Raw genomic sequence first — 56,310 nt, 5'->3', positions numbered from 1 at the left:
GTCCGCTCGGCGGTGGGCACCCGCTGGCCATGAGCATTCTCGGAAAGCTGATGGGCACGGCGCAGAGCGCGACCCGGGGTGCGGCCCGCGGGGGACGGGGCGCCGCCCGCCCGGGGCGCGGCATGGGCCGCGCCACCACGCGCGGCGGCATGGGCACGGGGCGCGGACGCGCTCCCGCTGGCTCCGGTGGTGGCATCGGACGCATGGTGCAGGGCTTCCTGCGGCGTCGCTGAGCGCCGACGACGACCCGGCCGCACGGCCGGGTCGTCCTCACTCGCAGATCTCGAGCCGGGTCACCGAGCCGTTGTGCGGGGTGATCGCGGGCATCGCGTCCGGTCCGAGCCCGGCCGCCACTGCCTGGGCGGCACGGATCGTGTCCCCGTGCGTCACGAGCGCGACCACGTCGGCCGGCGGCTCGGCGCACAGCTGGGTCAGGTACGCCGCCACCCGCGCGTGCAGCTCCGCCAAGCTCTCGCCGTCCTCGGCCGACCAGTGCGCGTCGGACCAGTCGACGACGTCCCACAGCTCGTGGGAAGCCCGGCCCTCCAGCACCCCGTAGCCCTGCTCGCGCAGGGCGGGAGTCGTGCTGAACGACAGCCCCGTGGCCCGGGCGCAGTGCTCGGCGGTCTGGACCGCGCGGAGCAGGTCGCTGGAGAGCAGGGCGCCCGGTCGCAGCCGGGCCAGCTCCGCCCCCGCCGCCTCGGCCTGCGTGTGCCCCAGCGGCGTCAGCGGCACGTGCGCGGTCTGACCCTGCATGAGCCCGGCGGCGTTCCACTCGCTCTGCCCGTGCCGCACGAGCAGGAGGGTGATGGGGGAGGCCATGGCAAGGAGGCAGCGTAGGGCAGGGGTCTGCGAGAGGTGACGGCCCGCCTCGTACCGTCGTGGGTGTGACCATCCCCGTCCGCCCCGGTGCCGCGCGCCCCACCGCCCGTCCGGGCCCCCCCGACCCGCTGGCCCCGCTGCTCGACCTCCCGGGTGTGCGGGCAGCCGCGGACGCCGCCCGCGCGGGCATCGACCGGCTGCTGGGCCACCGCGTGCTGCGCCGGGAGTCGGCGGGCGTGAGCACCGAGTCGGCCCTGCGCGGTGCGCGTGCCTCGGCTGCGCTGGCCGGCGTGGACGTGCCGCTGGCGAAGCTGCGGGCCGGCTCGGTCGGCGACCCGGTGGTGCAGGGGTCGCTGCGCGTCTCCGCGGCGCTGGGCTCGATGGTCGAGACCTGGCCGAAGGCGCCCGGGCAGGTGCTCGCCCGGCTGCACGTGCTGGCCGCCGCCGACCTCGCCGACCGGGCCGACCTCGGCCGTCCGGCACCCCACGCGGGGGCCCGGCTCTCCGGCCTGTTCTCCGTCGTCACCGGCGCCACGACCGTGCCCGCCGTCGTCGTCGCCGGGCTGGTGCACGGCGAGCTGGCCGCGCTGGCCCCGTTCGGCACCGCCGATGGCGTCGTCGCCCGGGGCGCGGCCCGGCTGACCGGGATCGCCCGCGGGCTCGACCCCAAGGCCGTGTCCGTGCCCGAGGTCGGGTTCGCCGAGCTGGGCCGGGAGGCCTACGGCGAGGCGCTGGCCGGCTACGCCTCCGGCCGGCCCGAAGGCGTCGCCGCCTGGCTCGTGCACTGCTGCCGGGCCACCGAGCACGGCGCGCTCGAGGGCCTGGCCATCTGCGAGAGCCTGCTCCGGGGCTGAGCAGAGCGCCGCGCGCCGGAACGGGAGACTCGACACATGCGCACCCTGGACGTCCCCGGGCTCGGCCCCGTGAGCCGCATCGGCCTGGGCACCTGGCAGTTCGGCTCCCGCGAGTGGGGCTACGGCGACACCTACGCTGACCGGGCGGCCGGCGACATCGTCCGCCGGGCGCGCGAGCTGGGCATCACCCTGTTCGACACCGCCGAGGTCTACGGCTTCGGGCGCAGCGAGACGATCCTGGGCGAAGCGCTGGGGGAGGAGCGCGACCAGGTGGTCGTCGCCAGCAAGATCTTTCCGGTGGCGCCGTTCCCGCGGGTGGTGCGGCAGCGCTGGGCCGGGAGCGCCCGCCGACTGGGTGTGGACCGCATCCCGCTCTACCACGTGCACCAGCCCAACCCGGTGGTGCCGGACACCGTGACGATGCCGGGGATGCGGGTGCTGCTGGACGAGGGGCGGATCGGCGCGGCCGGCGTCTCCAACTACTCGCTGGACCGCTGGCGTGCCGCCGACGACGCGCTCGGTGTGCCGGTGGTGGCCAACCAGGTGCAGTTCTCCCTGGCGCACGCCGGGCCGCTGGCGGACCTCGTGCCCTTCGCCGAGCGCGAGGACCGGCTGGTGATCGCCTACAGCCCCCTCGCGCAGGGCCTGCTCGGCGGGCGCTACTCGGTGGAGAGCCGGCCGGGCGGGGTCCGGGCGGTCAACCCGCTGTTCGGCACCGAGAACCTCCGGCGCGTGGCGCCCCTGCTCGGCGTCCTGCGGGAGGTCTCCGACGCCCACGACGCCACCCCCGCGCAGGTGGCGCTGGGCTGGCTGATCGCGCAGCCGCGGGTGGTGGTCATCCCCGGCGCGTCCAGCGTGGAGCAGCTGGAGTCCAACGCCGCGGCCGACGAGCTGCGGCTGGCCCACGACGAGGTGGCGGCGCTGACCGCTGCGGCCCGGGCGTTCAGGCCCGTCTCGGCGGTCCGCACGCTGCTGGACGGCGTGCGGGAGCGCATCGGGCGCTGAGCTGCGGTCAGGCGCCGCGGCGGCGCCGGCGGCCCGGGACCGGTGCCGGCCCCTCGACCAGCCCGGCGCGCAGCGCCCGGTGCCGGGCGTACCAGGCCAGCCCGACGACGGCCGCGCCGACGCCCATGGCCGCCCCGGTCACCACCGGTGCCGGGGGGACGGAGAAGCGGGCCCGCATGCTCACCGGCCGCTCGAAGCGCTGCACCGGCCAGCCACGCTGCAGGGCGGCCTTGCGCAGCCCGCGGTCGGGGTTGACCGCGGTTGGGTGACCGACGGCCTCCAGCATGGGCAGGTCGGTGATCGAGTCGCTGTACGCGTAGCAGTCGGCCAGGTCGTAGCCGCCCTCGGCGGCCAGCCGGCGGATGGCCTCGCCCTTGTTCTCGCCGTAGGCGTAGAACTCGATCTCACCGGTGTAGCGGCCGTCGACGGTGACCATCCGGGTGGCGACGACGCGGTCGACGCCGAGCATCTCGCCGATCGGCTCCACCATCTCCGCCCCGCTGCTGGAGACGATGACGATCTCCCGGCCGGCGGCGCGGTGCTCCTCGATGAGGTCGGCCGCCTCGGCGTAGACGAGCGGGTCGACGATCTCGTGCAGCGTCTCGTGGACGATCTCGTGGACCGTGGCGGCGTCCCAGCCGGTAACCATCGCGGTGAGCTGGGCGCGCAGCCGGTCCATCTGCTGGGCGTCGGCGCCCGCGAGGGAGAAGACGAACTGGGCGTAGGCCGTCTTGAGGACGGCACGCCGGTTGATCAGCCCGCCGTTGAAGAACGGCCGGCCGAAGGCCAGGGTGCTGGACTTGGCGATGACGGTCTTGTCGAGGTCGAAGAACGCCGCGGCGCGGGACACGGGAGCCACTGTAGGTCGATCGGCAGACCGGAACGGGGACCGCACACCGTCCACACCCGATGGGGTCATCCACAGTTCCGCTCCCGTTCTGGCACTGTCTGCCCACTGTCCGGTGAGGTCGGCGTCGTGCCCGTCCTGCCGCCGGTGTCCCGGCCTCCCCGCCCTCTGGTCGTCAGCGCCGACGAGGAGCTGCTCGACGAGCTGCTCCGGCTCCTGGCGGCCGCCGGGGCCGAGCCGGAGCTGGCCACCGGCGGGCCGGCGCTGCGGCGGGCGCACCGGGAGGCGCCGCTGGTCCTGCTGGGCGTCGACGCGCTGACCGGCGGGGCCGTCCGCAGCCTGCCCCGCCGGGCCGGGGTCGTCGTCGTGGCCTATGGGGAGCTTCCCCCGGCGGAGTGGGCGACCGCGGTGGAGGTCGGCGCGGAGCGGGTCGCCGTGCTCCCGGCCGACGAGGCGTGGCTGCTCACCCGCTGCGCGGCCGCCGTCCGCGCGCCGGCCGAGCGGGGGCCGCTGGTCGCCGTGGGCGGCGCGTGCGGCGGCGCGGGGGCGAGCACGGTGGCGGCCGCGGTGGCCGTCGGCGCCCCGAGGGGCGCGGTGCTGCTCGACGCCGATCCCTGGGGCGGCGGGCTGGACCTCCTGATGGGGGCCGAGCTCGCCGAGGGGCTGCGCTGGCCGGGGCTCACCGGGCTGCGCGGGCGGGTGGCGGGCGACGCCCTGCTGGCCGCGCTGCCCGAGGTCGGCGGCGTGCACCTCCTCTCCGCCGACCGGAGCTGCGCCACGCCGATCCCCGACCAGGCGCTGACGGCGGTGGTGGACGCCGCCCGGGCGACCGGCCGCCCGGTCGTCGTGGACCTGCCGCGGCCCGGGCCCGACGGCGTCGGGGGCGGTCCGCAGGAGGTGCTCGCCGACGCCGACCTGGCAGTGCTCGTGGTACCTGCCCGCCTGCGAGCGGCGACGGCCGCCCGCCAGCTGGTCGACGCCGACGACGCCCCGTGGGCGGCCGCCCGGCTGGTGGTGCGCCACCTCCCCGGCGGGCTGGCCGCCGACGACGTGGCCGAGGTGGTCGGTCGCCCCCTGCTCGCCGAGCTGGCGCACGACCGCGGTGCGGTGGCCCGGTGCGAGCGCGGGCAGCTCCCGGGCGCCGCACCCCGGTCACCGCTGGCCGCGCTGGCCCGCCAGGTGCTCGCGGTGCTGGCCGGGGGGACCGGCCGGTGAGCGCGCCGTCGCTGCTGGACCGGGTGCGGTCGCGGCTGGCCGTGGAGGAGCAGGCGCCCTCGCGTGCCGGGGTGGCCGCGCTGGTCCGGCAGGAGGCCGGCGGTCTGATGGGCGACGGCGACGTCCTGCGCGCCGTGCGCAGCGCCGTCGACGAGTTGGCCGGGGCGGGACCGCTCGAGCCGCTGCTGCGCCTGCCCGGCGTCACCGACGTGCTGGTCAACGGGCCCGACGAGGTGTGGCTCGACCGCGGTGCCGGGCTGGAGCGGGCCGCCGGCGTCCGCTTCCCCGACGAGGACGCGGTGCGCCGGCTGGCCGTCCGGCTGGCCGCCTCGGGCGGGCGCCGACTCGACGACGCCGCACCCTGGGTGGACGTCGGCCTCCCCGACGGAACACGGCTGCACGCCGTCCTGCCGCCGGTGTCCGGGAACGGCACCTGCCTGTCCCTCCGCGTGCTGCGCCGGTGCGCGCAGTCGCTGGCCGACCTCGAGGCCCGGGGTGCGCTGCCCGGGGAGAGCGGGGCGCTGGTGCGGGCGGTGGTCGCGCGACGGCTGGCATTCCTCGTCACCGGCGGTACCGGCTCGGGCAAGACCACCCTGCTCTCCGCGCTGCTGGGCGAGGTCGATGCCGCCGAGCGGCTGGTGCTGTGCGAGGACGCCACCGAGCTGACCCCGCCGCACCCCCACGTGGTCCGCCTGCTGACCCGGCCCGCGAACGTGGAGGGTGCGGGCGCCGTCGGCCTGCGGGACCTGGTGCGGCAGGCGCTGCGCATGCGCCCCGACCGCCTGGTGGTGGGGGAGGTGCGCGGGGCGGAGGTGGTCGACCTGCTGGCCGCGCTCAACACCGGGCACGACGGCGGCTGCGGCACCCTGCACGCCAACCGCTCGGCCGAGGTGCCGGCCCGGCTGGAGGCGCTCGGTGTCGCGGCGGGGCTCGGGCGTGCGGCGGTGCACAGCCAGGCCGCGGCCGGGCTCGAGGTCGTGCTCCACCTGCGCCGCACCGCCGAGGGCCGGCGGGTGGACGAGATCGGGCTGCTCCGCCGGACCGGTGAGCTGGTGGCGGTGGAGCCGGGGTGGCGGGCCGACGGCGGGCCCTGCCCGGCCGACGAGGAGCTCCGCGCCCGGCTGGCCGGCCGGTGACCGCAGCGATGCTCGCCGCGGCCGGCGCCGCCCTGCTCTGGCCGGACGGGCAGGCGGAGCTGCGGGGGCGGCTGCGCGCGGTCGCCGGCAGCAGGCCGGGGCGCGGACGCCCGCCCCTGCCGCTGACGGCCGCGGTCGGCGCCGGCGCGCTCGCCGGCGTCCTGAGCACGCCGCTGGTCGCCCTGCTCGCCGGCGGCTGCACCGCCCTGGCCGCGCGGGCCTGGGCGTCCCGCCGGGCGGCGGCAGCCGGCGAGGCGCGGCTGGCGGCGCTGGCCGAGGCGCTCGGTGCGCTCTCCGGCGAGCTGCGCGCGGGCCGCTCCCTCGACGACGCGGTGCGCACGGCGGCCGGTGCCTGCCCCGACCAGCGCTCCGGCGCCGCGCTCGTCCGGGCGGTCCGCGCGCCCGGTGAGCCGCCCTCCCCGGACGGTCCGGGCCGCGGCGACGGGCTGGCCGCGGAGCTCGCCCGGCTCTCGGCGGCCGTGGCCCTCAGCGTCCGCACCGGGTGCTCGCTGGCCACGGTGGTCGCGGCGGTGGAGGACGACCTGCGGGCCCGGCTCCGGCACCGGCGGGCACTGCTGGTCGCCACCGCAGGCCCCCGCTCCAGCGCCCGTCTGCTGGCCGGGCTGCCGGTGCTCGGGCTGGCCATGGGCAGCGGTGTCGGCGCCGATCCCTGGCACGTGCTCACCGCGACCGGCCCGGGGCAGCTGCTGTTCGTCGCCGGCGTGCTGCTGGAGATCGCCGGGATCGCCTGGACCGGCCGCCTGGTGCGCCGGATCGGCCGATGAGGCCGGGGCCGTGGCTGCCGGTGCTCCTGCTGGCGCTGGCGTGCACGTTCTGGGCGCCCGGGTCGGCGCTCGCGAGTTCCCGGGTGCGCCGGCTGGTCCGCCCGGTGCCGCCCGGGGACGGCGAGGAGGCCGCCGGAGACGGTGCCGAGGCGGCCCGGCGACGCCGGTGGGCCCTGGCCGGGGGCGCTGCGCTCGCCGCCGGCCTGCTGGTCGGCGGGATCGCCGGGGTGCTCACCGCGGTCGGGGTGGCGGTGGCCGGCGAGCGGCTGCTCCGGCACGGCCCGGACCCGGACGACGAGGCGCGGGCGGCTCTGGTCGGGGATCTCCCGGCCGCCTGCGACCTGCTCGCCGCCTGCCTGGCGGCGGGCCTGCCGCTCGCGGGCGCGCTGGCCGCGGTGGGCGAGGCGGTGCCGGCGCCGCTCGGGCCGTGCCTGCGCACGGTCGCCGCCCTCCACCGGCTCGGCGCGGCACCGAGGCGGGCGTGGGCGGACGTCCCCGCTGAGGTCGCGGGGCTGGGCCGGGCGCTGGTGCGGGCGGGGGAGTCGGGAGCGGCCGCGGTGCCCGCGCTCTCCGCCCTGGCGGCGGAGACCCGGGCGGCGGCCCGGGCCGGCGCCGAGGCGGCCGTCCAGCGCGCCGGGGTGTGGGTGCTGGCGCCGCTGGGCGTCTGCTTCCTGCCGGCCTTCGTCTGCCTCGGCGTCGCCCCGCTCGTGCTCGGCATCGCCGGCGACGTCTTCGGCTGACGTCGTCCACAGGCGGTGGCGCCCTCCACAGATGCCGCGGAGCTCTCCGCCGCACCCGGCGCAGCCCCGAGGCTCGGTCGCACGGCCCCACCGGGGCCCCGACCGAGGAGGACGCCATGACCGCACCGCTGCCCGCCCCCGGGACCGCGCCACGGAAGCCCGCCGCGGCTCCCGTGCGCAGCCCGCTCCGCCGCCGGTGGACGCGGCTCCAGGAAGCGGCGGAGGCCGGCATGAGCACCGCCGAGTACGCGGTGGGCACCGTCGCGGCGTGCGCCTTCGCGGCGGTGCTCCACCGGGTGGTCACCGGCGACTCGATCGTGTCGGGCCTGACCGATCTCGTCGACGCCGCCCTGGCGACCCTCTCCTGAGCCGTGCGCGCTCGTCTGCGGCGGGGCCTCGGCGCGGAGGCCGGCATGGTCACCGCCGAGACCGCCGTCGTCCTGCCGGTGCTCCTGCTGGTGCTCGTGGGCGCGCTGGCCGCGGTGACCGTGGTCGGCGCCCAGCTGCGCTGCGTCGACGCGGCCCGGGAGGGCGCGCGGGCGGCGTCGCGCGGCGAGGACGTGGCCGTGGTGACCGGTTGGGCCGGCCGGGCCGCGCCGGAGGGGGCGCGCACCACCGTGACCGCGGCAGCGGACGAGGTCCGGGTGCGGGTGACCGCGGAGGTCGCCCCGCTCGGGCCGCTGCCCTGGCGCGTCACCGTGACCGCCGACGCGGCCGCCCGGTGGGAGCCCGGCGCGGAGCCGGCCGGATGAGGAACGAGCGCGGGTCGGCGACGGTCTGGGTGCTCGCGCTGTCGGCGGTGCTCGCCCTGCTGGCCACGGCCGCCGTCCTGGTCGGGGTAGCGGCGGTCGCCCGGCACCGGGCCGCGGGAGCCGCCGACCTCGCGGCGCTGGCCGCGGCCGGTCGGGCGGTCCTCGGGAACCCGGCGGCCTGCCCCGCGGCTGCGGAGGTCGCGGCCACCAACGGAGCGGAGCTGACCGGCTGCCGGGTGGGCGAGCACGGGGTCGTGGAGGTCGCGGTGGCCGTTCCCGTGCGGCTGGGCCGGCTCGGGGTCCACACGGCGCACGGCCGCGCCCGCGCCGGCCCTGGGGCCCCGGGGTGAACGGCCTCCGGTCAGAAGACCAGGTCGTCCTCCTCGGCCGCTCCGGCCCGGACCTCGGCGACGGTGGTCGGCCCGTCGTCCTCGTCGCCGTCGTCCGGCTCGGTCCCGCCGCGCTCGTCGGCGGAGGCCAGCTCGTCGAGGACGGCGTCGAGCACCCGCACCGCGCCGGCCTTGTCCAGCGGGTCGTTGCCGTTCCCGCACTTGGGCGACTGCACGCACGACGGGCAGCCGCTCTCGCACTCGCAGCTGGCCACCGTGGCCCGCGTCGCCTGCAGCCAGCGCCGCAGCGCCGCGTACCCCCGCTCGGCGAAGCCCGCCCCACCCGGGTGGCCGTCGTAGACGAAGATCGCCGCAGTGCCGGTGTCGGGGTGGAGCGCGGTGGACAGGCCACCGAGGTCCCAGCGATCGCAGGTGGCCAGCAGCGGCAGGATGCCGATCGCGGCGTGCTCGGCCGCGTGCAGCGAACCGGGCAGCGCCGCGTCCTCGACCTCCGCCCGCTGCACGGCGCGGGAGTCGAGGGCCAACCACACCGCCTTGGTGCGCAGCTGGCGCGGGGGCAGGTCGAGGGCGAACTCCGCAAGCACCTCGCCGGTGCCCAGCCGCCGCCGCTGGTAGGCGACCACCTGGTTGGTCACGTCGACGACGCCGGTGTGCGCGGTGACCGTGCCCAGCGGCCGGGTCTGCTCGATCGAGACGATGGCCAGGTCGGTGACGTCGCGGGCCACGGTCGTCCAGTCGGGCGTCTCCGGGTGCACGACGGCGCAGGCGTCCTCGACGTCGAACTCGTCGACGACGAAGGTGTCGCCCCGGTGCACGTAGAGGGCGCCCTCGTGCACGGTCGAGTGCGCGGCACCGCCGTCGACGGTGCCGAGCAGCCGCCCGGTGCCCCCCTCGATGATCGCGACCGGCTGGTCCCCGCTGCCGCGGATGTCGACGTCGGGGCGGCCTCGCCCGGCCCAGTACCAGCCGGTGGGCCGCCGCCGGAGCTGACCGGCGGCCACCAGTTCGTCGAGCTGCGCCTCGGCGACCGGGCCACCGAAGTCGGCGAGGTCCGCAGGCACCAGCGGGAGCTCGGCGGCGGCGCAGCACAGCTGCGGGCCGAGCACGTAGGGGTTGGCCGGATCGGTGACGGTGGCCTCGATCGGCCGGCCGAACACCGCCCGGGGGTGGTGGGCCAGGTAGTGGTCCAGCGGGTCGTCGCGGGCGACGAAGACGACCAGCGACTCCCGCTGCGCCCGGCCGGCCCGGCCGGCCTGCTGCCACAGCGAGGCCAGTGTGCCGGGGTAGCCGGCGAGCACCACGGCGTCGAGCCCGGCGATGTCGATGCCGAGCTCCAGGGCGTTGGTGGTGGCGACGCCGAGCAGGTCGCCGGCGGAGAGGGCCCGTTCCAGCTCGCGCCGCTCCTCGGGCAGGTATCCGCCGCGGTAGGAGTCGACCCGGCGCACCAGGTCACCGCGCCCGCGGTCGGCCAGGATCCGGCGCGCCTGCTCAGCCACCGACTCGGCGCTGCGCCGCGACCGTACGAACGCCAGCGTCCGCGCGCCCCGCTCGACCAGGTCGGCGAGCAGGCCGGCGGCATCGGCGGCGGCCGACCGGCGCAGCGGCGCCCCGTGCTCGCCGGTGCGCTCGGTGAGCGGGGGCTCCCACAGCGCGAAGGTGGCTCCGGGGCGCGGGGAGCCGTCGTCGGTCACCGCGACGACGTCCTCGCCGACCAGCCGGGTCGCCGCGGCCGCGGGGTCGGCGACCGTGGCCGACGCCAGCACGAACACCGGCTCGGCGCCGTACCGCCGGCAGATCCGCCGGAGCCGGCGCAGCACGTGGCCGACGTGCGAGCCGAAGACCCCGCGGTAGGCGTGGCACTCGTCGATGACCACGTAGGCCACCCGCCGCAGGGTGCTCGACCAGCGCTGGTGGGCCGGCAGGATCCCGCGGTGCAGCATGTCGGGGTTGGTGACGACCCAGCGGGAGTGCCGCCGCACCCAGTCGCGCTCCTCGGCCGGGGTGTCGCCGTCGTAGGCCGCCGGCCGCACCGAGGGGTCGGCCAGCGCGGCCACCGACGCCAGCTGGTCGCGGGCCAGCGCCTTGGTCGGCGCCAGGTAGAGGACGCAGGCCCGCGGGTCCTCGGCCAGCCGGGTCAGCGCCGGAAGCTGGTAGGCCAGCGACTTCCCCGACGCGGTCCCGGTGGCGACGACGACGTGGCGGCCCTCCCGGGCCAGCTGCGCGGCCGCCACCTGGTGCTGCCACGGCGCCCGGACGCCCCGGGCCGCCAGCCGCTCGCGGAGCCCGGGCTCCGTCCACGCCGGCCAGTCCTGGGTGCGGCTCTCCCGCACCGGGACGTGGTGCACGTGCGTGACGGGCCGCTCGTCGTCGGCGGTGTGCGCCAGCAGGTCGGTCAGCAGCTCGCCGCCGGGCGGCAGGGCGCCCGCGCCCGGCCCGCCGGGGGACGCCCCACCTGCCCGGTCCTCGCGCGCGAGGTCGTCGTCCGGGCCGGGAGGGGTGGCCGACCGGACCGGGTGGATCGTGGTCACGCGAACTCCTCGCTGGCGCTCGTCGTCCGCGCCCCCAGGGCTGCTGTCTGTCCGGGTGACCTCGCGAGCTCGGTCACCTCCCCACTGTCACACCTTCCGGCAAGCCGCCGCTGCGCCCGCCGAGGAGGCAGAGCGCGAGACGGTCTCACCAGGCGTGATCTCCCTTACACTTCCGGCGTCCTCGCCCCGGCCGGTCCCGGTCGGTACGCAGGACGCCGACCTCCGCCGATCCGGGGAGCACGGCGCCTCCCGGGCGGCCGCCGATGCTTGGAGGACACATGCCCGACGGTTCGCTGTCCGGCGGGGAGACGGCGCTGGTCGCCGTGATCCTCGTCATCTCCCTGGCCGCCCTGGCCTTCGCCGCCTACCTGGTCCGCGCGGTCGTCGCCGCCGATCAGGGCACGGAGAAGATGCAGGAGATCGCACGTGCGGTGCAGGAGGGAGCGGCGGCCTACCTGCGCCGGCAGTTCCGCACCCTCGCCGTCTTCGCCGTGATCGTCTTCGCCCTGCTGCTGGTCCTCCCGGTGGCCGACGGCGGGCTGGGCACGCGGCTGGGCCGGGCGGTGTTCTTCCTCGTCGGCGCGCTGTTCTCGGCGCTGGTGGGCTTCATCGGCATGACGCTGGCCACCCGCGGCAACGTCCGGGTGGCCGCGGCGGCCCGCGACGGCGGCTACCGGCCGGCCTTCCGCATCGCGTACCGCACCGGCGGCGTCTGCGGGATGATCACCATCGGTCTGGGCCTCTTCGGCGCCGCGCTGGTCCTGCTGCTCTTCGACGACACCGCGCCGGTGGTCCTCGAGGGCTTCGGCTTCGGCGGCGCGCTGCTGGCGATGTTCATGCGCGTCGGGGGCGGCATCTTCACCAAGGCCGCCGACGTCGGTGCCGACCTGGTGGGCAAGGTGGAGGCCGGCATCCCCGAGGACGACCCGCGCAACGCCGCGACCATCGCCGACAACGTCGGCGACAACGTCGGCGACTGCGCCGGCATGGCCGCCGACCTCTTCGAGTCCTACGCCGTCACCCTGGTGGCGGCGCTCATCCTGGGTCAGGTCTTCTTCGGCTCGGTGGGCATGGTCTTCCCGCTCGTGGTGGCCGCGATCGGCGTCATCGCCTCGGTCGTGGGCATCCTGGCCACCAACCCGGGCAAGAACGACCGCAACGGCCTGGCCCCCATCAACCGCGGCTTCTTCGTCTCCGCCGCGGTGTCGCTGCTGCTGGTCGCGGTCGCCGCGTTCACCGTGCTCCCCGACACCGGCGGCGGCACGGACCTGCCGGTCAGCCCGCAGGTGCTCGGCCTCGTGGCCGTGCTCGTCGGCGTGGTCCTGGCCGCGGCCATCCAGCAGCTCACCGGCTACTTCACCGAGACCAGCCGCAAGCCGGTCAAGGACGTCGGCCGCAGCTCCCTCACCGGGCCGGCCACGGTCATCCTCTCGGGCATCTCGCTCGGGCTGGAGTCGGCGGTCTACGCCGCGCTGCTCATCGGCGGCGCGGTCTACGGCGCCTTCCTCATCGGCGGCGGCGCCGCTCTCTACGCGGTCGCGCTCGCCGGGTGCGGGCTGCTGACCACGGCCGGCGTGATCGTCTCCATGGACACCTTCGGCCCGGTCAGCGACAACGCCCAGGGCATCGCCGAGATGTCCGGCGACATCGACGCCGACGGCGCCCGGGTGCTCACCGACCTCGACGCCGTCGGCAACACCACCAAGGCGATCACCAAGGGCATCGCCATCGCCACCGCGGTCCTCGCCGCGACGGCGCTGTTCGGCTCCTACAACGCCCAGGTCGACGCCGCGCTGGCCGACGCGGGGACCACGCTCGGGAACGCCTTCAGCCTGGTGAACCCGAACAACGTCGTCGGCGCGGTGCTGGGCGCCGCGGTGGTCTTCTTCTTCTCCGGGCTCGCCATCAGCGCCGTGTCGCGGGCGGCCGGCCGGGTCGTGTTCGAGGTGCGGGAGCAGTTCCGCACCCACCCCGGGATCATGACCTACGAGGAGCGGCCGGACTACAGCAAGGTCGTCGACATCTGCACCAAGGACTCGTTGCGCGAACTGGCCACGCCGGGCCTGCTGGCGGTGCTCGCCCCGGTGGCCGTGGGCTTCGGGCTGGGCATCGGCCCGCTGGCCGCCTACCTCGTCGGCGCGATCGCGGCCGGCACCCTCATGGCGGTGTTCCTCTCGAACTCCGGTGGCGCCTGGGACAACGCCAAGAAGATGGTGGAGGACGGCAGCTACGGCGGGAAGGGCAGCGAGGCCCACGCGGCCACCGTCATCGGCGACACCGTGGGCGACCCGTTCAAGGACACCGCCGGCCCGGCGATCAACCCGCTGATCAAGGTGATGAACCTGGTGGCGCTGCTCATCGCGCCCGCGGTGGTCGCCCTGTCGGTGGGGGAGGACGCCAACACCCCGGTCCGGGTGGCGATCGCGCTCGCCGCGGTGGTCGTCGTCGTCGCCGCGGTGGTGGTCTCCAAGCGCCGCTCGGTCGTCGTGGGCGAGACGTCGTCGGCGCCGGACGGCACGCGGCTCACCACCGCGGCCCCCTGACCGCCCGCCTGCCGTCGCGGGGGCGACCGACCCCGTGGCCGGGACAGCCTCTGCCCGGGCCGGGAACACCGCCGCAGCAGCCACGTTGGTGCCGATGACGGCACGCCCACCGAGGGTCGCGCCCGGCGGCCCGGCCGCGGGGTGGCTTACCGTGGCCCGCCGAGGGGCGTTGCGCGGTGGCGCCCGTCCGGTCCCGGAGCCCCGGGCCCGGTGCACCAGGGCCACCTGGTGCGGACCGGTACGCCGCGCCCGCACGACCTCAGCACCACCGACAGGAGTCCCGTGCCCACGAAGACCACCAAGCCCGCCGCCGAGAGCGACCCGACGACCGGCGGGGCGGCGAAGACGCCTGCCCGCCGGGGGTCGGCCGCGCCCGGCGGCAGGCCGCTGGTCATCGTGGAGTCGCCGACCAAGGCCAACAAGATCGCCGGCTACCTCGGCAGCGGCTACGTGGTCGAGGCGAGCGTCGGCCACATCCGCGACCTGCCGCGCAACGCCGCCGACGTGCCGGCCGAGCACAAGGGCGCGGCGTGGGCCCGGCTCGGGGTCGACGTCGACAACTCCTTCGAGCCGCTCTACGTGGTCAGCCCCGACCGCAAGCAGCAGGTCACCCGGCTCAAGCAGCTGGTGAAGGAGGCCAGCGAGGTCTACCTCGCGACAGACGAGGACCGCGAGGGCGAGGCCATCGCCTGGCACCTGGTCGACACCCTGAAGCCGCGCGTGCCGGTGCGCCGGATGGTCTTCCACGAGATCACCCCCGAGGCCATCGCCCGCGCCGTCGCCAACCCCCGCGAGCTCGACACCGACCTGGTCGACGCCCAGGAGACCCGGCGCATCCTCGACCGCCTCTACGGCTACGAGGTCAGCCCGGTGCTCTGGAAGAAGGTGCTGCCCAAGCTGTCGGCCGGCCGCGTCCAGTCGGTGGCCACCCGGATCGTCGTGGAGCGCGAGCGGGAGCGGATGGCCTTCACCTCGGCCGACTACTGGTCGCTGGAGGGCACCTTCGCGGTCACCGGCCGCGCCGCCGGGGCCGACGAGGGCGAGCCCACCACGGTGCGGGCCAAGCTGGTCAGCGTCGACGACAGCCGGGTCGCCACCGGCCGCGACTTCGACGCCGCCACCGGCCGCACCACCGGCGAGGTCGTGCACCTCGACGAGGCGGGCGCCCGCGGCCTGGCCGCCCGGCTCGAGGGTCGCCAGGTGAGCGTCAGCCGGGTCGACGAGAAGCCCTACCGCCGTCGTCCGTACGCGCCGTTCACCACCTCGACCCTGCAGATGGAGGCCGGTCGCAAGCTCGGCTGGTCCTCCGCGCAGACGATGCGGGTGGCGCAGCGGCTGTACGAGAACGGCCACATCACCTACATGCGCACCGACTCGACCAACTTGTCCGACGAGGCGATCAACGCCGCCCGTCAGCAGGCGCGCGAGCTGTACGGCGACGCATACGTGCCCACCGAAGCCCGGCGCTACAAGAGCAAGGCCAAGGGCGCCCAGGAGGCGCACGAGGCCATCCGCCCGGCCGGCGACAGCTTCCGCACACCCGGCCAGCTCGCGGCCGGCCTCGCCCGGGACGAGTTCCGGCTCTACGAGCTGATCTGGCAGCGCACCGTCGCCTCGCAGATGGCCGACGCCGTCGGCCAGACCGTCAGCGTCCGGCTGGCCGGCCGCAGCAGCACCGACGAGGCGGTCGAGTTCACCGCCAGTGGCCGCACGATCACCTTCCCCGGCTTCCTGCGCGCCTACGTCGAGTCCCGCGACGAGGGCGCCGCGAAGGACGGCGACGACGACCACGGCAGCGACGACGCCGAGCGCCGGCTGCCCCGCCTGGAGCGCGGCCAGCAGCTGGACACCCAGGCGCTGGACGCCAAGGGCCACACCACCCAGCCGCCGTCGCGCTACACCGAGCCGAGCCTGGTCGCCCGGCTGGAGGAACTGGGCATCGGCCGACCCTCGACCTTCGCGTCGATCATGCAGACCATCCAGGACCGCGGGTACGTCTGGAAGAAGGGCAACGCGCTCGTTCCCTCCTTCGTGGCGTTCGCGGTGGTCAACCTGCTGGAGCAGTACTTCACCCAGCTCGTCGACTACGACTTCACCGCCTCGCTGGAGGAGGAGCTCGACGAGATCGCCGGCGGCAACCTGCAGCGCGTCACCTGGCTGACCGAGTTCTACTTCGGCGGCGAGGGCCGGCACGCCGGGGCCATCGCCCAGTCCGGTGGGCTCAAGCACGTCATCGGCCAGCGGCTGGAGGAGATCGACGCCCGCGGCATCAACTCGATCCCGCTGCGCGCCACCGACCCCGAGGGCCGCCCGGTCGTCGTCCGGGTCGGCCGCTACGGGCCGTACCTGCAGGCCGGGGACGACGGCGGCCGGGTGAGCATCCCCGAGGACCTTGCGCCCGACGAGCTGACCGAGGAGAGGGTCCGCCAGCTGCTCGAGGCGCCCTCGGGCGACCGGGAGCTGGGCACCGACCCGGAGTCGGGGCACCCGGTCGTGGTCAGGGCCGGCCGCTACGGCCCGTACGTCACCACCGTCGTGCCCGAGGACAGCAAGGAGTCGCCGCGGACGGCGAGCCTGTTCTCCTCCATGTCGCCGGAGACGGTCACGATCGACGACGCCCTGAAGCTGCTGACGCTGCCGCGCACCGTGGGCACCGCGCCGGACGGCGAGGAGATCCAGGCGCTCAACGGCCGCTACGGGCCCTACCTGAAGAAGGGCACCGACTCCCGCTCGCTGGACGGCGAGGAGAAGCTCTTCACCGTCACCCTCGACGAGGCGCTGGCGCTCTTCGCCCAGCCGAAGCAGCGCGGGCGGGCGGCGGCCAAGGCCCCGCTCAAGGAGCTCGGCCCCGACCCGGTCACCCAGGGGCAGGTCACGGTGCGAGAGGGCCGCTTCGGGCCCTACGTGACCGACGGCGAGACCAACGCCAGCCTGCGCAAGGGCGACGACGTCGAGTCGATCACCATCGAGCGGGCGGCCGAGCTGCTGGCCGACCGCCGTGCGCGCGGCCCGGCGACCAAGAAGAAGGCTGCGAAGAAGACCACCGCCACGAAGGCGGCGGCGAAGAAGACGACCGCGAAGAAGACCGCGGCGGCGAAGAAGACGACCGGGAAGAAGACGGCCGCCCCGGTCACCGCGGGCTGATCCGGTGCCGTCGCCGGAGGACGACGCGCTGCGGGCCCGGGCGCGCTCGTTCGGGGTGGTCGCGGCCGGGTACGCCACGCTGCGCCCGACCTACCCGGCCGACGCGGTCGCCTTCGTCGTCGGCCGGGACCGGTCGCTCGACGTGCTCGACGTCGGCGCCGGGACCGGTCTGCTGACGGCGGTGCTGCGGGACTTGGGGCACCGGGTCCGTGCGGTCGACCCGTCCCCGGAGATGCTCGCCGAGCTCACCGCCCGCCTGCCCGGGATCGCCACGGCCGTCGGGTCGGCCGAGGAGCTCCCGGCCGGCGACGGTTCGGTGGATGCCGTCGTGGCCGGGCAGGCGGCGCACTGGTTCGACCCGGTGCCGGCGGCGCGGGAGATCGGCCGCGTGCTGCGCCCCGGCGGGATTCTCGGCCTGATCTGGAACACCCGCGACGACCGCGTGCCCTGGGTCGCCGCGCTGGAGGAGCTGATCGCGGACGCGTCGCGCGGGCACGAGGCCGACCAGAAGGTCGTCGACCGGTTCGCCCGGGAGCTGGCGGCCGACGTGCAGCTGACCGAGTCGGGCACGGTGCAGCGGGTACCCCCCGAGGACGTGGTCGGCGGCATCGCGACCCGCAGCTACGTGGCGGTCATGGACGACGCCCGCCGCGAGCAGTTCCTGGGGGAGGTCAGGCGGCTGCTGGCCGACCACCCCGGCACGCGGGGGCGCCCGGAGGTCGAGCTGCCCTACCGCGCGCACGCCTACCGGCTCACCCCTCGCTGAGCGGCTCCAGGGAGCCGACGGCGAAGACGCGCCGGAAGGGCAGCAGCGTCGTCCCGTCGGCTCGGGGCGGGTAGGCCGTCCGCAGCGCGGCGGCGTAGGCGTCGGTGAACCGGCCGGCATCCGCGTCGTCGAGCCGGGCGAGCACGGGCCGCAGGACGGTGGACCGGACCCACGCCAGCACCGGGTCGGGTCCGGAGAGGACGTGCAGGTACGTCGTCTCCCAGACGTCGGCCGACAGCCCGGCCGCGGTGAGCACCTCGGCGTAGCCGGCGGGTTCCAGCACGGCGTCGGCCCGGGGCGCCACGTCGGCGAGCCGGTCGGCCCACTCCGCCGACCGGCACAGCGCGGCCAGCAGGGCGTGCGTGGGCGCGCGGAAGTTGCCCGGCACCTGGACGGCGAGCCACCCAGCCGGTGCCAGGTGCCCGGCCCAGCGGGCCATCAGGTCCGGGTGCCCGTCTACCCAGTGCAGGACGGCGTTGCTGACGACGACGTCGACCGGCCCGGCCGGCGCCCAGTCGCGCACGTCGCCGAGCTCGAAGGCGACCCGGCCCGGCAGCGCCCACGCCGTCGCGGCGGCCAGCATCTCGGGGGAGGAGTCGACGCCGGTGACGCGCGCGGCCGGCCAGCGCCGGGCCAGCGAGGCGGTGAGGGGGCCTTCCCCGCAGCCGAGGTCCACGACGCGGCGCGGCGACTCCGCACCCACCCGGGAGAGCAGGTCGGCGAACGGCCGGGCGCGTTCCCCGGCGAAGCGCAGGTAGGTGTCCGGCTGCCAGCGGCCGGGTGAAGAGCCGCCGACCGGGTTTGTCGGATCCCCTGCCGCGGTCATCGTCCCCGACCCTAGCGGCGGCGTCACGGGGCAGCGGAACAGCAGGTAGCGCATCCGCTGCCGGGTGGTGAGTCGGCGAAATCGTCGCGGCGGCCCGGTACCGTGACCCCGCCGCGGCCTGCTCCGCCCCGCCGACCACCGACTCTGGGAGCTCACGATTCCGGCCGACCCGACCGCACCGGTACCACCACCGCCCGACGAGTCGGTGGTGGCCGTTCCGGTCGAGGACCCGGCCACGCCGGGTGACGGCCTGCCCCCGGCCGGCACACCCGTGCCGCCGGACGCGCCGCCGCCGCTGCCCGAGGACGCTCCCGGGGCGGATGCCGTGCACGGTTCCGACGGCGACAGCGGCGTCGGGCAGGTGGCGAAGATCCGCGCGGTCCTGCGGATCCCCGACTTCCGCAAGCTGTGGCTGTCGATGTCGTTGTCCAGCTTCGGCGACTGGCTGGGCCTGCTCGCGATCACCGCGACCGCCACGATGGCCTTCGAGGACTACGCCGCGCAGAACTACGCCCTCGGCGGGGTGCTGCTGTTCCGGCTGCTGCCGGCGATCGTCCTGGGCCCGCTCGCCGGCGCGTTCGCCGACCGGTTCGACCGGCGCAAGACGATGGTGATCACCGACATCTTCCGCTTCGGGCTGTTCGCCTCGATCCCGATCGTCGACAACCTGCTCTGGCTGTTCATCGCCCAGTTCGTCATCGAGGCCTTCAGCCTGTTCTGGATCCCGGCCAAGGACGCCGCCGTCCCGAACATGCTGCGCAAGGACCAGCTGGAGCCGGCCAACCAGCTGTCCCTGGTCACCACCTACGGCCTGACCCCGGTCCTCGCCGCCGTCGTCTACGCGGTGCTCACCAGCGTGGGCAGCCGGGTCAGCGACGTGCTGCCGGGCGTCAACGAGGTCGACCTGGCCCTGTACCTCAACGCCCTCACGTTCCTGGTCGCCGCCGTGGTCATCTGGAACCTCCCCTCGATCAGCGGTCGCCGCGCCGCCGGGGCGGTCGTGGGCCAGCAGGAGAGCTTCCTGGGCTCGCTGGTCAAGGGCTTCTCCTTCGCCGGCCACACCCGGCTGGTGCGGGGCCTGGTCGTGGGCATCACCGGAGCCTTCGTCGCGGCGGGCGCGATCATCGCGACCGGGCAGGCCTACGTCTTCGCGCTGGGCGGCGGCCAGGCGGCCTACGGGCTGCTGTTCGGCGCCGTCTTCGTCGGCCTCGGCCTGGGCATCGGGATCGGTCCGAGCGTCGCCCGGGACCTGGCCCGCGAGCGCATCTTCGGGGTGTCGATCGTCGGCGCCGGGATCGTGGTGCTGCTGCTGTCCTGGTCCCCCGCGCTGTGGATCTCCCTGCTGCTGGTCGTCGTCATGGGCTTCTTCGCCGGCATGGCGTACCTCGCCGGCTTCACCCTGATCGGCACCGAGGTGGAGGACTCGATCCGCGGTCGCACCTTCGCGATCGTGCAGTCACTGGTCCGGGCGGCGCTCATCCTGTCCCTCGGCCTCGTGCCGTTCGGGGTCGGGGCGCTCGGGCAGCACGAGGTCGACCTCGGCGCGGTCACGCTGCCGCTCTCCGGCGAGCGGATCATGCTGTTCGCAGCCGGGCTGCTGGCCGTCTGCGTCGGCGTGCTGGCCTACCGGCAGATGGACGACGGTCGTCCGGTGCCGCTGCTCGCCGACGTCGTGACGGCGCTGCGCCGGGACACCACCGCCCGCCGCCGGTTGGCCGGCGGCGGGGTGCTCATCGCCTTCGAGGGCGGGGAGGGGGCCGGCAAGTCCACGCAGGTGCGCCGGCTGCAGGAGTGGCTGACCCACGAGGGGCTGGTCGCGCGGGCCTCGTTCGAGCCCGGGGCGACGCCGTCCGGGGCCGGGATCCGGTCCATCGTCCTGGACAAGGCGCACACCGGCATCGCGCCGCGGTCGGAGGCCCTGCTCTACGCCGCCGACCGGGCGCAGCACGTGCAGGACGTGCTGCGGCCGGCACTGGACGCCGGCGAGGTGGTGATCACCGACCGGTTCATCGACAGCTCGCTGGCCTACCAGGGCGCCGGGCGCACGATCCCGCTCGACGACGTCCGGATGCTCTCCCGCTGGGCGACCCAGGGGCTGCGGCCCGATCTCACGGTGCTGCTCGACCTGCCGCCGGAGGTGGGGCTGGCACGGGCCCGCGGCCGGGCGGCCGCTGACCGGCTGGAGTCGGAGTCCCTGGAGTTCCACCAGCGGGTGCGCCAGACGTTCTGTGCGCTGGCCGAGTCCGAGCCGGACCGGTACCTGGTGCTCGACGCGCGCAAGTCACCCGACGAGATCGCCGCCGCCATCCGCGTGCGGGTCGCGCAGCTGCTGTCCGGCCTCCCGCTGCAGACGCTCGCCCAGCCGGCCGAGCAGGCCCGCACGGCGCCCGCGCCCCGCCACGACGAGAAGGCGGAGCCGGTGGGCCACCGCCCGCACGCGCAGACCGGCTCGACCACCCAGCTCCACCCGTGACCGCGCCGGTGACGGCGCCCACCGAGGGCGTCTGGACCCAGGTGGTCGGCCAGCCGGCCGTGGTGGCCGAGCTGCGGGCGGCGATCGCCGACCCGGCGGCGATGACCCATGCCTGGCTCTTCACCGGGCCGCCCGGCTCCGGACGGTCGGTGGCCGCGCGCGCGTTCGCCGCCGCGCTGCAGTGCCCCGCGGGCGGGGACGGCACCTGCCACGCCTGCCGGACCGTGCTGGCCGGCACGCACGCCGACGTGCACGTCATCGTTCCCGACGGGCTCTCGATCGGCGTGCTCGAGGCTCGCGAACTGGTGCGGGTGGCGGGGCGGGCGCCGTCCCAGGGCCGCTGGCAGATGATCATCGTCGAGGACGCCGACCGGATGAGCGAGGCGGCCGCCAACGCCGTGCTCAAGATGATCGAGGAACCGCCGCCGCGGACCGTGGTGATGCTCTGCGCGCCCAGCCTGCACCCGGACGACGTGCCGGTCACCATCCGGTCCCGCTGCCGGGTCGTCGCGCTGCGCACCCCGACGGTGGACGCCATCGCGGAGGTGCTGGTGCGGCGCGACGGCATCGACCCGGCGCTCGCCGCCTGGTCGGCGGCCGCCTCGGGCGGGCACGTCGGCCGGGCCCGGCGGCTGGCCCGCGACGAGGAGGCGCGGATGGTGCGCAAGGCGGTGCTCGACGTCCCGCTCCGGCTGGTCTCGCTGGCCGCGTGCCTCGACGCCGCCGACGACCTCGTCGGCTCGGCCAAGGAGGAGACCGAGGCCGCCACCGGGGCGCTCGACGGCGCCGAGACGGAGGCCCTGAAGACGAGCCTGGGCATGGGTGCGCGGGGTCCGGGCGTCGTCGCGGCGAGCCGGGGCGGCGCCGGCCAGCTCAAGGAGCTCGAGCGCCGGCAGAAGTCCCGGGCGACCCGCATCGGACGGGACTCGCTCGACCGGGCCCTGGTCGACCTCGCGGGGCTCTACCGCGACGCGCTGGTGCTCGACACCGCACCCGCGGAAAAGCTCCCGCTCACCCACCCGGACCGCCGCGCCGACGCCGAGGAGCTGGCGCGCCGGATCGGTGCCGAGGGGGCGCTGCGCCGCATCGACGCCATCCTGGCCTGCCGCGAGGCGCTGGAGCAGAACGTGAAGCCCCAGGTGGCCCTGGAGGCGCTCACCGTGGCGCTGCGCCTGCCCTCGTGAGGCCCCCGGCCCCTGCGCGGAGCCGCGCGAGCGGTGTCGTAGGCTGTGCGGGCAGTTCGCCGCCTTAGCTCAGTCGGTAGAGCATCTCACTCGTAATGAGAAGGTCGTCGGTTCGATTCCGACAGGCGGCTCCCACCAGCGGGCTCGTCCACGAGGACGGGCCCGCTGCGTCGTTCGGGGGCCGCGACACCGGTCGGCCCCAGCCCGGGTGCGGACGAGGCGACCCGCGGGCCCGCAGCCGTGCGCATCCGGGCGGCGTTCCGGGCGCGGGACGCGGCCGGCGGGCCTAAGCGCGGGCACGGCTGACGGCGGCACGCCTCCCGGGAGATGTGCCGCCGTCGGTGCGCTCGACGCCCGGACCGAGGACCGGGCGATCGATCAGTGGTGCGCGGATGCCTCCTTGGCGCGCTCGATCGAGGCCAGGATCTCGGCCTCGGCGGCCGCGCGGCCGACCCACTCGGCGCCCTCGACCGACTTGCCCGGCTCGAGGTCCTTGTAGGTCTCGAAGAAGTGCTGGATCTCCAGGCGGTCGAACTCCGACACGTCCTCGATCTCCTTGAGGTGCGCCACCCGCGGGTCCGTCGCCGGCACGCAGAGGACCTTGTCGTCCCCTCCTGCCTCGTCGGTCATGCGGAACATGCCGATGGCCCGGCAGGTGACCAGGCACCCGGGGAACGTCGGCTCCTCGAGGATCACCAGGGCGTCGAGCGGATCGCTGTCCATGCCCAGGGTGTTCTCGATGTAGCCGTAGTCCGCCGGATAGCGGGTGGAGGTGAACAGCATCCGGTCCAAGCGGATGCGTCCGGTCTCATGGTCCAGCTCGTACTTGTTCCGCTGGCCCTTCGGGATTTCTACCGTCACGTCGAACTGCACGAACGTAGTGTGGCCCACGGGGGCCGACCCGGTCGGCGCAGGGCCCCCTCAGGGGGTGGGCACCATCTCGTCGAGCGGATCGACGATCGTCACGGCGAACTACGGGCGCTTCCGCCGGCGCATGGCGATGGGCATCGTGGCGCTGGTCCTGCTCCTCGCCGGCGGCGGCGTCGGGCTGGGCGTCCTGCTGGGCCCCGACGCGGGCTCCGACGGTGACGCCGTCGCCGTCCCCGACGCCCAGCTGCCCGAGCTGGGCGCCGTCGAGCCGGTCCTGGCCGCGCTGTCCGCCGACGCGCCCGTCCCCAGCCCCGCCGTCCTCGAGGCCACGCTGACCCCGCTGGTGACCGGTCCGGCGCTGGGCCCCGGCACCACGGCCCAGGTGGTCGACGTCGCCACCGGCCAGGTGCTCTACGACCAGGACGCCGCGGCGCCCCTGACGCCCGCGTCCACCGTCAAGCTGCTCACCACCGCCGCGGCCCTGATCACCCTGGACCCGGCCGAGCGGTTCGAGACGACGGTCGTCAGCGGCGCGGCCCCCGGAGAGGTTGTGCTCGTCGGGGGAGGGGACCCCACCCTGTCGCGCACCGAACCCTCGCAGACCTACCCGGGGGCGCCCACCATGGCCGACCTCGCCACCCAGGTGGTCGCCGCGCTGCCCGCCGGCACCGCGGTGACCCGCGTGGTCGTCGACAACTCGCTGTTCACCGGCCCGCTCACCGCCGGCGGCTGGGGGCCCGGCGATGCCCCCTCCAGCTACGCCGCACCGATCACCGCCGCCGCCGTCGACGGCGCCCGGGTCAGCCCCGGGGCGACGGCCCGCAGCGGACAGCCCGGCCTCGACGCCGGGGCGGCGCTCGCCGACGCCCTCGGCGCCCCCGGCGCCGCCGTCGTCCTCGGTCAGGCGCCCGCGGACGCGAAGACGCTGGGCACCGTGCAGTCGGCTCCGGTGTCCCGGCTGGTGGAGCAGGCCCTGTCGATGTCGGACAACGTGCTCGCCGAGTCGCTGGCCCGGCAGGTCGCGCTGGCCCGGAACGAGCCGGCCAGCTTCGAGGGCGCCGCGCGCGCCGTCGTCGACGCGCTCGAGGAGGCCGGGCTGGACGTCTCGGGCGTGACCCTCGCCGACGGCAGCGGTCTCGCGCAGGGGAACAGGGTGACCGCCGAGGTGCTCACCGCGGTGATGCGCGGCGCTGCCGACGGCAGCCTGGGCGACGCCTCGGGCCTGCTCGCCGGCCTGCCGGTCGCCGGGTACGACGGCACGCTCGCCGACCGCGGGGACGACGACCCCGCCACCGCGCCGGGCACCGTGCGCGCCAAGACCGGCACGCTGCTGGGGGTCAACGCGCTCGCCGGCACGGTGGTGACCGCGGACGGGCGGCTGCTGGCCTTCGCCGTGGTGGCCGACGAGGCCACCGGCAGCGAGGCGGCGGCGGAGGCGGCGCTCGACCAGATCGCCGCCACCCTCGCCGCCTGCGGCTGCCGCTGAGGACGGAGCCGGTCTCCCGGGCAGGCCGCGCGTACGGTGAGGCGAGATGTGCTTGTCAGCGTGGCGGAGCCGCTCCGCTCCTACACCGGAGGTGGGTCGATGAGCAGCGCCTCCTCGATGGTCGACTGGGACCTCGCCGGACGCACGGCCCGACGCCTGGTGAACTCGGGCCCGCGGACGACGCGGGAGGAGGCCGCCTCCGTCGTCGCCGAGCTGCACCGCGCGGCCGCCACCGCCGTGGCGCACGTCGAGGCGCTCACCGGTCTACGGCCGGTCCCCGGCGGAGCCATCCCCGAGGTGGCGGTCGTCGACCGGCCCGGCTGGGCCGACGCCAACGCCCGTGGCATGGCCGCGCTGCTGGACCCGCTGGTCGACGAGCTCGTCGCGCGCCAGGGCTCCCGGCCCGGCGCCCTGGCCACCGCCATCGGTGCCCGCGCCACCGGCGTGCAGGCAGGAGGGCTGCTCGCCTTCCTGTCCTCCCGGGTCCTCGGGCAGTACGAGATCTTCGGCACCGGCGGCCGGCTGCTCCTGGTGGCCCCGAACATCGTGGCGACCGAGCGGAAGCTCGGCGTCGACCCGTCGGACTTCCGGCTCTGGGTCTGCCTGCACGAGGTGACCCACCAGCTGCAGTTCACCGGGGTCCCGTGGTTGACCGGTTACCTGGAGGAGCAGATCTCGGAGTTCGTGGCCGCCACCGACCTCGCTCCCGACGTGCTGCGCGACCGTCTGCAGGACGTGCTGCGCAGCGTCGCGGACGCGGTGCGGGGCGGCAGCGGCGACGGGAAGCCCGAGGGGCTGATGGCGCTGGTGCGCGACCCCCGCCAGCGCGCGGTCCTCGACCGGGTCACCGCGGTCATGAGTCTGGTCGAAGGGCACGCCGAGTACGTGATGGACGGGGTCGGGCCGGACGTCGTGCCGTCGGTGCGCACGCTGCGCAAGCGGTTCGCCCAGCGGCGCAAGGGCCGCGGCCCGGTCGACCGGGTGCTGCGCCGCCTGCTCGGGCTGGAGCAGAAGATGAAGCAGTACGCCGACGGCCGGACCTTCGTCGGCGGCGTTGTGGACCTCGCCGGCATGGAGGGCTTCAACCGGGTCTGGGAGGGCCCGGCGAACCTGCCGCTGATCGAGGAGCTCACCGCGCCGGAGCTGTGGGTCGAGCGGGTGCTCGGCCGCCCGGCCCTGCCCGCCTGACCGACGCGTGAGCGGGCCACCCCGCGCGGTCGCGGTGCTGCGTCACGCGGTGCGTGCCGGGCTGCGCGGCAGCGACCGGCCGGTGCTCGCCGCCTGCAGCGGGGGAGCGGACTCGATGGCGCTCGCCGCTGCGCTGGCCTTCGAGGCGCGGAGCGCCGGAGTCCGCGTCGGCGGGGTCACCGTCGACCACGGCCTGCAGTCCGCCTCGGACCTGCGCGCCCGCCGGACCGCCGCGGTGCTCGGCGAGCTGGGCCTCGACCCGGTCCTCGTGCTCCCCGTCCGGGTGGGGGACGACGGCGGCCCCGAGGGCGCTGCCCGCAGCGCCCGGTACGCGGCCCTCGCCGACGCGGCCACCGAGCAGGGCGCCCGCGTCGCCCTGGGGCACACGCTCGACGACCAGGCCGAGACCGTGCTCCTGGGGCTGGGCCGCGGCTCCGGGCCGCGCTCGGTCGCCGGCATGGTCCCCGAGCGGGCCGACGGCGCGGTCACCTGGTGGCGCCCGCTGCTGGGCGTGCGCCGCGCGACGGCCCGCCAGTCCTGTGCCGACCAGGGGCTGCCCGTGTGGGACGACCCGTGGAACGCCGACCCCGCCTACACCCGGGTGCGGCTGCGCACCGAGGTGCTGCCGCTGCTGGAGGAGGTGCTGGGTGGCGGGGTGGCGCCCGCGCTGGCCCGCACCGCCGCGCTCCTCCGCGAGGACCTCGACGCCCTCGACGGCCTGGCCGCCACCGAGCTGGCCCGCCTGGCGGCGGAGTCCGCGGACGGCGGCCTGCCCGCCCGTCCGCTGGAGCCGTTGCCCGCCGCGCTGCGCCGCCGGGTGCTGCGGGGCTGGCTGCGCGCGGCCGGCGTCCCCGACCTGCAGGCGGTCCACCTGCGTGCGGTCGAGAGCCTCGTCACCCGGTGGCGGGGGCAGGGGGTCGTGGACCTACCCGGCGGCTCGGGTGTCGCCCGGGCGTCTGGCACTCTGGTGGTGCTGCCGCCGGGAGCCCGGGGCCGCACCCCCGGACCCGCACCCCGTGAGGAGCCCCTCCCGTGACCGAGACAGCCAGCACCCCCGGGCCGCTCGGTCCCGACCACGGCTACGGGCCGGACATCGACCACGTGCTGCTCAGCGAGGAGCAGATCCGGGAGAAGATCGCCGAGCTCGCCGCCCAGGTCGCCGCCGACTACGCGGGCACGGAGGTCCTGCTCGTCGGCGTGCTGAAGGGCGCCGTGCTGTTCATGAGCGACTTCGCCCGCGCCCTGCAGCTGCCCACCCAGATGGAGTTCATGGCGGTGTCGTCCTACGGGTCGTCCACCAGCTCCTCGGGCGTCGTGCGCATCCTCAAGGACCTCGACCGGGACATCACCGGCAAGCACGTGCTGGTCCTCGAGGACATCATCGACTCCGGCCTGACGCTGTCCTGGCTGCTGAAGAACCTCGGTGGCCGCGCGCCTGCGTCCCTCGAGGTCTGCGCGCTGCTGCGCAAGCCCGACGCGGTCAAGGTCGAGGTGCCGGTCAAGTACATCGGCTTCGACATCCCGAACGAGTTCGTCATCGGCTACGGGCTCGACTACGCCGAGCGGTACCGCGACCTGCCCTACATCGGGACGCTCAAGCCCGAGGTGTACCAGTGACACCGTCGTCCTCCGGACGACGACCGCGGCCAACGGCGGTCCCCGGCCTGCGCTGAGCCCGGCCGTCGCATCCGGCGAGGACCCTCCGGGCCCGTCGCCGGGCACGACCCTCGCGGGGCGGCTCGCTCCGGGTGCCGCGACTCGTCGCCGTCCCCCTGTGGCGTCCGGGCGTGTCCTCGGTGCGCTTCGGGGAGCCTCCGGCCCCTGCTCGGCGCGCCGACGGGACGTAGCCCGGCCGGGTGGGGTCCCCAGGTCGCACGCGGGAGTCGGACAGGATCGCCGGTGTACCGTCGACGGCGACGACGCTGCACCGAGCGCCGGGGTCCGCACCCGGGCCGTTGGCGGTGTCCCGGGACGATCAGGAGGGTCGACGGGCAGGCCGGCACGCCGGCGCCCGGCATCGGTGTATGGAACGCAAGAAGATCTTCCGCTCCGTCTGGTTCTGGGTCGTCCTCGTCATCCTGCTGGCCCTCACCGTCTCGTCGCTGTTCAGCGGCAGCGGCGGCCTGAAGGAGATCACCACCTCGACGGCCCTCGAACAGATCGAGGAGGGCAACGTCGAGTCGGCGACCCTCAACACCAAGGAGCAGACGCTCGACCTGGTGCTCACCGACGAGGTCGAGGGCGCCACCGAGGTCACGACGTCCTACCCGGTGGCGGTCGAGGGCGACATCGTCGACCTCCTGCGCGCGCAGGAGGGTGAGGACGCCTCGTTCGACACCAACGTCACCCAGGACAGCCTCCTGGTGAGCCTCCTGGTCAGCTTCCTGCCGTTCCTCATCCTCCTGCTGCTGCTGTTCTGGCTGTTCAACTCCATGCAGGGCGGCGGCCGCGGCGTCATGGCCTTCGGCAAGTCCAAGGCCAAGCAGATCACCAAGGACATGCCGAAGACGACGTTCGCCGACGTCGCCGGCGCCGACGAGGCGATCGAGGAACTGCACGAGATCAAGGAGTTCCTGGCCAACCCGGTGAAGTTCCAGGCCGTCGGCGCGAAGATCCCCAAGGGTGTGCTGCTGTTCGGCCCGCCCGGTACCGGCAAGACGCTGCTGGCCCGCGCCGTGGCCGGCGAGGCGGGCGTGCCGTTCTTCTCCATCTCCGGCTCGGACTTCGTCGAGATGTTCGTCGGTGTCGGCGCCAGCCGGGTCCGCGACCTGTTCACCCAGGCCAAGGAGAACTCCCCGGCGATCATCTTCGTCGACGAGATCGACGCCGTCGGCCGGCAGCGCGGCGCAGGCATGGGCGGCGGGCACGACGAGCGCGAGCAGACGCTCAACCAGATGCTCGTCGAGATGGACGGCTTCGACGTCAAGGGCGGGGTCATCCTGATCGCCGCCACCAACCGGCCCGACGTCCTCGACCCCGCGCTGCTCCGCCCGGGCCGCTTCGACCGGCAGATCGCCGTCGACCGGCCCGACCTCATGGGGCGCAAGAAGATCCTCGAGGTGCACGCCAAGGGCAAGCCGCTGGCGCCCGACGTCGACCTGGAGACCGTGGCCCGCCGCACGCCGGGCTTCACCGGCGCCGACCTCGCCAACGTGCTCAACGAGGGCGCGCTGCTCACCGCTCGCAACAACGGCTCGCTGATCACCGACGAGACCCTCGAAGAGGCGATCGACCGCGTCATCGCCGGCCCCGAGCGCAAGACGCGGGCGATGAGCGAGAAGGAGAAGAAGGTCACCGCCTACCACGAGGGCGGGCACGCCCTGGTGGCGCACGCACTGCCCAACCTTGATCCGGTGCACAAGGTGACGATCCTGCCGCGCGGTCGCTCGCTGGGGCACACGCTCGTCCTCCCGACCGAGGACAAGTACACCCAGACGCGCTCGGAGATGATCGACACCCTCGCCTACGCCCTCGGCGGGCGCGCGGCCGAGGAGCTGGTCTTCCACGAGCCGACCACCGGTGCCGGCAACGACATCGAGAAGGCCACCTCGATGGCCCGGGCGATGGTCACCCAGTACGGCATGAGCGCCAAGCTCGGCGCGGTGAAGTACGGCAGCACCGACTCGGAGCCGTTCCTCGGCCGGGACATGGGTTCGCGTCCGGACTACTCCGAGGCCGTGGCCGCCGACATCGACGCCGAGATCCGGGCGCTGATCGAGGCCGCGCACGACGAGGCGTGGGAGATCCTGGTCGAGTACCGCGCCGTCCTGGACCAGCTCGTGCTCGAGCTGATGGAGAAGGAGACGCTGTCGAAGGAGGACATGGCGCGGATCTGCGCGCCGGTCGCCAAGCGCCCGTCGCTGGCCCCCTACAGCGGCTTCGGCAAGCGCACCCCGTCGGACCAGCCGCCCGTGCTGACGCCGGCCGAGCGGGCCGGGCACAACGGCTCCGTGCCCCAGACCACCCCCGTCGGGGACGTCGGGGCCCCGGCCCAGCGATGAGTGAGATCCCGGCCGCACCGGAGGACCTGCTGCTGCAGCCGGCCGCCGGGGTCGACCAGGAGCGGGCGGCGGCGGCGGTCCGCGAGCTGCTGATCGCCGTCGGCGAGGACCCGGACCGGCCCGGCCTGCAGGACACCCCCGCCCGGGTCGCCCGCTCCTACGCGGAGACGTTCGCCGGCCTCTGGCAGGACCCGTACGACATCCTCGCGACGACGTTCGACGAGGACCACGACGAGCTGGTGCTGGTCAAGGACATCCCGATGTACTCGACCTGCGAGCACCACCTGGTGCCCTTCCACGGGGTCGCCCACGTCGCCTACATCCCGGGGGAGGACGGCCGGGTGACCGGCCTGTCCAAGCTGGCCCGGCTGGTGGAGGTCTACGCCCGCCGCCCCCAGGTGCAGGAGCGGATGACGCGGCAGATCGCCGACGCGCTCGACGACGCCCTCAAGCCGCGCGGCGTGCTGGTGGTGATCCAGGCCGAACACCTGTGCATGGCCATGCGGGGCATCCGCAAGCCCGGGTCCTCCACGGTGACCTCGGCGGTGCGGGGCATCTTCCGGGAGAACGCGGCCACCCGCAGTGAGGCGATGAGCCTCGTGCTCGGCCGGTGAGCGCGGCGCGGCGATGAGCACGGGACCTCTGCCGCGGACGGGACGCTGCCTGGTCATGGGCGTCCTGAACGTCACCCCCGACTCGTTCTCCGACGGCGGCTGCTTCGCCGACCCCGCGACCGCGATCGCCCACGGGCTGGCGATGCACGTGGCCGGCGCCGACTACGTCGACGTCGGCGGGGAGTCCACCCGCCCCGGGGCCGACCGCGTGGACGCCACCGAGGAGTGCCGCCGGGTGCTGCCGGTGATCCGCGAGCTCTCGGCCGCCGGGGTGCGCACCAGCGTGGACACCACCCGGGCCGAGGTCGCCGAGGCCGCGCTGGACGCCGGCGCCGTGCTGGTCAACGACGTCAGCGGCGGCCTGGCCGACGAGGGCATGGCCAAGCTGGTCGCCGACGCCGGCGCGCCCTGGGTGCTCATGCACTGGCGGGGGCACAGCCGGGAGATGTACGCGGCGGCGCAGTACGGCGACGTCGTCACCGAGGTCTGCGCCGAGCTCACCGCACGGGTGGAGGACGTCGTCGCCGCCGGCGTGCACCCCGGGCAGCTCGTGCTCGACCCCGGTCTCGGCTTCGCCAAGCGCGCCGAGCACAACTGGGCGCTGCTGGCGGGGCTCGACCGGCTCGTGGCCCTGGGGCTGCCGGTGCTCGTCGGCGCGTCCCGCAAGACGTTCCTCGGCAAGCTGCTCGCCGGGCCCGGCGCTGGGGCCCGGCCCGCGGAGCAGCGCGACGCCGCCACGCTTGCCACCACGGTGCTCGCCGCCCAGGCTGGGGCGTGGGGCGTGCGCGTCCACGACGCCGCGGCGTCGGTCGACGCGGTCCGCACGCTCGAGGCCGTCCGATCCGTGAAGGGAGCCGGTCGTGGCTGACCACCGCACGCCGGACCGGATCGTCGTCCGCGGCATCCGCGCCCACGCCCACCACGGCGTCTACGCGTTCGAACGGGAGCGCGGTCAGGTGTTCCGCGCCGATGCCGTGCTCGAGGTGGACACCTCCGCCGCCGCCGCCGGGGACCACCTGGACCGCACGGTCGACTACGCCGACCTGGCCCAGCAGCTGCACGCGGTGCTGAACGGGGAGCCGGTCAACCTGCTGGAGACCCTGGCCCAGCGGCTGGCCGACGTGTGCCTGGCCAACCCGCTCGTCGACGCGGTGGAGATCACCGTGCACAAGCCCGAGGCCGAGCTGGGCGTCCCGTTCGACGACGTCATGGTCACCATCCGGCGAGAGCGCCGGTGACTCGCGCCGTCCTGTCGCTGGGAGCCAACCTCGGTGACCGCGCCGGCGCGCTCCGCGCAGCGCTGACGGCGCTCAAGGAGCACGGCCTCGTCGCCCGCTCCACGCTGTACGAGACGCCGCCGTGGGGACCGGTCGAGCAGCCGCCGTACCTGAACGCGGTCGCCGTCGTCCGGGGGGACCGTGACGCGCGCGGCTGGCTGGACCTCGCGCACGAGCTGGAGCAGGCGGCCGGCCGCACCCGGGAGGTGCGCTGGGGCGCGCGCACCCTCGACGTCGACGTGGTGACCGTGACCGGGGACGACGGCGCGCCGGTGGTCTCCGACGATCCCGAGCTGACCCTGCCGCACCCGCGGGCGCACGAGCGGGCGTTCGTGCTGGTCCCGTGGCTCACCCTGGACCCGACCGCGGCCCTCCCCGCGCGCGGGAAGGTCGCCGACCTGGTGGCAGCCCTCGACCCTGCCGATGTGGCGGCGGTCGTGCGGTGGGACCACCTCCACTGAGCCGGCCGTGACCCCCGTCCGCCGCCCCGATCTCGCCGTCCTCGCCCTCGGGCTGGCCGTGGCGGCGTGGCTGCTCGTGCGCACCTGGTACGGGGAGCTGCCACCGCTGCGCTGGTGGCTGCCTGCCCCACTGGCGGTGCTCGCCCTCGCCGAGGCGCTGGGCGCCCGCGCCCTCCGGACCCGGCTGTCGGCGCTGCGCGAGGCCCGCGCCGGCCGGGGCCGCACCGACGGCCGGGCGCCCGAGGTGCGGCCGGTGGAGCCCATGCTGGTGGCCCGCCTGGCGGTTCTTGCCCAGGCCAGCGCCTACGTGGGCGCGGTGGTCACCGGCGTCTGGCTCGGCGTGCTGGCCTACACCGGCCCGGCGGTCGGCCGGCTGCAGGCGGCCGGGAACGACACCGTCACCGCGCTGCTCGGCCTGGTGGCCTCCGTGGCGCTGGTCGCCGCCGCGCTGTGGCTGGAGTCGGTCTGCCGCGTCCCACCGGGCTCGACCGACGACGAGCCGGCGCCCGGGGTGTCGGCCTAGCCGGACACGCACCACCCGTCCGGGAACGGACCGGCGCGAACGCCCCTGGCGGCCCTACCCGGACGCGGCGCCGGCGGTCTCGGGGGCCCGGCCTTCCACCGAGCGGCGCAGAGCGGCGTGCAGCGACTCGGGCGTGAGCACGCCGAGGAAGCGGTCGCCGTCGAGAACGGCCACCCAGCCGGCCTCGTGCTGGAGCATCGTGGAGAAGGCCGTCTTGAGCGACGCCTCCACCGGCACCCACGCCTCCATCCGCTTGCCGGCGTCACGCACGGTGCCGCTGCCGGACGCCCGGTCGGCCGACAGCCAGCCGTGCAACGCCTGCCGGTCGTCGAGGACGACGGCCCAGCGGGCGCCCTCCCGGGCGAGCACGCTGCGCGCGTCGGCGAGCCCGTCGTCGACGTGGACGACCGGCGGGTGCTCGAGGTCGGCGGCGTCGATGCCGGTGACGGCCAGGCGCTTGAGGCCCCGGTCGGCCCCGACGAAGTCGGCCACGAAGGGGGTCGCCGGGTTCCCCAGCAGCTCGGCGGGGGCGGCGAACTGCTCGACCCGGCCGCCCTGGCTCATGACGGCGATCCGGTCGCCGAGGCGCACGGCCTCCTCGATGTCGTGGGTGACGAAGACGATCGTCTTGCGGACGGTCTCCTGCAGCCGCAGGAACTCCGACTGCAGCCGCTCCCGCACGATCGGATCCACCGCCGAGAACGGCTCGTCCATGAGCAGGACGCCCGGGTCGGCGGCCAGGGCCCGGGCCACGCCGGCCCGCTGCCGCTGACCGCCGGACAGCTGGTGGGGGTAGCGGTCCCCGTGGACGGCGGGGTCGAGCCCCACCACGTCGAGCAGCTCGTCGACGCGGGCGCGAGTGCGTCGCTTGTCCCAGCCCAGCAGCCGCGGGACGGTGCCCACGTTGACCCGCACGGTCTGGTGCGGGAAGAGGCCGACGTTCTGGATGACGTAGCCGATGCGCCGGCGCAGCTGGACCGGATCGGCCCGCGTGACGTCCTCTCCGCCGAGCAGGATGCGCCCCGTCGACGGCTCGATGATCCGGTTGATCATCTTCATCGTGGTCGTCTTGCCGCAGCCGGACGGGCCGACGAGGACGGTGAGCTCGCCGGCGGCGAAGGCGAGGTCGAGCTCCTCGACGCCGACGGTGCCGTCGGCGTAGACCTTGCTCACCCCCTCGAGTCGGATCTCCTCGGCGCCGCCCGCCTCGCTGGGGGCGGCGCCGGAGGGCGGCGGCGGAGTCGGTGACGAAGTAGCGTCCACGTGGTGATCCTCCTGGGAGGCGCCCGATGCTGAGCGCGGCGAGCGTCGAGCCGCTCGCGGTCGATGCGGCGCCGAATCCCTGGTTCGACCCGTCCTACGTGACGTCCAACTGGGACACCATTGTGGGGTACCTGGGCGAGCACGTCCGGCTCACGATCGCCGCCGTTGTCCTCGGTGCGCTGATCGCGCTGCCGCTGGCCCTCCTGGCCCGCCGCAGCCGGTGGCTCGCCGGGCCGGTCCTCGGCCTGTCCACGCTCATCTACACGATCCCGTCCCTGGCGATGTTCGCCTTCGTCGCGCCGATCACCGGCATCACCGCCACCACGGTGCTCATCGGCCTGGTCCTGTACTCGCTGGTGATCCTGGTCCGCAACTTCCTCGCCGGGCTGCAGGCGGTACCGGCCGACGTCCGGGAGGCGGCGCGGGGGATGGGCTACGGGCCGGTGCGGCTCCTCTGGCAGGTGGAGCTCCCGCTGGCGCTGCCGGCGTTCATGGCCGGCATCCGCGTCGCCACCGTGTCCACGGTCGCGCTGGTCACCGTGGGCGTCATCGTCGGCCACGGCGGGCTCGGTCAGCTGATCACCGGCGGGTTCGCCGCGAACTTCTACCGCGCGCAGATCGTGACCGGTGCCGTGGGCTGCGTCTTGCTCGCGCTGCTCGCCGACCTGCTGCTGGCCGGCGCCGAGCGGCTGCTCACCCCCTGGGCCCGGGGGACGCGGGCATGAACCGGCTCGGCGAGGCGCTCCGGTACCTCAACGACCCGTTCAACTGGACCCGGGCCGGAGGCATCCTCGACCTGCTCGCCGAGCACCTGCGGATCTCGGTCCTCGCCGTGCTGGCCGCCATGGTGGTGGCCCTGCCGGTGGGGATCCTGCTGGGGCACACCGGCCGCGGGGGCGCGTTCACCGTGGCGCTGTCCAACGTGTCCCGCGCCGTGCCGACGCTGGCGCTGCTCACCGTCTTCGCGGTCACCCCGATCGGCTTCGGGCCGACGGCGACGACGATCGCGCTCGGCGTCTTCGCCGTCCCCCCGATCCTGACCAACACCTACGTCGGCTTCCGCGGGGTGGACCGGGACGTCGTCGAGGCAGCGCGGGCGATGGGCTTCTCGGGGTGGCAGGTGGCGACGCGGGTGGAACTGCCGCTGGCCGCTCCGCTGCTCATGACCGGCGTCCGCACCGCTGCGGTCCAGGTGGTGGCCACGGCCACGCTCGCCGCGCTGGTGGCCGGCGGGGGGCTCGGCCGGATCATCACGCTGGGGTTCCGCCAGCAGGACTACGGCGCCGTCGTCGCCGGAGCGATCCTGGTCGCCGCTCTCGCCGTGCTCACCGAGCTGCTCCTGGTGGCCGTGTCCTGGGCGCTCACGCCGGGGGAGAAGCGGCTGCCCTTCCTGCGGGTCCGACGGGGCGGCCCGACCCCGGAGCCGACGTCGTCCGGCGTCCCCCTCTGATCACGCCTCGGTAACGGAATCCCGCAGGCGGCCGACTCGATCGCGCGTTGCGTGCAACGGAGCGGTTCGATGAGGCTGCGGGAGTCCTCCCGCCAGACACGCGTGACTGCGACAAGGCGGTCACGGGACACAGAAGGCGGGCTCATGCGCGCACGTATCCGGTACATCGCCCCCCTCGCCATGGCCGCGGCCCTCACCGCGGCCTGCGGCGAGTCCGGCTCCTCCGGCACCGGCGGTGGCGAGGCCGGCGGTGATGCCCAGGCGTCGGGCGATGCCTGCGCCCCCGTTCCCGGCGACCAGCTGGTCGTGCTCGAGGACGACCAGCAGCTGCAGAACGCCGACAACATCATCCCGGCGGTGAACGCGGCCGCGGCCGAGGCCAACCCGGCGCTGCTCCCGACGCTGAACAGCGTCTCCGAGGTCCTGACCACCGACGACCTGATCGAGATGAACGCCGCCGTCGACGTCGAGCGGCAGGCCGTCGACGAGGTGGCCGCCGCCTACGTCGCCGAGCAGGGCCTGGACTCCGGGGTCAGCGGCGGGAGCGGCCCGATCGTCGTCGGAGCCGCCGACTTCACCGAGTCGCAGATCCTGGCCACCGTCTACGCCGACGTCCTCACCGCGGCCGGCTTCGACGCGAGCGTCCAGACCGTGGGCAACCGGGAGCTGTACCTGCCGGCCCTGCAGCGCGGCGAGATCCAGGCCTTCCCCGAGTACCTCGCCACCGTCACCGAGTTCATCGAGGGGGACGACAGCACCGAGGTCGCCTCGGGCGACGTCGAGGCCACCGTCGAGGCGCTGAGGCCGCTGGCCGAGGGCTACGGGCTGGTGTTCGGCGAGCCGGCCGAGGCGGCCGACCAGAACGCCTTCGCCGTCACCCAGGCGTTCGCCGACCAGGTCGGTGTCAGCACGCTGTCGGAGCTGGCCGACGCCTGCGGGGATGGATCGCTGATTCTCGGCGGGCCGGGCGAGTGCCCGACGCGGCCGGCGTGCCAGCCCGGGCTGGAGGGGACCTACGGCCTGGAGTTCGCGAGCTTCCAGGAGTACGACGCCGGTGGCCCGCTGACCAAGGCCGCCATCCAGCAGGGCGAGGTCTCCCTCGGGCTGGTCTTCAGCTCCGACGGCGCCCTCGCCCAGCGGTAGAAGGACCCCCGTGCCCCCCGACGCTCGCAGGCTCGCGTCGGGGCCCTGCACGGGGGTCGTTCCAGCTCGTCACCGGTACCAGCCGCCGGGGGGCAGTTGCTCCCCGGCGGCGACGGGGGTGAGGACCTGGTTGCCCTCCGGGGCGAGGGGGCAGGACCACCGCGCGTCGTAGGCGCACGACGGGTGGTAGGCGAAGTTGAGGTCGACGACCAGCCGGTCACCGGCCCCGCCCAGGTCGGCGCCCTTGACGGTGTCCAGCAGGTAGCGCCCGCCGCCGTAGGTGGTGCCGCCGGCGGTGCCGTCGCGCAGCGGCAGGAACACCCCGCCGCCGTAGAGCGCCACCCACCAGACGTCGAGCCGGCCCACGCCCGGCAGCGTCACCACCCCGATCCGGTCCAGCGGGACCACGCCGTCGGCGGCCGTGGGCACCTCCAGGCGCAGCGGTCCGGCCGGCTCCAGGGCCGGCTCGAACCGCAGCGCCGGGTCGTACGGGGCCACCGGCAGGCCGGAAAACGCCGCCCGTGCGGCCGCGTCGAGCGGTGACTGGGGGTGGCCGGCGAACAGCTCGTCGCGGCCCGAGCGCCACTGCCGCCAGCCGGCCTCCGGATCGGCGGCGTCCCGGACGGCGGCGTGCAGCGCGGCCACGCGGCGGCGCCAGTCCAGCAGCGAGAGGTCCACCGGAGCACTGTGGCACTTGCGACCACGGTCGGCGCGGGAGCGGCTCCTCCCCGTGAGCGCCCCTCGTCGCTAGGCTGGCCTCATGCCCCGCCGTGAGGACGACGACGTCGCCCGCGGCCCCACCCTCCCGGGTGCCCGGACGCTGCTGCAGGCCGGTGGGTTCCTCCTCGCCGTCGGCGCCTCGTCGGTGGTCTTCCTCACCGACGACGCCCAGCTGCTGCGAGTCGCCGTCGTCGCGGTGGCCTGGGCTTTCGTGCTCGCCACCTTCGCCGCGGGCCACCGCGGCGCCGACCGGGTGCGCGCCGCGGCACGGGAGGCAGACCTGCGCCGCGGCTACGAGCTCGAGCTCGAGCGCGAGGTCGCCGCGCGCCGCGAGTACGAGCTGGAGCTGGAGAACCAGCTGCGCCGCGAGACCGAGGGCACGATGCGCGAGGAGTTCGACGCGCTGCGCGGGGACCTCGCCGCGCTGACCGGCCTGCGCGACGAGGTGGCGCGGCTGTCGGCCCTGCGCGGGGACGTCGCCGCGCTCGGCGGGCTGCGCGAGGAGGTGGCGCGGGTGGCCGCGCTCCGGGACGACGTCGCCGCGCTGACCGGTCTCGCGGGCGAGCTGGGCCAACTGGCCGCGCTGCGCGAGGACATGGGCCGGCTGCGCGCGGAGCTGGCCGAGCAGCTGTCCAGCGAGATGCTGGTCGAGCGGATCGTCATGCGCACCCAGGCGAGCCGGCTGCCGGGCGAGGCGGCCGCCCTCGACGGGCCGGCCCGGACCCTCGACGGCGGGGCGACCTGGGCCGACGACGCGCCACCCCGGGAGCTGACCGGTGGCTGGCCGGCGATCCGGCTGGACGAGCCGCGCCCCACCCGGCAGTTCGAGCAGGTGCGCACGAGCACGTGGTCAGCGGTGTCCCCGCCGGCTCCCACGCCCGTGCCCGCGACGCCCCCGCCGCCGGCCGCAGCTCCGCCGCCGGCCGCCGCGCGCCCGCCGGTGCCGGCGGCCCCCGCCCGCCGGGCACCCGCCACGCCTCCGGCACCCGCCGCACCGGCCGCGCCGCCCGTCCCGGCGCGGGAGCCGGTGGCTTTCGGCCGGCACGACCGGGCCGCCGCGCACGACGGAGATCCGTACCCCGGCTTCCGCTGGTCGCAGCACTCGGCCGACGCCCAGCCGCCGGTCACCGTCGCGTCCTCGGTGGTTCCGCCCCCTGCCGCCCCTCCGCCGTCCCCGCTGGAGTGGCTCGCCGCCCGGTCACTGCTCGACCCCCCGGCGACCCCGGCCGAGGACGCCCCGCGCCGTCGGCGCACGGACGGGTCCGTGGCCCCCTTGCCCGGCGAGGCGGCGCCCACGACCGCGCACCCGGCGGTGACGCCGCACTGGGCGGCGCCGCGACCGGAGACGGACGGCGTGCCAGGTCCGGGCACCTCCGACCGGCTCGCGGAGATCCTCGCGGAGAACGGCGTCAGCCCGTCGTCGGGCGGTCGCCGCCGGCGGCGCTACCGGGAGGACGGCGACTCCGACGACGTCCTGGCCCGGGTGCTCGGCCGCTGATGTCTCAGCGGGGGCCGCGCGAGAGCCCGCCGCCGTCGATCACCAGTGTCTGGCCGGTGACCCAGCCGGCGCCGTCGCCCAGGAGGTAGGCCGCGGCCTCGCCGATGTCCTCCGGCGTCCCGAGGCGGGCCATGGGGTAGGCCTGCACGGCCTCCGCCTCGCGGCCCTCGAACAGGGCTCCGGCGAACCGGGTCTTCACGACCGCCGGTGCCACGGCGTTCACCCGCACCTTCGGCGCCAGCTCCACGGCGAGCTGCGTGGTCAGGTTGATCAGCGCCGCCTTGCTCACGCCGTAGGCGCCGATCTGCTGCGAGGACCGCAGCCCCGCCACGGAGGCGACGAAGAGCACCGATCCGCCGTGCTCGGACATCCAGGCCCGCCAGGCCTCCTGCACCAGGCCCAGCGAGGCCACGACGTTGGTGTCGAGGATCTTGCGGCAGGCATCGAGGTCCAGGTCCATGAGCGGTCCGTAGGCGGGGTTGATGCCGACGTTGCCGACGAGCACGTCCAGGCTGCCGAACGTCTCGACCGCGGTGCGCACGGCGGTCGCCCGGTGCTCGGGGTCGCCGGCGTTGCCGGCCACCGCCACGGCCACCTCCGGGCCGCCCAGCGTCTCGACCGCCTCGGCCAGCGCGTCGGGCTTGCGGGCGGTGAGCACCACCCGGGCCCCGCGGTCGACCAGGCTCCGGGCGATGCCCAGGCCGATGCCCCGGCTGCCGCCGGTGACCAGTGCGGTGCGTCCCTCGAACGTGTGCACGCTGCCTCCCTCGCCGATGTGCCGGCCGTCACGGTAGGGGGCGGGGCCGTTCCGCCGCCCGCCGGGGCCCGCCGCCCGCCGGGGGTCACCACCGGGCGTGAGCCACGACACAGCAACGAGGCGTTGCGGCGGGCGCACACTCGACACAGACTCGCCACCGGCAGGTCGCCCGCGTGACACACACGGTTGCAGCGGACGCCGGCCGGCACGACCCGCACCACCCTGCACGACCGCGATCTTCGACCGCGGAGATCGCGCCCGACGTCCGGTACCCGCCAGGGACTGGAACGAGAGGTGCACCGATGCCTGCTGCTCGCAGGACCGCCCGTCCGGCGCTGGGCCCCGCCCACGCGCCCCTCCGTCCGTCCGACGCGCCCGCACGCCTCCGCGTGGGCGTCATCGGCGCCGGCCGCGTCGGCGCCGTCCTCGGCGCCGCGCTCGCCGCCGCCGGCCACGAGGTCGTCGCCGCCTCCGGACTCTCCGCCGCCTCCGCCGAGCGCGCCGCCCGGCTGCTGCCCGGTGTTCCGCTGCTGCCGGCCGACGCCGTGGTCTCCGCCGCCGACCTGGTGGTCCTCGCCGTACCGGACGACACCCTCCCCGGCCTCGTCGCGGGGCTCGCCGAGACCGGTGCGTGGCGCGCCGGTCAGCTCGCGTTCCACACCTCCGGCGCCCACGGGCTCGCCGTCCTCGCTCCCGCGGAGCAGGCCGGGGTCCTTCCCCTGGCGCTGCACCCCGCGATGACCTTCACCGGCGCCCCCGAGGACGCCGACCGCCTCCCCCTCGCCCCCTTCGGCGTCACCAGCCGCCCCGAGCACCGCCCTGTGGCCGAGACGTTGGTCCTCGAGATGGGCGGCGAGCCGTTCTTCGTCGCCGAGGTCGACCGCGCGCTCTACCACGCGGCGCTGGTCACCGGCGCGAACCACCTGGTCACCCTGGTGGCCGAGGCCGCGGACCTGCTGCGCACCGCCGGTGTGAGCGAGCCGGCCCGGGTGCTGGCCCCGCTCCTCGGGGCCGCCCTCGACAACGGCCTGCGCCGGGGCGACCGCGGGCTCACCGGGCCGGTCAGCCGCGGGGACGCCGGCACCGTCGCCCACCACCTGGCCACCCTCGCCGAGCGGGCCCCGGACTCGGTGGCCGCCTACGTCGCCATGGCCCGGCGCACCGCGGAGCGGACGCTCGAGGCCGGCCGGCTCAAGGCGCACGAGGCCGCGCCGCTGCTGGACCTGCTGCGTCGGTCCACCCACCCCACCACCCCGCCGAGCGCGCGCTCCGACGACTCGGCCGGCTCGCGGTGAGCGCCGTCCGCACCCAGCCGCCGACCCGCCCCACCACCCCCAGCCCAGCCGTCGCCGAGTCCGTCGCCGAGTTACGCCACGTGGTGGCCGGGCTGCCCGGCCCGGTCGCCCTGGTGCCGACCATGGGTGCGCTGCACGAGGGGCACCGCACCCTGGTCCGGAACGCCCGTGCGCGCGCCGGCAGCGTCGTCGTCTCCGTCTTCGTGAACCCGACCCAGTTCGGCCCCGGTGAGGACTTCGACCGCTACCCCCGCACCTGGGGCGCCGACCTGGCCGCGCTCGCCGAGGAGGGCGCGGACGTGGTCTTCCACCCGCCGGTGGAGGAGGTCTACCCGCCCGGCGCGGTGGGCGTGACCGTCGACCCCGGCCCGCTCGGCGGCGTGCTGGAGGGTGCGGTGCGACCCGGTCACTTCGCCGGGGTGCTCACCGTCGTCGCCAAGCTGTTCGGCCTGGTCCGCCCCGACCTCGCCCTGTTCGGCGAGAAGGACTACCAGCAGCTCACGCTCATCCGGGCGATGGCCCGGGAACTGGCCCTGGGGCTGGAGGTCGTCGGCGTGCCCACCGTCCGCGAGGACGACGGCCTGGCGTTGTCCAGCCGGAACCGGTACCTGGACCCGGAGCAGCGCCGGGCGGCCGTGGTGGTGAACCGGGCGTTGCGGGCCGGTGCCGCGGCCGGACGGCAGGGGGCCGACGCCGTCCTCGCCGCCGCACGGGGCGTGCTCGCCGATGCGCCGCAGCTGGTCCAGGACTACCTCGAACTCACCGATACCGACCTGGGGCCGCCGCCCGTCACCGGCCCCGCCCGGCTGCTGGTCGCCGTCCGCGCCGGCAGCACCCGACTCCTCGACAACATCGCGATCCAGCTGGGAGAGACCCGATGATGCGCACGATGCTCAAGTCCAAGATCCACCGCGCCACGGTCACCCAGGCCGACCTGCACTACGTGGGCTCGGTGACCGTCGACGAGGACCTCCTCGACGCCGCCGACCTGCTGCCCGGCGAGCAGGTCGCGATCGTCGACATCACCAACGGCGCCCGGTTGGAGACCTACGTCATCCCCGGTGAGCGGGGGACCGGCGTGCTCGGCATCAACGGTGCCGCCGCCCACCTCGTCCACCCCGGCGACATGGTGATCCTGATCAGCTACGGCGTCATGGACGAGACCGAGGCGAAGAGCTACATCCCGAAGGTCGTGCACGTCGACGGCGCCAACCGCGTCGTCGAGCTCGGTGGGGACGCGTCGGCCCCGGTGCCCGGGGCTCCCGACCAGCGGCGCAGCGACCTCGGCGTGCCCGTCCGGTGAGCGCACGGCCGTGCTGCTGACCGTCGACGTCGGCAACAGCCAGACCGTCCTCGCCACGTTCGACGGCGACCGGCGGGTCGGGTCCTGGCGGGTGACCACTGCGCCGCGGTCCACCGCCGACGAGCTGCGCATGCTCTGGCGGGGTCTGCTGCGCGACACCGAGGTGACCGGCGTCGCCGCCTGCTCGACCGTCCCGGCGCTGCTGCCGGCGCTGCGGCAGCTGCTGGACTCCCTCGAGGTGCCGGTGGTGCTGATCGGCCCCGGCGTGCGCACCGGCGTCCCCCTGCACGTGGACAACCCCCGTGAGGTGGGCGCCGACCGCGTCGTCACGGCCCTGGCGGCCGCGGAGATGTTCGGGCGGTCGCCCGACGGCGGCCGCCGACCGGTCGTCGTCGTCGACTTCGGGACGTCCACCAACGTGGACGCCGTCGGCCCCGACGGGCAGTTCCTCGGCGGGGCCCTGGCCCCTGGCGTCGAGGTCAGCCGGGACGCGCTCGCCAACCGCGCCGCGCAACTGCGCTCGGTCGAGCTGACCCGCCCGCCCCAGGCGATCGGCAAGAACACCGTCGCCGCGCTCCAGTCGGGGCTCGTGCTCGGCTTCGCCGGCCTGGTCGACGGGCTGGTCGCCCGCATCGCGGCGGAGGTCGTGGCCCAGTTCGGCACCCCGCCGGTCGTGGTCGCCACCGGGGGGCTGGCCCCGCTGCTGGTCGACAGCTGCCGGTCGATCCAGGAGCGCGAACCCGACCTGACCGTCCACGGGCTGCGACTGGCCTTCCAGCGGCAGCAGGCCGCCGAGCGGCGGGCGGGCGCCCCGTAGGCTGGGCTCCCGTGACCGACGAAGGACCGAACGGGACGGGCGGCGACGACGGCGGCGAGGAGCTGCCGGAGCAGATGCGGGTCCGCCGGGCGAAGCTGGACCGGCTGCGCGACTCGGGCGTCGACCCGTACCCGGTGAGCGTCCCCCGGACGACGACGCTCGCCGACATCCGAGCCGCCCACCCGGACCTGGAGCCGGACACGCTGACCGGCGAGCGGGCCGGCGTCACCGGCCGCGTGATCTTCTACCGCAACACCGGCAAGCTCTGCTTCGCCACCTTGCGCGAGGGGGACGCCGAACTGCAGGTGATGCTCTCCCGCGACCGCGTCGGCGAGGAGTCGCTGGCGGCCTGGAAGTCCGACGTGGACCTCGGTGACCACGTGTTCGTCACGGGCGAGGTCGGCACGTCCCGCCGCGGCGAGCTCTCGGTCTTCGCCGACTCCTGGCAGCTGACCGCCAAGGCGCTGCGCCCGCTGCCCGTCGCGCACAAGCCGATGAGCGAGGAGCTGCGGGTCCGCCGTCGCTACGTCGACCTGATCGTGCGCGACGAGGCCCGGCGCACGGTGCGCCAGCGCGCGACCGTGATGTCGACCCTGCGCGCCGGTCTGCGCTCCCGCGGCTACCTCGAGGTCGAGACGCCGATGCTGCAGACGGTGCACGGCGGAGCGGCCGCCCGGCCGTTCCGCACCCACATGAACGCCTTCGACCTCGACCTCTACCTGCGCATCGCACCGGAGCTGTTCCTCAAGCGCTGCATCGTCGGTGGCCTGGACCGGGTGTTCGAGATCAACCGGAACTTCCGGAACGAAGGCGCCGACAGCTCGCACTCCCCGGAGTTCGCGATGCTCGAGGCCTACCAGGCCTACGCCGACTACCAGGTGATGGCGACGGTCACCCGGGAGCTCATCCAGGAGTGCTCCGAGGCGCTCTTCGGCGACCACGTCGCCCGGCACCACGACGGCACCGAGGTCGACCTGTCGGGCGAGTGGCCGCAGATCCCCCTCTACGGGGCGGTGTCCGAGGCGCTGGGGGAGGAGGTCTCCCCGGAGACGCCGATCGAGCGGCTGCGCGAGCTCGCCGAGCGGCACGACGTGGGCGTCGACCCCGCCTGGATCCACGGCAAGCTGGTCGAGGAGCTCTTCGAGGCGCTCGTCCAGCACACGCTGGAGGCGCCGACCTTCGTCATCGACTACCCGGTGGACACCTCGCCGCTCACCCGCGCGCACCGGTCGACACCCGGCGTGGCCGAGAAGTGGGATCTGTACATCGGTGGCATCGAACGGGCCACCGCCTATTCGGAACTCGTGGATCCGGTCGTGCAGCGGGAACGGTTCACCGCGCAGGCGGCGCTCGCCGCGGCCGGTGATCCCGAGGCGATGGCGGTGGACGAGGACTTCCTCGAGGCGCTCGAGTACGGAATGCCGCCGACGGGCGGCATGGGCATGGGCATGGACCGCCTGATGATGACCCTGACCGGTCTCGGAATTCGTGAGACGATCCTGTTCCCGTTGGTCCGCCCAATCAGTTCCTGATTAGGTCCGCATCTCCGGCGTCATCCGTTAGGGCGGCGAGCGCTCCGCCATTACGGGAAAACAGTTTTCCGTGCTCTAATGGTCTTCGCACCCGCCGGGTGCTATTTCCGTCCGGCTCACCAGCCGCAGCGATTAGCGAGGAACGAATGGCACGCAAGGTCCAGGTCATCCTGAGCGACGACCTCGACGAGAATCTCCCGGCCGACGAGACCGTCAGTTTCTCGCTCGACGGCACCTCGTACGAGATCGATCTGGCGGAGAAGAACGCCCAGGAGATGCGTGACGTCTTCGCCCGGTACGTCTCCGCGGCCCGCAAGGTCGGCCGGGGCGCCGGCCGGGCCTCCGGCGGTGGCCGGACACGCGCCACCGGTGGCGGCGGCCGCATGGACCGCGAGCAGGCCGGCGCCATCCGCGACTGGGCCCGCAAGAACGGTCACGCCGTCAGCGACCGCGGCCGCATCCCCGCCAGCGTCGTCGAGGCCTACGAGGCCGCCCACTGACGCAGCTCCGCTGGGGAGCGGACCGCCTCACGGCGGGCTGATCCTCCTGCAGCACGTCCCACCGCGCTGTGCGCGGTGGGACGCGGAAGGCCCCGGGAAGCTTGCGCTTGCCGGGGCCTTCCGCGTCGTCCGCTCACGGCGTAACCGGGGCGGAACACCACCTGGGTGGGGCCCGTTGCACCGGGCAGCCATCCACCGCACCGTCGCGTCACGACGGGGCGGCGTGGTCCGCGACTACAGTGGAAAGACCGGTGCCCCCGCGCGCCGACGGACGTCGGGTGCTCCTCCCCAGAACGGGGAGGGCAGTGCCGGACCAGCCGGTCAGAGGAGAAGCAGCAGATGTTCGAACGGTTCACCGACCGAGCCCGCCGAGTCGTCGTCCTGGCCCAGGAAGAGGCCCGGATGCTCAACCACAACTACATCGGCACCGAGCACATCCTCCTGGGCCTGATCCACGAGGGTGAAGGCGTCGCCGCCAAGGCCCTGGAGTCCCTCGGCATCTCGCTCGAGGGCGTCCGCCAGCAGGTCGAGGAGATCATCGGACAGGGCCAGCAGGCGCCGTCCGGCCACATCCCCTTCACGCCGCGGGCGAAGAAGGTCCTCGAGCTGTCGCTGCGCGAGGCCCTCCAGCTCGGCCACAACTACATCGGCACCGAGCACATCCTGCTCGGCCTGATCCGCGAGGGCGAGGGCGTCGCCGCCCAGGTGCTCGTGAAGCTGGGCGCCGATCTCAACCGCGTCCGCCAGCAGGTCATCCAGCTGCTCTCGGGCTACCAGGGCAAGGAGCCGGCCGCGGCCGGCGGCCCCGCCGAGGGCACGCCGTCGACCTCCCTGGTCCTCGACCAGTTCGGCCGGAACCTGACGCAGGCCGCGCGCGACCAGAAGCTCGACCCGGTCATCGGGCGGGCCAAGGAGATCGAGCGGGTCATGCAGGTGCTGTCCCGCCGCACGAAGAACAACCCGGTCCTCATCGGCGAGCCCGGCGTCGGCAAGACCGCCGCCGTCGAGGGGCTGGCGCAGGCCATCGTCAAGGGCGAGGTGCCCGAGACGCTGAAGGACAAGCAGCTCTACACCCTCGACCTCGGCGCGCTCGTCGCCGGTTCCCGCTACCGCGGTGACTTCGAGGAGCGGCTGAAGAAGGTTCTCAAGGAGATCCGCACCCGCGGCGACATCATCCTGTTCATCGACGAGATCCACACCCTCGTCGGGGCCGGTGCCGCCGAGGGCGCGATCGACGCCGCGAGCATCCTCAAGCCGATGCTCGCCCGGGGTGAGCTGCAGACCATCGGTGCCACCACGCTGGACGAGTACCGCAAGCACCTGGAGAAGGACGCCGCCCTCGAGCGCCGCTTCCAGCCCATCCAGGTCAGCGAGCCGACCCTCGCCCACACCGTGGAGATCCTGAAGGGGCTGCGCGACCGGTACGAGGCGCACCACCGGATCAGCATCACCGACAGCGCCCTCGTGGCCGCTGCGACGCTGGCCGACCGGTACATCTCCGACCGTTTCCTGCCGGACAAGGCGATCGACCTGATCGACGAGGCCGGCGCCCGGATGCGGATCAAGCGGATGACCGCCCCGCCGGACCTGCGCGAGTTCGACGACAAGATCGCGGCCGTGCGCCGCGAGAAGGAGTCGGCGATCGACGCTCAGGACTTCGAGAAGGCCGCGTCGCTGCGCGACACCGAGAAGCAGCTGCTGGGCGAGAAGGCCGAGCGCGAGAAGCAGTGGAAGGCCGGCGACATGGACGTCGTCGCCGAGGTCGACGACGAGCAGATCGCCGAGGTGCTGGCCAACTGGACCGGCATCCCCGTCTTCAAGCTCACCGAGGAGGAGACCACGCGTCTGCTCCGCATGGAGGACGAGCTCCACAAGCGGATCATCGGCCAGGAAGAGGCCATCAAGAGCGTCAGCCAGGCGATCCGGCGCACGCGTGCGGGCCTCAAGGACCCGCGCCGTCCGGGTGGTTCGTTCATCTTCGCCGGCCCCTCGGGTGTCGGTAAGACGGAGCTGGCGAAGGCTCTGGCGCAGTTCCTGTTCGGTGAGGACGACGCGCTCATCCAGATCGACATGGGTGAGTTCCACGACAAGTTCACCGTGTCCCGCCTCGTCGGTGCCCCTCCCGGTTACGTCGGTTACGACGAGGGTGGCCAGCTGACCGAGAAGGTGCGGCGCAAGCCGTTCTCGGTGGTCCTCTTCGACGAGATCGAGAAGGCGCACGCGGACGTGTTCAACACGCTGCTGCAGGTGCTGGAGGACGGCCGGCTCACCGATGGTCAGGGCCGGATCGTGGACTTCAAGAACACGATCCTGATTCTCACGACCAACCTCGGTACGCGGGACATCTCGAAGGCCGTCGGTCTCGGCTTCCAGGCCGGGAACGACAACCAGAGCAACTACGAGCGGATGAAGCTCAAGGTCAACGAGGAGCTCAAGCAGCACTTCCGGCCGGAGTTCCTCAACCGCATCGACGACATCGTCGTGTTCCACCAGCTGACCGAGGACGAGATCGTCCACATCGTGGACCTCATGCTGGGCCGGCTGGAGACGCAGCTGAAGAACAAGGACATGGCGATCGAGGTCACCCCGGCGGCGAAGAAGCTGCTGGCGGCCCGCGGGTTCGACCCCGTCCTGGGTGCCCGGCCGCTGCGCCGGACCATCCAGCGCGAGATCGAGGACGCGCTGAGCGAGAAGATCCTCTACGGCGAGCTGGCCAGCGGCCAGATCATCGTGGTCGACGTGGACGACGCCGAGGGTCCCGCGCAGAAGTTCACCTTCCGCGGGGAGCCGAAGCCGCTCGACCTGCCCGACACCCCGCCGGTGGCCCTCTCGGGCGCCGACGGTGACGAGAACGGTTCCTCGGCCCAGGCCGAGTGACCCGGTAGCACCGACGACAGGGGCCGCTCCCACCGCGAGGTGGGGCGGCCCCTGTCGTCCGTCGTCCTCCGGCTCCCGGGACGATCAGGTCACCCGGGCTGAGGAGGTGTTGCATCCACCCCCTGAGCCCGGATCACCATGGTCGCCGGGGAGGCGGAAGAGGCCGTCCTCGGTCTGCTCGGCCAGCCCGTCGGTGAGCAGGGAGTCCAGGCAGCGGCTGCGCTGCGCCGGGTCGTCCCACGCCGGCTCCAGGGCGGTGGCGTCCACGGGCTCGGAGGCGGCGCGCAGGACGTCCAACAGCCGTCCGCGCACCTGCCGGTCGGTACCGGCGAACTTCTGCACCCGCCGGGCAGGCCCGTCGTGCGCCGGCGAGCCGGCCAGCCGCCAGGCGCACCGGTCGCGCACCGGGCATGCGCCGCACCTCGGCGTGCCGGCGATGCACACGAGCGCCCCCAGTTCCATCACGGCCACGGAGAAGCGCACGGCGCGGGCGTCGTCCTCCGGTGCCAGGGCGGCGATGTCGGAGAGATCGCCGGCCCGGGGACTCCCCGCGTCCGCGCGACCGTGCACCAGCCGCGCGACCACGCGGCGGACGTTGGTGTCGACCACCGGCTGCCGCTGGCCGTAGCCGAAGCACGCGACCGCCCGGGCGGTGTACGTCCCGACGCCCGGGAGCGCCTCCAGCGCCGCCACGTCGGCCGGGACGACGCCGCCGTGCCGCTCGGTCACGGCGGTCGCCGCTTCGCGCAGCCGCAGGGCGCGGCGGGGGTAGCCGAGCTTGCCCCACGCCCGGATCACCTCGGCCGGCGGTGCGGCAGCCAGATCGGCGGGGGTGGGCCACCGCTGCAGCCAGGCGCGCCAGACGGGCTCCACGCGCGCCACAGGGGTCTGCTGGAGCATCACCTCGCTGACCAGCACGGCCCACGGGTCGACACCCGCGGCCCGCCAGGGAAGGTCGCGTGCGGCGGTCGCGTACCAGTCGACGATCGTCTCGCCGGCGGGCTCGGAGCCGGCGGTGGGGGACGGACCGGTCACGGGCACCCAGTCTGCCGTGCCGACGGCGCGGCGTGCCGAGCGGACCGGGCCCCACCGGGCGCACTACCGTTCCCGGCGTGTTGCACCCGGTCGGCCCGCTGCCCGCCGCCGTCTACTGGCGGCGCCGGCTGGTCGTGCTGGCCGTGCTGCTGACGGTCCTCGCCGGCCTGGTGTGGCTGACCGTCCGCTTCCTGTCGGACGAGGAAGTGACCGCTCCGACGGAGGTCTCGGCGACCGAGCCGGCGGAGCTGCCGGCACTCGAGCGGGTCGTGCCCCCGGTGGAGCAGGTCCAGCCACCCTCGACCGAGCCGGTGACCGCGCCGCCGGTGACCCCCGAGGCGCCGGCCGGACCCGCTCCGGGTGGGCCCTGCACCGACGACATGCTCGGGTTGGAGGTGCGCACCCCTGGGCAGGCGGCGGTGGGCAGCAAGCCCACGTTCGAGCTCGTCGTGGTCAACACCTCGGCGGTGCCCTGCGTGCGGCCCCTGGACAAGCAGCTGCAGGAGCTGGTGATGGTCGACGCCGCGGGCGCCCGGGTCTGGGGCAGCAACGACTGCTTCCCGGAGAGCAGCAGCGATCCGCGCACCCTGGCGCCCGGGGAGTCGGTGGTCTTCCCGGTGGTCTGGGGTGGGCTGACCAGCGAGCCCGGCTGCGCAGCCGAACGGGTGACTCCGCCGCCGGGCGCCTACGTGCTGCGTGGCCGCCTCGACACCAAGGTCTCCGGCGACGCCCCGCTCGTGCTCCGGTGAGGGAGACGTGGTCCTCGCTCAGCTGTAGCGGTCGAGGATGGAGGTCTCGGCCAGCCGCGACAGGCCCTCGCGGATGCCGCGGGCCCGGGCCTCCCCGACACCCTCCACGGCCAGCAGGTCCTCGATGGTGGCCGCCAGCAGCTTCTGCAGACCGCCGAAGTGGTCCACGAGCCGGTCGATGATGCCCGCGGGCAGCCGGGGCACCCGGGCCAGCAGGCGGTACCCGCGCGGGCTGACGGGGGAGTCCAGCGCATCCGGCGACGTGGGGAGCCCGTAGCAGCGGGCGACGGCCGAGAGGTCGAGGAGCTCGGTCGCCGTCAGGGCGCGCAGGTCGGTGAGCACCTGGTCGATGGTGCGGGGACGGCGGCCGCTGGGCGGGAGGTAGTCGCGCACGAGGAGACCGCGGTCCTCCTCGACGCCGGCCAGCATCTCGTCGAGCTGCAGGGCGAGCAGTCGCCCGTCGGTGCCCAGCTCGACGACGAAGCCCTCGATCTCGTCGGCGATGCGCCGCACCATCTCCAGCCGCTGGCTGACGCTCATCGCGTCGCGCACGGTGACGAGGTCCTCGATCTCCAGGGCGGAGAGGGTGCTGGCGACCTCGTCGAGGCGCAATTTGTAACGCTCCAGCGCCGCGAGCGCCTGGTTGGCGCGGGCCAGGATCGTGGTCGGGTGCTCGAGGGTGTACCGCCGGCCGGCGACGTACACGCTGATGATGTGCATCGACTGGCTCACCGAGATCACCGGGAAGCCGGTCTGCACGGCGACCCGCTCGGCGGTGCGATGCCGGGTGCCCGACTCCTCCGTCGGGACCGTCGGGTCGGGCATGAGGTGCACGCCGGCCCGGACGATGCGGCTGCCGTCGTAGGAGACGATCACCGCGCCGTCCATCTTCGCCAGCTCGCGGAGCCGGGTCGCGGAGAGCGCCACGTCCAGCGCGAACCCACCGGTGCACAGCGACTCGACCACGCGGTCGTAGCCGAGCACGATCAGCGCGCCGGTGCGTCCGGCGAGGATGCGCTCGAGGCCGTCGCGCAGCGCCGTGCCAGGGGCGATGCGGCCGAGGAGCTCGCGCAGAGCGACCTCGGGGTCCACAGCGGCGGGCACGAGCGCTCCTGACGGTCGAGTGGTACGGGGGCTGAGTCTACGTCGCCGGAGGGGGGTGCGGGCGCGCTCGGGGTGGCCGCCCCGGTGGGCGACCTCTCGATACGAGACCTTACGGGCTCAGAACAGCTTGTGGAAGGCCGTTCCGAGGTCGGGGACCTCGATCAGGCGCATGCCTGCGGGGGCGTTGCCGGCGTCGGGGGGGACGAGCGCGACCCGGTATCCCTGGCGGGCGGCCTCGGCCAGCCGGCGACCGGTCCCGCCCACCCGCCGGATCTCGCCGGAGAGCCCGACCTCGCCGAGGGCCACCATGCCGGCGGGGAGCGGGGTGTCCTTGGCGGCGGACGCGATCGCCAGGGCCAGGGCCAGGTCGGCCGCCGGCTCGGCGATCCGCACGCCACCGACCGAGGCCGCGAACACGTCGGCATCGGCGAGCTTCACGCGCCCGCGCCGCTCCACCACGGCGTTGACCATGGCCACCCGCTGCCCGTCCAGCCCGCTGACGGCGCGGCGCGGGGACCCGCCTCCGCCGGTGCTCGCCACCAGCGCCTGGACCTCGGCCAGCAGTGGCCGGCTGCCCTCCAGCGTCACGGTGACGCAGCTGCCGGGAACCGGATCGGCCCGCCGCGACACGAAGAGCGCCGACGGGTCGGGAACGCCGACGACGCCGCTGTCGCCGATCTCGAAGCAGCCGATCTCGTCGGCGGGGCCGAACCGGTTCTTGGTGGCCCGCACCAGGCGCAGGGTGGAGTGCCGCTCGCCGTCGAAGGAGATGACCACGTCGACCAGGTGCTCCAACGTGCGGGGGCCGGCGATGGCGCCGTCCTTCGTCACGTGGCCGACCAGGATGGTCGTCATGCCGCGGCTCTTCGCCACGCCGGTGAGCGCCGAGGCCACGGCGCGCACCTGGGTGGAGCCGCCGTCGGTGCCCTCGACGGCGGGGGAGCGCACGGTCTGCACGCTGTCGAGGACCAGGAGCGAGGGGTTGACCGCCTCGACGTGAGCCAGCACGGCGGACAGCTCGGTCTCCGCGGCCAGGTACAGCTGGTCGTGCAGGGCGCCGATCCGCTCGGCCCGCAGCCGCACCTGCCCGGCGGACTCCTCGCCGGACACGACCAGCGCCGGGCCGTTGGCGGCGGCGACGCGCTGGGCGACCTCGAGCAGCAGGGTGGACTTGCCGACCCCCGGTTCGCCGGCGACGAGCAGGACGGCACCGGGCACCAGGCCGCCACCGAGCACACGGTCGAACTCCGCGATGCCCGTGGGCACCGCGCGGGCCCCGGCCAGCTCCACCTGGGCGATCGGCCGGGCCGGGGCGCTGACCTGGCCGGCGGAGACGGCGCGGAGGCCGCTCACCGCGGCGCCGGTCTCCTGCAGCGTGCCCCAGGCCTGGCACTCGGGGCAGCGGCCGACCCACTTGGCCGATGCGTAGCCGCACTCGGTGCAGCGGTGGGCGGGGCGAGCGGACTTCACTCCGGGGGCGGGCACGGGCTGGACGCTAACCGCGGGCACCGACACTTCCGCGCAGAACGCGCGACGGCGGCTCCCCGGGAGGAGCCGCCGTCGACGGGTGGTGCAGGGGAGGGGTCAGCCGTGCTGCTCGTCGACGTTCTCCGGGTTTCCGCCGCCGGCGACCTCGGTGTCCCGCTGGTTGGCCCCCTCGCCGTGCTCCTCCTGGTGGAAGTCGAAGGACTCGTCGCGCTCGAGAACCTCGTCGGGAGTGGCCACCGGGGCGCCCACGCTCACCTCGCCGGCGTTCTCGAAGGTGAGGACCAGCTCGACGCGCTGGCCGGTGGTCAGCGCCTGGTCCAGGTCGGTCAGCGTGATCACCGGGCCGCCCTCGGCGCCGACGAACACGGTGGAGCGGGCCGGGATCTCGAGCTCGTCGGCGGCCCCCGCGCCGCCGGAGGGGGTCGGCGCCTGCGGCGCCGCGCTGGTGGACGGCGAGGCCGCGGCGGTGTCGATGACCGCCTCGCCGAACCCCTCGCCGGTGATGCCGGTCAGCGTGTCGGCCTCGTTGGAGCCGTTCACGATGGCCAGCTCGAGGGTGGCGTCGTCGCCGGCCTCGTACGCGCCGCCCTCGGGGTAGGCGATGTTGACGGCGCGCAGGGTGATGTCGCCGACCTGGGCCATGGCGCCGGCCTTGTCGCGCTCCTGGGTGGCGGTCTGCGTCACCTGCCCCGCGCTGCACGCGGCGAGCGCGGGCGGGGAAAGGAGCAGAACGCCCATCGTGGCGGCGCGCAGAGCGCGGTTCACAGCCGTCGACCTCCAGCAGGACCGTGCCGGCCACCGCGGGATCGGTGACACGGAGACCCCCGGAGCCTATCGGTCGCCTTCCTGCCCCGCCCGCAGGGACGGGTCGGCGCCGCGCCGTCCGGCTGCGGGGCGGTCCCCGGCCGGGCCTCAGGCCAGGGCTGCCCCGCCGCTGACCAGCAGCACCACGTCGAGGACCGTCAGGAGCAGCACGGCCGGGAAGGCCAGCCTGCGGAAGCGCGGCACGCCACCCGACAGGCCGGCCACGACGGCGGCCGGTGCGGTCAGCGCGAGCGCCGCCCAGCCCGCGGCCGTCGGTGCGCCGCGCGGGCCGAGCACGAGCACCAGGGACGCCGCCGCGAGGAGCAGCGCCCCGGAGACGGCCGACGCCCGTGGCCCCAGCCGGTGGGGCAGCCCCCGGACACCGGTGGCCAGGTCGTCCTCGAGGTCCGGCGCGACGTTCGCGAGATGGGCGGCCGCGCCGAGGGCGGCGCCCGCGGTGACGAGCCACCACGGGGCGACCGCGGTCCCGGGCGCGGCGGCGACCACCCCGGCGGGCAGGGCGCCGAAGCCGACGACGTAGCCGGCGCCGGACCACACCGTGCGCTTGAGGCCGGCGTTGTAGGCCCAGCCGCTGGCGACGAGCAGGAGGAGGAGCAGGCCGGGCACGACGCCGAGGAGGAGGGAGAGGACGACGGCGGTGGCGGCTGCCAGCACGGCCGCGCCACGCAGCGACCGGGGCGTCAGGGCGCCCTGCACGACCGGTTTGTCCGCGCGCGCCACGGCCCGGTCGCGGTCGGCGTCGAGCCAGTCGTTGCTCCAGCCGATGGAGGCCTGACCTGCGAGAACGGCGGCGCAGAGCAGTCCGGCCCGACCGGCCGGGACGTCCGCGGCGACCGCCAGGAGGGTGGCGACGACGGTGACCGCGACCGCCGGGCCCGGGTGGGTCGCGAGGATCAGTGCCCGGATGGTGGCCATCGGCCGGAACACCTCCGCAGGCACATGAATCACGCCGTGTCAACCCCTCCAGGGCTCCGGACCAGGCCGCTGACCTGCATCTTTACTGACCTGGCCCGATCCGTTCGCAAGTTTGCCGTGCTAACCTGGGGGAAGCGAAAGGGGTCACATACACATGGGCTTCACTGTCGGCGAGACCGTCGTCTATCCGCACCACGGGGCCGCTCTCATCGAGGCGATCGAGAAGCGAACCATCAAGGGCGTAGAGAAGGCCTACCTCGTGCTGAAGGTCGCCCAGGGCGACCTCACCGTGCGCGTGCCGGCCGACAATGCAGAGATCGTCGGCGTCCGTGACGTCGTCGGTCAGGAGGGGCTCAACCGCGTGTTCGAGGTGCTCCGCGCCCCGCACACCGAGGAGCCGACGAACTGGTCGCGCCGCTACAAGGCCAATCTCGAGAAGCTGGCCTCCGGTGACGTGAACAAGGTCGCCGAGGTCGTGCGTGACCTCTGGCGTCGTGACAAGGACCGGGGCCTCTCCGCGGGCGAGAAGCGCATGCTGTCCAAGGCCCGCCAGATCCTGGTGAGCGAGCTCGCGCTCGCCGAGGGCACCAACGAGGACAAGGCCGAGATCCTGCTCGACGAGGTCCTCGCCAGCTGAGCGCTCCGCGCCACCCCAGACCGAACCGAACCGCTCCCGTGCGCGCTGCCGCCATCGTCGCAGCGGCCGGGAGCGGTTCGCGTCTGGGCGCCGACCGGCCGAAGGCACTGGTCCCGCTGGCGGGGCGCCCGCTGGTCACCTGGGCCGTCGAGGGCCTGCTGGCCGGCGGCGTGACCGAGGTCGTCGTCACCGTGCCGCCCGCCGAGCGCGCAGCCTTCGCGGCCGCCCTGCCCGCGGCGGTGCGGTTGGTCGACGGGGGCGGCACCCGCACGGCCTCCGTCCGGGCCGGTCTGGCCGCCCTGAGCGGCCCCGGCCGACCCGTGGCCGACGTCGTCCTCGTCCACGACGCCGCGCGCCCGCTGACCCCGCCCGACGTCGTCGCCCGGGTGCTCGGTGCCCTGGCCGCCGGTGCCCCGGCGGTCGTGCCGGTCCTCCCCGTCGTCGACACCACGGTGACGGTCGACGACGACGGCGTGGTCGTCGAGGCGGTGCCGCGCGCCCCGCTGCGCCGGGTGCAGACGCCGCAGGGTTTCGACCGCGCGATCCTGGTCGCCGCCTACGCCGCCCTGGACGACGCCGCCGAGCTGACCGACGACGCCGCCGTCGTCCGGGCCGCCGGCGTTCCGGTGCGCACGGTTCCCGGTGACGAGCGCGCCGCCAAGATCACCGTTCCGCACGACCTGGTCCTCGCGGAGATGAGCGTGCGGACGACGGCCGAGCGAGCATCGCAGGGAGCGGCGGCGACCGAGGAGCGGAACGAGCCCGGAGCCGAGCCGTCGTGCGAGGTGGCGCGATGACCGTTCCGGACCTGCCGCGCGTCGGCATCGGCACCGATGTCCACCCGATCGAGCCGGGCCGGCCCTGCTGGCTGGCCGGGCTCGAGTGGCCGGGTGCCGACGGCTGCGCCGGGCACTCGGACGGCGACGTCGTGGCCCACGCCCTCACCGACGCCGTCCTCTCCGCCGCCGGGCTCGGCGACATCGGCGGGCTGCTCGGCACCGACGACCCCCGCTGGGCCGGGGCGCGCGGCGCCGACGTCCTCGCCCACGTCCGCGAGGTGCTGGACGCGGCGGGCTGGCGGGTGGGCAACGCCTCGGTGCAGCTGGTGTCCACGACGCCGAAGCTGGGACCGCGTCGCGGCGAGGCCGAGGCGGTCCTGACCGCGGCCCTCGGCGCCCCCGTGAGCGTCACCGCGACCACCACCGACGGGCTCGGGCTCACCGGCCGCGGCGAGGGGCGGGCCGCCGTGGCCACGGCCCTGGTCGTCCGGACGGGGAGGACGACGGTGCAGGCGCGCCGGCCCTGACCGGGGCCTCCGTAGACTCTGCGCAGTGAGCCTCCGCCTCTTCGACACCGCAGCCCGTGCGGTCCGGGACTTCGCGCCCCTGCGTCCGGGAGAGGCATCGGTCTACGTCTGCGGGCTCACCGTCCAGGGCCCGCCCCACGTGGGCCACGTACGCGCCGCCCTCGCCTTCGACGTGCTGCGCCGCTGGCTGACCGCCCAGGGGCTCGACGTCACCTACGTCCGCAACGTCACCGACATCGACGACAAGATCCTGGCGAAGGCCGCGGCGGCCGGCGTCCCGTGGTGGGCGTGGGCGTACGACAACGAGCGTGCCTGCACCCGTGCCTACGACGTCCTCGGCGTCCTGCCGCCCACCTACGAGCCGCGGGCGACCGGGCACGTTCCCGAGATGGTCGAGCTGATGGCCCGCCTCATCCAGCGCGGCCACGCCTACGCCGTCGACGGCGACGTCTACTTCGACGTGCGGTCCTTTCCGGAGTACGGCGCCCTGACCGGGCAGAGGCTTTCCGAGCTGCAGCCCGCGGCCGACACCGAGACCGACGAGCGCAAGCGGGACCCGCGTGACTTCGCGCTGTGGAAGGCCGCCAAGCCCGGCGAGCCGGAGACCGCCTCGTGGCCCACCCCGTGGGGCCGCGGCCGGCCGGGCTGGCACCTGGAGTGCTCGGCGATGGCGAGGCGCTACCTCGGGGCCGAGTTCGACATCCAC

54 protein-coding genes and 1 tRNA gene (1 of these 55 running past the window's edge) are annotated in these 56,310 nt (G+C 75.1%); 42 read left to right on the top strand and 13 right to left on the bottom strand.

The window, feature by feature from the left end:
• Positions 1-29 precede the first annotated feature (29 nt).
• Positions 30-233, top strand: a complete 204-nt coding sequence (locus ACI791_RS05155; RefSeq protein WP_347059194.1) for a hypothetical protein — start codon at positions 30-32, stop codon at positions 231-233.
• A gap of 37 nt (positions 234-270) precedes the next feature.
• Here the strand turns inward: ACI791_RS05155 and ACI791_RS05150 are convergent, their stop codons facing one another.
• Positions 271-822: a histidine phosphatase family protein gene (locus ACI791_RS05150; RefSeq protein WP_456585058.1), complete on the bottom strand. Its 552-nt coding sequence runs from the start codon at positions 820-822 to the stop codon at positions 271-273.
• Positions 823-887: 65 nt separating this feature from the next.
• On the opposite strand from ACI791_RS05150, the gene ACI791_RS05145 reads away from it, so the two are divergent.
• The gene (locus ACI791_RS05145; RefSeq protein ID WP_456585057.1) at positions 888-1,676 is read left to right on the top strand and encodes an oxidoreductase; all 789 of its coding nucleotides are present in this window, start codon (positions 888-890) and stop codon (positions 1,674-1,676) included.
• A 36-nt stretch (positions 1,677-1,712) separates the two neighbouring features.
• The gene (locus ACI791_RS05140) at positions 1,713-2,681 is read left to right on the top strand and encodes an aldo/keto reductase (protein ID WP_456585056.1); all 969 of its coding nucleotides are present in this window, start codon (positions 1,713-1,715) and stop codon (positions 2,679-2,681) included.
• A 7-nt stretch (positions 2,682-2,688) separates the two neighbouring features.
• On the opposite strand, the gene ACI791_RS05135 is transcribed toward ACI791_RS05140, so the two are convergent.
• Entirely contained in the window at positions 2,689-3,531 is an 843-nt protein-coding gene (locus tag ACI791_RS05135) for an HAD family hydrolase (RefSeq protein ID WP_347059199.1), read from the bottom strand.
• A 126-nt stretch (positions 3,532-3,657) separates the two neighbouring features.
• On the opposite strand from ACI791_RS05135, the gene ssd reads away from it, so the two are divergent.
• The 7 genes from ssd (at position 3,658) to ACI791_RS05100 (ending at position 8,506) form a co-directional block, all read left to right on the top strand.
• Positions 3,658-4,743, top strand: coding sequence for a septum site-determining protein Ssd (gene ssd / locus ACI791_RS05130; RefSeq protein WP_456585055.1), 1,086 nt, complete (start codon positions 3,658-3,660; stop codon positions 4,741-4,743).
• A complete protein-coding gene (locus tag ACI791_RS05125; protein WP_456585054.1) occupies positions 4,740-5,879 on the top strand; it encodes a TadA family conjugal transfer-associated ATPase in 1,140 nt (379 codons plus the stop codon). Before ssd ends, ACI791_RS05125 begins: the two co-directional genes overlap by 4 nt.
• Positions 5,876-6,664: a type II secretion system F family protein gene (locus tag ACI791_RS05120; RefSeq protein WP_456585053.1), complete on the top strand. Its 789-nt coding sequence runs from the start codon at positions 5,876-5,878 to the stop codon at positions 6,662-6,664. The genes ACI791_RS05125 and ACI791_RS05120 overlap by 4 nt, the downstream gene beginning before the upstream one ends.
• Positions 6,661-7,404, top strand: a complete 744-nt coding sequence (locus ACI791_RS05115; protein WP_456585052.1) for a type II secretion system F family protein — start codon at positions 6,661-6,663, stop codon at positions 7,402-7,404. The genes ACI791_RS05120 and ACI791_RS05115 overlap by 4 nt, the downstream gene beginning before the upstream one ends.
• Positions 7,405-7,520: 116 nt before the next feature.
• Positions 7,521-7,772 (top strand): DUF4244 domain-containing protein, encoded by a 252-nt coding sequence (locus ACI791_RS05110; protein ID WP_456585051.1) that lies wholly within the window; start codon positions 7,521-7,523, stop codon positions 7,770-7,772.
• Positions 7,773-7,775: 3 nt separating this feature from the next.
• Positions 7,776-8,156: a TadE family type IV pilus minor pilin gene (locus tag ACI791_RS05105; protein ID WP_456585050.1), complete on the top strand. Its 381-nt coding sequence runs from the start codon at positions 7,776-7,778 to the stop codon at positions 8,154-8,156.
• Positions 8,153-8,506 (top strand): Rv3654c family TadE-like protein, encoded by a 354-nt coding sequence (locus tag ACI791_RS05100; RefSeq protein WP_456585049.1) that lies wholly within the window; start codon positions 8,153-8,155, stop codon positions 8,504-8,506. Before ACI791_RS05105 ends, ACI791_RS05100 begins: the two co-directional genes overlap by 4 nt.
• Positions 8,507-8,517: 11 nt before the next feature.
• Here the strand turns inward: ACI791_RS05100 and ACI791_RS05095 are convergent, their stop codons facing one another.
• Positions 8,518-11,034, bottom strand: a complete 2,517-nt coding sequence (locus ACI791_RS05095; RefSeq protein WP_456585048.1) for a DEAD/DEAH box helicase — start codon at positions 11,032-11,034, stop codon at positions 8,518-8,520.
• A 278-nt stretch (positions 11,035-11,312) separates the two neighbouring features.
• Here ACI791_RS05095 and ACI791_RS05090 point away from each other — a divergent pair, with 278 nt between their 5' ends.
• The 3 genes from ACI791_RS05090 to ACI791_RS05080 all read left to right on the top strand — a co-directional run bounded on the left by ACI791_RS05090 (position 11,313) and on the right by ACI791_RS05080 (position 17,487).
• On the top strand, positions 11,313-13,577 hold the full coding sequence (locus ACI791_RS05090; protein ID WP_456585047.1) for a sodium-translocating pyrophosphatase: 2,265 nt from the start codon (positions 11,313-11,315) through the stop codon (positions 13,575-13,577).
• A 282-nt stretch (positions 13,578-13,859) separates the two neighbouring features.
• Positions 13,860-16,721, top strand: a complete 2,862-nt coding sequence (gene topA / locus ACI791_RS05085; protein WP_456585046.1) for a type I DNA topoisomerase — start codon at positions 13,860-13,862, stop codon at positions 16,719-16,721.
• A gap of 4 nt (positions 16,722-16,725) precedes the next feature.
• On the top strand, positions 16,726-17,487 hold the full coding sequence (locus ACI791_RS05080; RefSeq protein WP_456585045.1) for a class I SAM-dependent methyltransferase: 762 nt from the start codon (positions 16,726-16,728) through the stop codon (positions 17,485-17,487).
• Here ACI791_RS05080 and ACI791_RS05075 read toward each other — a convergent pair.
• Entirely contained in the window at positions 17,474-18,313 is an 840-nt protein-coding gene (locus tag ACI791_RS05075) for a trans-aconitate 2-methyltransferase (RefSeq protein ID WP_456585044.1), read from the bottom strand. The genes ACI791_RS05080 and ACI791_RS05075 overlap by 14 nt on opposite strands.
• Before the next feature lie 208 nt (positions 18,314-18,521).
• On the opposite strand from ACI791_RS05075, the gene tmk reads away from it, so the two are divergent.
• From tmk to ACI791_RS05060, 3 genes are all read left to right on the top strand, one after another.
• Positions 18,522-20,786 (top strand): dTMP kinase, encoded by a 2,265-nt coding sequence (gene tmk, locus ACI791_RS05070; protein WP_456585043.1) that lies wholly within the window; start codon positions 18,522-18,524, stop codon positions 20,784-20,786.
• On the top strand, positions 20,783-21,970 hold the full coding sequence (locus ACI791_RS05065; RefSeq protein WP_456585042.1) for a DNA polymerase III subunit delta': 1,188 nt from the start codon (positions 20,783-20,785) through the stop codon (positions 21,968-21,970). Before tmk ends, ACI791_RS05065 begins: the two co-directional genes overlap by 4 nt.
• Positions 21,971-22,028: 58 nt before the next feature.
• Positions 22,029-22,101: transfer RNA gene (locus ACI791_RS05060), tRNA-Thr, on the top strand.
• Between the two features lie 247 nt (positions 22,102-22,348).
• Here ACI791_RS05060 and ACI791_RS05055 read toward each other — a convergent pair.
• On the bottom strand, positions 22,349-22,843 hold the full coding sequence (locus ACI791_RS05055) for an inorganic diphosphatase (protein WP_347059220.1): 495 nt from the start codon (positions 22,841-22,843) through the stop codon (positions 22,349-22,351).
• Positions 22,844-22,898: 55 nt separating this feature from the next.
• Between ACI791_RS05055 and dacB the strand changes: the two genes are divergently transcribed.
• From dacB to ACI791_RS05005, 10 genes are all read left to right on the top strand, one after another.
• Positions 22,899-24,326: a D-alanyl-D-alanine carboxypeptidase/D-alanyl-D-alanine endopeptidase gene (gene dacB, locus ACI791_RS05050; RefSeq protein WP_456585041.1), complete on the top strand. Its 1,428-nt coding sequence runs from the start codon at positions 22,899-22,901 to the stop codon at positions 24,324-24,326.
• A gap of 99 nt (positions 24,327-24,425) precedes the next feature.
• A complete protein-coding gene (locus ACI791_RS05045; protein WP_456585040.1) occupies positions 24,426-25,514 on the top strand; it encodes a zinc-dependent metalloprotease in 1,089 nt (362 codons plus the stop codon).
• A 7-nt stretch (positions 25,515-25,521) separates the two neighbouring features.
• Positions 25,522-26,550, top strand: coding sequence for a tRNA lysidine(34) synthetase TilS (gene tilS, locus ACI791_RS05040; RefSeq protein WP_456585039.1), 1,029 nt, complete (start codon positions 25,522-25,524; stop codon positions 26,548-26,550).
• Positions 26,547-27,131, top strand: a complete 585-nt coding sequence (hpt, locus tag ACI791_RS05035) for a hypoxanthine phosphoribosyltransferase (protein WP_347059226.1) — start codon at positions 26,547-26,549, stop codon at positions 27,129-27,131. The genes tilS and hpt overlap by 4 nt, the downstream gene beginning before the upstream one ends.
• Before the next feature lie 407 nt (positions 27,132-27,538).
• Positions 27,539-29,515, top strand: a complete 1,977-nt coding sequence (gene ftsH, locus ACI791_RS05030) for an ATP-dependent zinc metalloprotease FtsH (RefSeq protein WP_347059227.1) — start codon at positions 27,539-27,541, stop codon at positions 29,513-29,515.
• Complete coding sequence (gene folE, locus ACI791_RS05025) at positions 29,512-30,129, top strand: GTP cyclohydrolase I FolE (protein WP_456585038.1); 618 nt, start codon at positions 29,512-29,514, stop codon at positions 30,127-30,129. Before ftsH ends, folE begins: the two co-directional genes overlap by 4 nt.
• A 13-nt stretch (positions 30,130-30,142) precedes the next feature.
• Positions 30,143-30,997 (top strand): dihydropteroate synthase, encoded by an 855-nt coding sequence (gene folP / locus ACI791_RS05020; RefSeq protein ID WP_456585037.1) that lies wholly within the window; start codon positions 30,143-30,145, stop codon positions 30,995-30,997.
• Positions 30,990-31,367 (top strand): dihydroneopterin aldolase, encoded by a 378-nt coding sequence (gene folB, locus ACI791_RS05015; RefSeq protein WP_347059230.1) that lies wholly within the window; start codon positions 30,990-30,992, stop codon positions 31,365-31,367. Before folP ends, folB begins: the two co-directional genes overlap by 8 nt.
• Positions 31,364-31,867 (top strand): 2-amino-4-hydroxy-6-hydroxymethyldihydropteridine diphosphokinase, encoded by a 504-nt coding sequence (gene folK, locus ACI791_RS05010; RefSeq protein WP_456585036.1) that lies wholly within the window; start codon positions 31,364-31,366, stop codon positions 31,865-31,867. Before folB ends, folK begins: the two co-directional genes overlap by 4 nt.
• Positions 31,868-31,874: 7 nt before the next feature.
• Positions 31,875-32,390 carry a DUF3180 domain-containing protein gene (locus tag ACI791_RS05005; RefSeq protein ID WP_456585035.1) on the top strand — a complete coding sequence of 172 codons (516 nt, stop codon included), beginning with the start codon at positions 31,875-31,877 and terminating at the stop codon, positions 32,388-32,390.
• A gap of 54 nt (positions 32,391-32,444) precedes the next feature.
• Here the strand turns inward: ACI791_RS05005 and ACI791_RS05000 are convergent, their stop codons facing one another.
• The gene (locus ACI791_RS05000; RefSeq protein WP_456585034.1) at positions 32,445-33,653 is read right to left on the bottom strand and encodes an ABC transporter ATP-binding protein; all 1,209 of its coding nucleotides are present in this window, start codon (positions 33,651-33,653) and stop codon (positions 32,445-32,447) included.
• Between the two features lie 26 nt (positions 33,654-33,679).
• On the opposite strand from ACI791_RS05000, the gene ACI791_RS04995 reads away from it, so the two are divergent.
• From ACI791_RS04995 to ACI791_RS04985, 3 genes are all read left to right on the top strand, one after another.
• Positions 33,680-34,378: an ABC transporter permease gene (locus tag ACI791_RS04995; RefSeq protein ID WP_456585033.1), complete on the top strand. Its 699-nt coding sequence runs from the start codon at positions 33,680-33,682 to the stop codon at positions 34,376-34,378.
• Complete coding sequence (locus ACI791_RS04990; protein WP_456585032.1) at positions 34,375-35,103, top strand: ABC transporter permease; 729 nt, start codon at positions 34,375-34,377, stop codon at positions 35,101-35,103. Before ACI791_RS04995 ends, ACI791_RS04990 begins: the two co-directional genes overlap by 4 nt.
• 144 nt (positions 35,104-35,247) lie before the next feature.
• Positions 35,248-36,246, top strand: coding sequence for a glycine betaine ABC transporter substrate-binding protein (locus ACI791_RS04985; RefSeq protein ID WP_456585031.1), 999 nt, complete (start codon positions 35,248-35,250; stop codon positions 36,244-36,246).
• A 69-nt stretch (positions 36,247-36,315) separates the two neighbouring features.
• Here ACI791_RS04985 and ACI791_RS04980 read toward each other — a convergent pair whose 3' ends face one another.
• Positions 36,316-36,924, bottom strand: coding sequence for a DUF1684 domain-containing protein (locus tag ACI791_RS04980; protein ID WP_456585030.1), 609 nt, complete (start codon positions 36,922-36,924; stop codon positions 36,316-36,318).
• An 82-nt stretch (positions 36,925-37,006) separates the two neighbouring features.
• Between ACI791_RS04980 and ACI791_RS04975 the strand changes: the two genes are divergently transcribed.
• Positions 37,007-38,464 (top strand): DUF6779 domain-containing protein, encoded by a 1,458-nt coding sequence (locus tag ACI791_RS04975; RefSeq protein WP_456585029.1) that lies wholly within the window; start codon positions 37,007-37,009, stop codon positions 38,462-38,464.
• A gap of 4 nt (positions 38,465-38,468) precedes the next feature.
• Here the strand turns inward: ACI791_RS04975 and ACI791_RS04970 are convergent, their stop codons facing one another.
• Positions 38,469-39,221: an SDR family oxidoreductase gene (locus ACI791_RS04970; RefSeq protein WP_456585028.1), complete on the bottom strand. Its 753-nt coding sequence runs from the start codon at positions 39,219-39,221 to the stop codon at positions 38,469-38,471.
• 302 nt (positions 39,222-39,523) lie between these two features.
• Between ACI791_RS04970 and ACI791_RS04965 the strand changes: the two genes are divergently transcribed.
• The 7 genes from ACI791_RS04965 (at position 39,524) to ACI791_RS04935 (ending at position 47,545) form a co-directional block, all read left to right on the top strand.
• Complete coding sequence (locus ACI791_RS04965; RefSeq protein ID WP_456585027.1) at positions 39,524-40,516, top strand: Rossmann-like and DUF2520 domain-containing protein; 993 nt, start codon at positions 39,524-39,526, stop codon at positions 40,514-40,516.
• A complete protein-coding gene (panC, locus tag ACI791_RS04960) occupies positions 40,513-41,397 on the top strand; it encodes a pantoate--beta-alanine ligase (RefSeq protein ID WP_456585026.1) in 885 nt (294 codons plus the stop codon). Before ACI791_RS04965 ends, panC begins: the two co-directional genes overlap by 4 nt.
• Positions 41,394-41,819 (top strand): aspartate 1-decarboxylase, encoded by a 426-nt coding sequence (gene panD / locus ACI791_RS04955; protein ID WP_456585025.1) that lies wholly within the window; start codon positions 41,394-41,396, stop codon positions 41,817-41,819. Before panC ends, panD begins: the two co-directional genes overlap by 4 nt.
• Before the next feature lie 10 nt (positions 41,820-41,829).
• Positions 41,830-42,636 (top strand): type III pantothenate kinase, encoded by an 807-nt coding sequence (locus ACI791_RS04950; protein WP_456585024.1) that lies wholly within the window; start codon positions 41,830-41,832, stop codon positions 42,634-42,636.
• 11 nt (positions 42,637-42,647) lie between these two features.
• A complete protein-coding gene (lysX, locus tag ACI791_RS04945; RefSeq protein WP_456585023.1) occupies positions 42,648-44,168 on the top strand; it encodes a bifunctional lysylphosphatidylglycerol synthetase/lysine--tRNA ligase LysX in 1,521 nt (506 codons plus the stop codon).
• Between the two features lie 146 nt (positions 44,169-44,314).
• Positions 44,315-44,668, top strand: coding sequence for a histone-like nucleoid-structuring protein Lsr2 (locus ACI791_RS04940; protein ID WP_347059252.1), 354 nt, complete (start codon positions 44,315-44,317; stop codon positions 44,666-44,668).
• Positions 44,669-45,007: 339 nt separating this feature from the next.
• Complete coding sequence (locus ACI791_RS04935) at positions 45,008-47,545, top strand: ATP-dependent Clp protease ATP-binding subunit (RefSeq protein WP_347059253.1); 2,538 nt, start codon at positions 45,008-45,010, stop codon at positions 47,543-47,545.
• Between the two features lie 84 nt (positions 47,546-47,629).
• On the opposite strand, the gene ACI791_RS04930 is transcribed toward ACI791_RS04935, so the two are convergent.
• Entirely contained in the window at positions 47,630-48,580 is a 951-nt protein-coding gene (locus ACI791_RS04930) for an A/G-specific adenine glycosylase (RefSeq protein WP_456585022.1), read from the bottom strand.
• A gap of 77 nt (positions 48,581-48,657) precedes the next feature.
• Here ACI791_RS04930 and ACI791_RS04925 point away from each other — a divergent pair, with 77 nt between their 5' ends.
• Positions 48,658-49,329: a MucR family transcriptional regulator gene (locus ACI791_RS04925; protein WP_456585021.1), complete on the top strand. Its 672-nt coding sequence runs from the start codon at positions 48,658-48,660 to the stop codon at positions 49,327-49,329.
• An 18-nt stretch (positions 49,330-49,347) separates the two neighbouring features.
• Here ACI791_RS04925 and disA read toward each other — a convergent pair whose 3' ends face one another.
• The 4 genes from disA to ACI791_RS04905 form a co-directional block, all read right to left on the bottom strand.
• Positions 49,348-50,433, bottom strand: coding sequence for a DNA integrity scanning diadenylate cyclase DisA (gene disA, locus ACI791_RS04920; RefSeq protein WP_456585020.1), 1,086 nt, complete (start codon positions 50,431-50,433; stop codon positions 49,348-49,350).
• 117 nt (positions 50,434-50,550) lie between these two features.
• The gene (gene radA, locus ACI791_RS04915; protein ID WP_456585019.1) at positions 50,551-51,918 is read right to left on the bottom strand and encodes a DNA repair protein RadA; all 1,368 of its coding nucleotides are present in this window, start codon (positions 51,916-51,918) and stop codon (positions 50,551-50,553) included.
• Between the two features lie 99 nt (positions 51,919-52,017).
• Complete coding sequence (locus tag ACI791_RS04910) at positions 52,018-52,686, bottom strand: copper chaperone PCu(A)C (protein WP_456585018.1); 669 nt, start codon at positions 52,684-52,686, stop codon at positions 52,018-52,020.
• 147 nt (positions 52,687-52,833) lie between these two features.
• On the bottom strand, positions 52,834-53,661 hold the full coding sequence (locus ACI791_RS04905) for a UbiA family prenyltransferase (RefSeq protein WP_456585017.1): 828 nt from the start codon (positions 53,659-53,661) through the stop codon (positions 52,834-52,836).
• A gap of 154 nt (positions 53,662-53,815) precedes the next feature.
• On the opposite strand from ACI791_RS04905, the gene ACI791_RS04900 reads away from it, so the two are divergent.
• The 4 genes in view from ACI791_RS04900 to cysS are tightly spaced (at most 38 nt apart) and all read left to right on the top strand, a layout consistent with a single transcriptional unit that may run on beyond the window.
• The gene (locus ACI791_RS04900) at positions 53,816-54,298 is read left to right on the top strand and encodes a CarD family transcriptional regulator (protein ID WP_456585016.1); all 483 of its coding nucleotides are present in this window, start codon (positions 53,816-53,818) and stop codon (positions 54,296-54,298) included.
• 38 nt (positions 54,299-54,336) lie between these two features.
• A complete protein-coding gene (gene ispD / locus ACI791_RS04895; RefSeq protein ID WP_456585015.1) occupies positions 54,337-55,095 on the top strand; it encodes a 2-C-methyl-D-erythritol 4-phosphate cytidylyltransferase in 759 nt (252 codons plus the stop codon).
• A complete protein-coding gene (gene ispF, locus ACI791_RS04890) occupies positions 55,092-55,604 on the top strand; it encodes a 2-C-methyl-D-erythritol 2,4-cyclodiphosphate synthase (protein WP_456585014.1) in 513 nt (170 codons plus the stop codon). The genes ispD and ispF overlap by 4 nt, the downstream gene beginning before the upstream one ends.
• A 25-nt stretch (positions 55,605-55,629) precedes the next feature.
• On the top strand, positions 55,630-56,310 hold the start of the coding sequence (gene cysS / locus ACI791_RS04885) for a cysteine--tRNA ligase (RefSeq protein WP_456585013.1). It continues 726 nt past the right edge of the window; 681 of the gene's 1,407 nt are visible here — the first part of the coding sequence; its start codon is at positions 55,630-55,632; its stop codon lies beyond the right edge, outside the window.

It is taken from the genome of Blastococcus sp. SYSU DS0973, from assembly GCF_054051055.1.
This window is presented reverse-complemented; position numbering and strand designations above follow the sequence as displayed.

What these genes read in the sequence shown, in the direction of transcription:
- ACI791_RS04990 (WP_456585032.1), top strand. Translation starts at nt 34,375, where the DNA reads ATGAACCGGCTCGGCGAGGCGCTCCGGTACCTCAACGACCCGTTCAAC.
- ftsH (WP_347059227.1), top strand. Translation starts at nt 27,539, where the DNA reads ATGGAACGCAAGAAGATCTTCCGCTCCGTCTGGTTCTGGGTCGTCCTC.
- panD (WP_456585025.1), top strand. Translation starts at nt 41,394, where the DNA reads ATGATGCGCACGATGCTCAAGTCCAAGATCCACCGCGCCACGGTCACC.
- ACI791_RS04995 (WP_456585033.1), top strand. Translation starts at nt 33,680, where the DNA reads ATGCTGAGCGCGGCGAGCGTCGAGCCGCTCGCGGTCGATGCGGCGCCG.
- folE (WP_456585038.1), top strand. Translation starts at nt 29,512, where the DNA reads ATGAGTGAGATCCCGGCCGCACCGGAGGACCTGCTGCTGCAGCCGGCC.
- ACI791_RS05075 (WP_456585044.1), bottom strand. Translation starts at nt 18,313, where the DNA reads ATGACCGCGGCAGGGGATCCGACAAACCCGGTCGGCGGCTCTTCACCC.
- ACI791_RS05100 (WP_456585049.1), top strand. Translation starts at nt 8,153, where the DNA reads ATGAGGAACGAGCGCGGGTCGGCGACGGTCTGGGTGCTCGCGCTGTCG.
- ACI791_RS04905 (WP_456585017.1), bottom strand. Translation starts at nt 53,661, where the DNA reads ATGGCCACCATCCGGGCACTGATCCTCGCGACCCACCCGGGCCCGGCG.
- ACI791_RS05115 (WP_456585052.1), top strand. Translation starts at nt 6,661, where the DNA reads ATGAGGCCGGGGCCGTGGCTGCCGGTGCTCCTGCTGGCGCTGGCGTGC.
- ACI791_RS04940 (WP_347059252.1), top strand. Translation starts at nt 44,315, where the DNA reads ATGGCACGCAAGGTCCAGGTCATCCTGAGCGACGACCTCGACGAGAAT.
- ACI791_RS05110 (WP_456585051.1), top strand. Translation starts at nt 7,521, where the DNA reads ATGACCGCACCGCTGCCCGCCCCCGGGACCGCGCCACGGAAGCCCGCC.
- ACI791_RS05155 (WP_347059194.1), top strand. Translation starts at nt 30, where the DNA reads ATGAGCATTCTCGGAAAGCTGATGGGCACGGCGCAGAGCGCGACCCGG.
- ACI791_RS04985 (WP_456585031.1), top strand. Translation starts at nt 35,248, where the DNA reads ATGCGCGCACGTATCCGGTACATCGCCCCCCTCGCCATGGCCGCGGCC.
- ACI791_RS05140 (WP_456585056.1), top strand. Translation starts at nt 1,713, where the DNA reads ATGCGCACCCTGGACGTCCCCGGGCTCGGCCCCGTGAGCCGCATCGGC.
- ACI791_RS05090 (WP_456585047.1), top strand. Translation starts at nt 11,313, where the DNA reads ATGCCCGACGGTTCGCTGTCCGGCGGGGAGACGGCGCTGGTCGCCGTG.
- ACI791_RS04975 (WP_456585029.1), top strand. Translation starts at nt 37,007, where the DNA reads ATGCCCCGCCGTGAGGACGACGACGTCGCCCGCGGCCCCACCCTCCCG.
- ispF (WP_456585014.1), top strand. Translation starts at nt 55,092, where the DNA reads ATGACCGTTCCGGACCTGCCGCGCGTCGGCATCGGCACCGATGTCCAC.
- ACI791_RS05150 (WP_456585058.1), bottom strand. Translation starts at nt 822, where the DNA reads ATGGCCTCCCCCATCACCCTCCTGCTCGTGCGGCACGGGCAGAGCGAG.
- ACI791_RS04965 (WP_456585027.1), top strand. Translation starts at nt 39,524, where the DNA reads ATGCCTGCTGCTCGCAGGACCGCCCGTCCGGCGCTGGGCCCCGCCCAC.
- ACI791_RS05045 (WP_456585040.1), top strand. Translation starts at nt 24,426, where the DNA reads ATGAGCAGCGCCTCCTCGATGGTCGACTGGGACCTCGCCGGACGCACG.
- folP (WP_456585037.1), top strand. Translation starts at nt 30,143, where the DNA reads ATGAGCACGGGACCTCTGCCGCGGACGGGACGCTGCCTGGTCATGGGC.
- ACI791_RS04935 (WP_347059253.1), top strand. Translation starts at nt 45,008, where the DNA reads ATGTTCGAACGGTTCACCGACCGAGCCCGCCGAGTCGTCGTCCTGGCC.
- ACI791_RS04900 (WP_456585016.1), top strand. Translation starts at nt 53,816, where the DNA reads ATGGGCTTCACTGTCGGCGAGACCGTCGTCTATCCGCACCACGGGGCC.